The sequence below is a fragment of the uncultured Pseudacidovorax sp. genome (assembly GCF_913773995.1).
GTDB lineage: Bacteria > Pseudomonadota > Gammaproteobacteria > Burkholderiales > Burkholderiaceae_C > Xenophilus.
In genome coordinates this window covers 1-56,775 of record NZ_CAJYES010000113.1, presented here as the reverse complement: position 1 = coordinate 56,775, position 56,775 = coordinate 1, and the positions used below count along the sequence as shown (strand labels likewise).

52 protein-coding genes (1 of these 52 only partly in view) are annotated in these 56,775 nt (G+C 68.1%); 7 read left to right on the top strand and 45 right to left on the bottom strand.

Features of this window, described 5'->3' with window-relative positions:
* Window positions 1–778, top strand: the end of a protein-coding gene (locus tag QZ772_RS10160; protein ID WP_295525477.1) for a polysaccharide biosynthesis tyrosine autokinase. Its footprint begins 1,454 nt before the window's first position; only the last 778 of its 2,232 coding nucleotides appear in the window; the start codon falls outside the window, past its left edge; the stop codon is at window positions 776–778.
* Window positions 779–902: 124 nt separating this feature from the next.
* Here the strand turns inward: QZ772_RS10160 and QZ772_RS10155 are convergent, their stop codons facing one another.
* The 34 genes from QZ772_RS10155 to QZ772_RS09990 all read right to left on the bottom strand — a co-directional run bounded on the left by QZ772_RS10155 (window position 903) and on the right by QZ772_RS09990 (window position 35,327).
* A complete protein-coding gene (locus tag QZ772_RS10155) occupies window positions 903–2,063 on the bottom strand; it encodes a polysaccharide biosynthesis/export family protein (protein ID WP_295525475.1) in 1,161 nt (386 codons plus the stop codon).
* A 132-nt stretch (window positions 2,064–2,195) separates the two neighbouring features.
* Window positions 2,196–2,975 (bottom strand): imidazole glycerol phosphate synthase subunit HisF, encoded by a 780-nt coding sequence (gene hisF, locus QZ772_RS10150; protein WP_295525473.1) that lies wholly within the window; start codon window positions 2,973–2,975, stop codon window positions 2,196–2,198.
* A 7-nt stretch (window positions 2,976–2,982) separates the two neighbouring features.
* Window positions 2,983–3,840, bottom strand: coding sequence for a D-hexose-6-phosphate mutarotase (locus QZ772_RS10145; protein WP_295525471.1), 858 nt, complete (start codon window positions 3,838–3,840; stop codon window positions 2,983–2,985).
* Window positions 3,841–3,888: 48 nt separating this feature from the next.
* The gene (hisA, locus tag QZ772_RS10140; RefSeq protein ID WP_295525468.1) at window positions 3,889–4,635 is read right to left on the bottom strand and encodes a 1-(5-phosphoribosyl)-5-[(5-phosphoribosylamino)methylideneamino]imidazole-4-carboxamide isomerase; all 747 of its coding nucleotides are present in this window, start codon (window positions 4,633–4,635) and stop codon (window positions 3,889–3,891) included.
* 129 nt (window positions 4,636–4,764) lie between these two features.
* Window positions 4,765–5,412, bottom strand: coding sequence for an imidazole glycerol phosphate synthase subunit HisH (hisH, locus tag QZ772_RS10135; protein ID WP_295525465.1), 648 nt, complete (start codon window positions 5,410–5,412; stop codon window positions 4,765–4,767).
* Between the two features lie 56 nt (window positions 5,413–5,468).
* Window positions 5,469–6,116 carry an imidazoleglycerol-phosphate dehydratase HisB gene (gene hisB / locus QZ772_RS10130; RefSeq protein ID WP_294370533.1) on the bottom strand — a complete coding sequence of 216 codons (648 nt, stop codon included), beginning with the start codon at window positions 6,114–6,116 and terminating at the stop codon, window positions 5,469–5,471.
* The gene (gene hisC / locus QZ772_RS10125; protein WP_295525462.1) at window positions 6,113–7,225 is read right to left on the bottom strand and encodes a histidinol-phosphate transaminase; all 1,113 of its coding nucleotides are present in this window, start codon (window positions 7,223–7,225) and stop codon (window positions 6,113–6,115) included. Before hisC ends, hisB begins: the two co-directional genes overlap by 4 nt.
* Window positions 7,226–7,260: 35 nt before the next feature.
* Entirely contained in the window at window positions 7,261–7,617 is a 357-nt protein-coding gene (locus QZ772_RS10120) for a hypothetical protein (RefSeq protein ID WP_295525460.1), read from the bottom strand.
* The gene (hisD, locus tag QZ772_RS10115) at window positions 7,614–8,939 is read right to left on the bottom strand and encodes a histidinol dehydrogenase (protein ID WP_295525457.1); all 1,326 of its coding nucleotides are present in this window, start codon (window positions 8,937–8,939) and stop codon (window positions 7,614–7,616) included. Before hisD ends, QZ772_RS10120 begins: the two co-directional genes overlap by 4 nt.
* Before the next feature lie 28 nt (window positions 8,940–8,967).
* Entirely contained in the window at window positions 8,968–9,609 is a 642-nt protein-coding gene (gene hisG / locus QZ772_RS10110) for an ATP phosphoribosyltransferase (protein ID WP_017759882.1), read from the bottom strand.
* Window positions 9,606–10,886 carry a UDP-N-acetylglucosamine 1-carboxyvinyltransferase gene (gene murA / locus QZ772_RS10105; RefSeq protein WP_295525455.1) on the bottom strand — a complete coding sequence of 427 codons (1,281 nt, stop codon included), beginning with the start codon at window positions 10,884–10,886 and terminating at the stop codon, window positions 9,606–9,608. The genes hisG and murA overlap by 4 nt, the downstream gene beginning before the upstream one ends.
* A gap of 43 nt (window positions 10,887–10,929) precedes the next feature.
* Window positions 10,930–11,172 carry a BolA family protein gene (locus QZ772_RS10100; RefSeq protein WP_234194533.1) on the bottom strand — a complete coding sequence of 81 codons (243 nt, stop codon included), beginning with the start codon at window positions 11,170–11,172 and terminating at the stop codon, window positions 10,930–10,932.
* A gap of 74 nt (window positions 11,173–11,246) precedes the next feature.
* Window positions 11,247–12,017 (bottom strand): ABC transporter permease, encoded by a 771-nt coding sequence (locus tag QZ772_RS10095; protein WP_294370765.1) that lies wholly within the window; start codon window positions 12,015–12,017, stop codon window positions 11,247–11,249.
* 5 nt (window positions 12,018–12,022) lie between these two features.
* A complete protein-coding gene (locus QZ772_RS10090; RefSeq protein ID WP_295525452.1) occupies window positions 12,023–12,970 on the bottom strand; it encodes an ABC transporter ATP-binding protein in 948 nt (315 codons plus the stop codon).
* Window positions 12,971–13,069: 99 nt separating this feature from the next.
* Window positions 13,070–13,360: an STAS domain-containing protein gene (locus QZ772_RS10085; protein ID WP_295525448.1), complete on the bottom strand. Its 291-nt coding sequence runs from the start codon at window positions 13,358–13,360 to the stop codon at window positions 13,070–13,072.
* Between the two features lie 10 nt (window positions 13,361–13,370).
* A complete protein-coding gene (locus QZ772_RS10080) occupies window positions 13,371–14,021 on the bottom strand; it encodes a phospholipid-binding protein MlaC (RefSeq protein ID WP_295525446.1) in 651 nt (216 codons plus the stop codon).
* Between the two features lie 118 nt (window positions 14,022–14,139).
* Complete coding sequence (locus QZ772_RS10075) at window positions 14,140–14,943, bottom strand: VacJ family lipoprotein (RefSeq protein WP_295525442.1); 804 nt, start codon at window positions 14,941–14,943, stop codon at window positions 14,140–14,142.
* Window positions 14,940–15,446 (bottom strand): outer membrane lipid asymmetry maintenance protein MlaD, encoded by a 507-nt coding sequence (gene mlaD / locus QZ772_RS10070; RefSeq protein WP_295525439.1) that lies wholly within the window; start codon window positions 15,444–15,446, stop codon window positions 14,940–14,942. The genes QZ772_RS10075 and mlaD overlap by 4 nt, the downstream gene beginning before the upstream one ends.
* A 9-nt stretch (window positions 15,447–15,455) precedes the next feature.
* The gene (gene mlaE, locus QZ772_RS10065) at window positions 15,456–16,238 is read right to left on the bottom strand and encodes a lipid asymmetry maintenance ABC transporter permease subunit MlaE (RefSeq protein WP_295525437.1); all 783 of its coding nucleotides are present in this window, start codon (window positions 16,236–16,238) and stop codon (window positions 15,456–15,458) included.
* Window positions 16,235–17,062, bottom strand: coding sequence for an ABC transporter ATP-binding protein (locus tag QZ772_RS10060; protein ID WP_295525702.1), 828 nt, complete (start codon window positions 17,060–17,062; stop codon window positions 16,235–16,237). Before QZ772_RS10060 ends, mlaE begins: the two co-directional genes overlap by 4 nt.
* Before the next feature lie 348 nt (window positions 17,063–17,410).
* The gene (locus tag QZ772_RS10055) at window positions 17,411–18,889 is read right to left on the bottom strand and encodes a glutamate synthase subunit beta (protein ID WP_295525434.1); all 1,479 of its coding nucleotides are present in this window, start codon (window positions 18,887–18,889) and stop codon (window positions 17,411–17,413) included.
* Between the two features lie 35 nt (window positions 18,890–18,924).
* Complete coding sequence (locus QZ772_RS10050; RefSeq protein WP_295525431.1) at window positions 18,925–23,661, bottom strand: glutamate synthase-related protein; 4,737 nt, start codon at window positions 23,659–23,661, stop codon at window positions 18,925–18,927.
* A gap of 181 nt (window positions 23,662–23,842) precedes the next feature.
* Entirely contained in the window at window positions 23,843–24,547 is a 705-nt protein-coding gene (locus tag QZ772_RS10045; RefSeq protein WP_295525427.1) for a transposase, read from the bottom strand.
* 2 nt (window positions 24,548–24,549) lie between these two features.
* The gene (locus QZ772_RS10040; protein WP_295525424.1) at window positions 24,550–25,470 is read right to left on the bottom strand and encodes an SAM-dependent methyltransferase; all 921 of its coding nucleotides are present in this window, start codon (window positions 25,468–25,470) and stop codon (window positions 24,550–24,552) included.
* Window positions 25,467–26,033, bottom strand: coding sequence for a DUF1415 domain-containing protein (locus tag QZ772_RS10035; RefSeq protein ID WP_295525421.1), 567 nt, complete (start codon window positions 26,031–26,033; stop codon window positions 25,467–25,469). The genes QZ772_RS10040 and QZ772_RS10035 overlap by 4 nt, the downstream gene beginning before the upstream one ends.
* Before the next feature lie 66 nt (window positions 26,034–26,099).
* Window positions 26,100–27,263, bottom strand: coding sequence for an MFS transporter (locus QZ772_RS10030; protein WP_366510570.1), 1,164 nt, complete (start codon window positions 27,261–27,263; stop codon window positions 26,100–26,102).
* A 53-nt stretch (window positions 27,264–27,316) separates the two neighbouring features.
* Window positions 27,317–28,450 (bottom strand): deoxyguanosinetriphosphate triphosphohydrolase, encoded by a 1,134-nt coding sequence (locus QZ772_RS10025; RefSeq protein WP_295525415.1) that lies wholly within the window; start codon window positions 28,448–28,450, stop codon window positions 27,317–27,319.
* Between the two features lie 4 nt (window positions 28,451–28,454).
* Window positions 28,455–29,567, bottom strand: coding sequence for a 3-dehydroquinate synthase (gene aroB, locus QZ772_RS10020; protein WP_295525413.1), 1,113 nt, complete (start codon window positions 29,565–29,567; stop codon window positions 28,455–28,457).
* Window positions 29,568–29,576: 9 nt separating this feature from the next.
* The gene (locus tag QZ772_RS10015; protein WP_295525411.1) at window positions 29,577–30,125 is read right to left on the bottom strand and encodes a shikimate kinase; all 549 of its coding nucleotides are present in this window, start codon (window positions 30,123–30,125) and stop codon (window positions 29,577–29,579) included.
* A gap of 106 nt (window positions 30,126–30,231) precedes the next feature.
* Window positions 30,232–32,358 (bottom strand): type IV pilus secretin family protein, encoded by a 2,127-nt coding sequence (gene pilQ, locus QZ772_RS10010; protein WP_295525700.1) that lies wholly within the window; start codon window positions 32,356–32,358, stop codon window positions 30,232–30,234.
* A 47-nt stretch (window positions 32,359–32,405) separates the two neighbouring features.
* Window positions 32,406–32,951: a pilus assembly protein PilP gene (locus QZ772_RS10005; protein ID WP_295525409.1), complete on the bottom strand. Its 546-nt coding sequence runs from the start codon at window positions 32,949–32,951 to the stop codon at window positions 32,406–32,408.
* Complete coding sequence (locus QZ772_RS10000) at window positions 32,951–33,628, bottom strand: type 4a pilus biogenesis protein PilO (protein ID WP_295525407.1); 678 nt, start codon at window positions 33,626–33,628, stop codon at window positions 32,951–32,953. Before QZ772_RS10000 ends, QZ772_RS10005 begins: the two co-directional genes overlap by 1 nt.
* A 14-nt stretch (window positions 33,629–33,642) precedes the next feature.
* Window positions 33,643–34,254, bottom strand: a complete 612-nt coding sequence (locus tag QZ772_RS09995; RefSeq protein WP_295525404.1) for a PilN domain-containing protein — start codon at window positions 34,252–34,254, stop codon at window positions 33,643–33,645.
* Window positions 34,251–35,327 carry a pilus assembly protein PilM gene (locus QZ772_RS09990; RefSeq protein ID WP_295525401.1) on the bottom strand — a complete coding sequence of 359 codons (1,077 nt, stop codon included), beginning with the start codon at window positions 35,325–35,327 and terminating at the stop codon, window positions 34,251–34,253. Before QZ772_RS09990 ends, QZ772_RS09995 begins: the two co-directional genes overlap by 4 nt.
* A gap of 245 nt (window positions 35,328–35,572) precedes the next feature.
* Here QZ772_RS09990 and QZ772_RS09985 point away from each other — a divergent pair, with 245 nt between their 5' ends.
* Window positions 35,573–37,984 carry a penicillin-binding protein 1A gene (locus QZ772_RS09985; protein WP_295525398.1) on the top strand — a complete coding sequence of 804 codons (2,412 nt, stop codon included), beginning with the start codon at window positions 35,573–35,575 and terminating at the stop codon, window positions 37,982–37,984.
* Window positions 37,985–38,075: 91 nt separating this feature from the next.
* On the opposite strand, the gene cyaY is transcribed toward QZ772_RS09985, so the two are convergent.
* Window positions 38,076–38,408: an iron donor protein CyaY gene (gene cyaY, locus QZ772_RS09980; protein ID WP_295525396.1), complete on the bottom strand. Its 333-nt coding sequence runs from the start codon at window positions 38,406–38,408 to the stop codon at window positions 38,076–38,078.
* 19 nt (window positions 38,409–38,427) lie between these two features.
* On the opposite strand from cyaY, the gene QZ772_RS09975 reads away from it, so the two are divergent.
* The gene (locus QZ772_RS09975) at window positions 38,428–38,688 is read left to right on the top strand and encodes a lipoprotein (RefSeq protein WP_295525393.1); all 261 of its coding nucleotides are present in this window, start codon (window positions 38,428–38,430) and stop codon (window positions 38,686–38,688) included.
* Entirely contained in the window at window positions 38,685–39,980 is a 1,296-nt protein-coding gene (gene lysA / locus QZ772_RS09970; protein ID WP_295525391.1) for a diaminopimelate decarboxylase, read from the top strand. Before QZ772_RS09975 ends, lysA begins: the two co-directional genes overlap by 4 nt.
* Before the next feature lie 38 nt (window positions 39,981–40,018).
* Here lysA and QZ772_RS09965 read toward each other — a convergent pair whose 3' ends face one another.
* The 5 genes from QZ772_RS09965 to QZ772_RS09945 all read right to left on the bottom strand — a co-directional run bounded on the left by QZ772_RS09965 (window position 40,019) and on the right by QZ772_RS09945 (window position 46,143).
* Window positions 40,019–40,621 (bottom strand): sulfite oxidase heme-binding subunit YedZ, encoded by a 603-nt coding sequence (locus tag QZ772_RS09965; protein WP_295525698.1) that lies wholly within the window; start codon window positions 40,619–40,621, stop codon window positions 40,019–40,021.
* Between the two features lie 74 nt (window positions 40,622–40,695).
* Entirely contained in the window at window positions 40,696–41,697 is a 1,002-nt protein-coding gene (msrP, locus tag QZ772_RS09960; RefSeq protein WP_295525389.1) for a protein-methionine-sulfoxide reductase catalytic subunit MsrP, read from the bottom strand.
* Between the two features lie 163 nt (window positions 41,698–41,860).
* Window positions 41,861–43,192 (bottom strand): c-type cytochrome biogenesis protein CcsB, encoded by a 1,332-nt coding sequence (gene ccsB, locus QZ772_RS09955; RefSeq protein WP_295525386.1) that lies wholly within the window; start codon window positions 43,190–43,192, stop codon window positions 41,861–41,863.
* Window positions 43,189–45,372 carry a cytochrome c biogenesis protein ResB gene (locus tag QZ772_RS09950; protein WP_295525384.1) on the bottom strand — a complete coding sequence of 728 codons (2,184 nt, stop codon included), beginning with the start codon at window positions 45,370–45,372 and terminating at the stop codon, window positions 43,189–43,191. The genes ccsB and QZ772_RS09950 overlap by 4 nt, the downstream gene beginning before the upstream one ends.
* 111 nt (window positions 45,373–45,483) lie before the next feature.
* Complete coding sequence (locus tag QZ772_RS09945; protein ID WP_295525381.1) at window positions 45,484–46,143, bottom strand: c-type cytochrome; 660 nt, start codon at window positions 46,141–46,143, stop codon at window positions 45,484–45,486.
* Between the two features lie 268 nt (window positions 46,144–46,411).
* Here QZ772_RS09945 and yihA point away from each other — a divergent pair, with 268 nt between their 5' ends.
* On the top strand, window positions 46,412–47,014 hold the full coding sequence (gene yihA / locus QZ772_RS09940) for a ribosome biogenesis GTP-binding protein YihA/YsxC (RefSeq protein ID WP_017757738.1): 603 nt from the start codon (window positions 46,412–46,414) through the stop codon (window positions 47,012–47,014).
* Window positions 47,015–47,070: 56 nt separating this feature from the next.
* Window positions 47,071–47,985, top strand: coding sequence for an alpha/beta hydrolase (locus tag QZ772_RS09935; RefSeq protein ID WP_295525379.1), 915 nt, complete (start codon window positions 47,071–47,073; stop codon window positions 47,983–47,985).
* Window positions 47,986–48,068: 83 nt separating this feature from the next.
* Here QZ772_RS09935 and QZ772_RS09930 read toward each other — a convergent pair whose 3' ends face one another.
* Both QZ772_RS09930 and QZ772_RS09925 read right to left on the bottom strand, forming a co-directional pair.
* A complete protein-coding gene (locus QZ772_RS09930) occupies window positions 48,069–48,944 on the bottom strand; it encodes a lipid A biosynthesis acyltransferase (protein ID WP_295525377.1) in 876 nt (291 codons plus the stop codon).
* Between the two features lie 61 nt (window positions 48,945–49,005).
* A complete protein-coding gene (locus QZ772_RS09925; RefSeq protein WP_295525374.1) occupies window positions 49,006–49,878 on the bottom strand; it encodes a lysophospholipid acyltransferase family protein in 873 nt (290 codons plus the stop codon).
* 207 nt (window positions 49,879–50,085) lie between these two features.
* Between QZ772_RS09925 and metK the strand changes: the two genes are divergently transcribed.
* A complete protein-coding gene (metK, locus tag QZ772_RS09920; protein WP_058644196.1) occupies window positions 50,086–51,267 on the top strand; it encodes a methionine adenosyltransferase in 1,182 nt (393 codons plus the stop codon).
* A 1,112-nt stretch (window positions 51,268–52,379) separates the two neighbouring features.
* Here the strand turns inward: metK and QZ772_RS09915 are convergent.
* Genes QZ772_RS09915 through QZ772_RS09905 form a run of 3 tightly spaced genes read right to left on the bottom strand, consistent with a single transcriptional unit; the run spans window position 52,380 to window position 56,730 of the window.
* On the bottom strand, window positions 52,380–53,384 hold the full coding sequence (locus tag QZ772_RS09915; protein WP_295525371.1) for a tripartite tricarboxylate transporter substrate binding protein: 1,005 nt from the start codon (window positions 53,382–53,384) through the stop codon (window positions 52,380–52,382).
* Window positions 53,381–55,093, bottom strand: coding sequence for a hydantoinase B/oxoprolinase family protein (locus tag QZ772_RS09910; RefSeq protein WP_295525368.1), 1,713 nt, complete (start codon window positions 55,091–55,093; stop codon window positions 53,381–53,383). The genes QZ772_RS09915 and QZ772_RS09910 overlap by 4 nt, the downstream gene beginning before the upstream one ends.
* Window positions 55,090–56,730, bottom strand: coding sequence for a hydantoinase/oxoprolinase family protein (locus tag QZ772_RS09905; protein ID WP_295525366.1), 1,641 nt, complete (start codon window positions 56,728–56,730; stop codon window positions 55,090–55,092). Before QZ772_RS09905 ends, QZ772_RS09910 begins: the two co-directional genes overlap by 4 nt.
* Between the last annotated feature and the right edge of the window lie 45 nt (window positions 56,731–56,775).

Below are 56,775 nucleotides of genomic sequence, written 5' to 3'. Positions count from 1 at the left end.
GGGCATGAGCGTGATGTCGGTCATTCCGTACACGCTCGAGCAGGGCGTGCTGGAGGCACGCATCGCCGCAGGCCAGAAGGGCGTGCACATCCTCACCGCCGACAACCCGGAAAGCACGGCGGTGGAAAGCGTGCGCAGCCTGCGCATCGCGCTCCAGTTCGCCTTGTTGGAAGCCGAGAACAACCGTGTTCTGATCACCGGCCCAACGCCAGGGATCGGCAAGAGCTTCGTGTCGTCCAACTTCGCGGCCGTTATGGCCGCCGCAGGCAAGCGGGTGCTGCTGCTCGATGCGGACATGCGCAAGGGCTATATCAACAAGCAGTTTGGCCTCAAGCGGGAGGGCGGCCTTTCCGAACTGCTGCTTGGCGATCTCACGCTGGAACAGGCGATTCATGCGCAGGTGCTGCCCAACCTGGACGTAATAACGACCGGCCGCTACCCGCCGAATCCCTCGGACATGCTGATGTCCGACACCTTTGGACGCCTGCTCGACACGCTTTCGGCCCGATACGATCTGGTTGTGATGGACGCCCCGCCAGTGCTGGTGGCCGCCGACGCCGCTGCGGCAGGTGCCCACGCTGCCGTGGTGCTGATGGTGGCCCGTGCCGACCAGACGCAGATGGGCGAGCTGGTGGAAAGCAACAAGCGGTTGCGCCAGGCCAACATCGTGCCCGCGGGTGTGGTGTTCAACGCGATGGACATGACGCGCCGCCATTACGGCAGCCAGGGCTATCGCTACGGCGGCTACCGCTATACCGAATACAAGTACAAGTCCTGAAGCGAGGTGGGCCGCCTTGCGCGGCCAGCCCCCAAACGCGCGTGGGTGAGAAATGACAAGGGCCGCCCTCGGGCGGCCCTTGTCATTGGCGTTGAAAGACCGGCTGCCAGCCGCCTGCGGCGACTTACCAGCCCCGCGCGCGATCGATGGTCTCGCTGCCCGTATTGACCGCCGCTGCAGACGGCAGGATGAGGCTGATCACGCGGTTCCAGCGCACCAGTGGGATCGGATCAATGTAGATCACATCCTGGGGACGCATCGGGAACTGGCTCGCCAGGGCGAAGGCGGCCGGGTTCTTGGCATCCAGCTGAAAGATCGCCGGCGAGCCGGTCGCTCCCTTGCGGATCACGTAGATCTGGCTGGGATTGGAGGTGTCGAGCGTCGGCCCCCCCGCTTCGCCCAGCGCCTCGTTCAACGTCAGGCGTCCGGAGCCGCGCAGCGCAAGCGCCATGGGGCGCAGCACTTCGCCCATCACGTAGACCTTGGTGTCCTCGCGCGTCCCCACCGTGATGGTGTCACTGTTGCGCAAGGGGATGTCGTTGAGGTCGTAGCCGGCCTCGCGCAAGGCGGGCAGATCGATGCGCACCGTGCGGCCACTGCGCGTAAGCGTGATTGACGACCGGTCCCCAGCGTCGGTGATGCCGCCCGCCCGATTGATGGCTTCCGCCATGGTCATCGGCAGGTCGGTGAAGATCTGCGAGCCGGGCGCGCGGACCTGGCCCTCCACATAGGCACGACGGCTGCGGAAGGACTGGATGCGCACGGTAACCTGAGGGCTCTGGATGTTGCGTGCCAGGCGGCGCGCAATCAGATCGCCCGCCTCGGACTCGGTCATGCCCTCGATCTTCACGCGGCCGACATAGGGAAAAGAGATCTCGCCATTGCCGCCGACGATGAAGCCGGGTGCCACACTCACACCGGTGGGGTCGACCGATTGCGTGATGACGGCACCCGCATTGGGCAGCAGTTCCGGATGGTCGTAAACGATCACGCCGACGACGTCACCTGGCCCGATCGTGTAGGGCTCCGGCTTGCCGAACAAGGCGCGAACGTCTGCGGGCAAGCCCGTCGGCGCCAGTTGCTGCAGGGTGCGCACCAGCGCTGTCGTGATGGGCGTGATGCGGCCTTCGGGTGCCTCATCGGGCACGTACTGGAATTTCGGCGGCAGCTCACTCTGGTCCGAATAGGGGCCAACGGGCCCCGGCCCCGGAATCACCGTGCAACCCTGGAGAGCCGCGGCTACCGCCAAAACCGTCCAGGCCGGCACATTCGCTGGGAATTTCAAGTCAACTACCCTGTTTGGATCATGGAGAGTGGCCTGGAACAGGCCGCGGAGGCCGCACGCGCACCGGCTGCAGCAGAGAGCAAAACTGCGGCCGATGATATTCGGCTTTGAAACCGCATCCGCGCCAAAACGTCAACAACGCACCACAATGCCGCGCTCGGCCATGTGCACCTTTGCTTCGCCCACGGTGTGCTGGCCATAGTGGAAGATGCTGGCGGCCAGCACGGCGTCCGCGCCGCCCTGTTGCACGCCGTCGGCCAGGTCGGCCAGGGAGCCGACGCCGCCCGAGGCAATCACGGGCACGCTCACTGCATCGCTCACTGCACGGGTCAGCGCAATGTCGAAACCGCTTTTGGTTCCATCGCGGTCCATGCTGGTCAGCAGGATTTCGCCAGCGCCGCGGCGCGCCATTTCGGTGGCCCACTGCACGGCATCCAGGCCGGTGTTCTTGCGACCGCCATGGCTGTAGACGTCCCAGCCTTCGCCGCGCTTCACGGCTTCCTCGGGCGTGCGCCGCTTGGCGTCGATGGCCACCACGATGCACTGGGCCCCGTACTTGGACGAGGCATCGTCGATCACCTGCGGATTGGCGATGGCGGCGGAATTGAAGCTGGTCTTGTCGGCGCCGGCATTCAGGAGCCGGCGTACATCTTCCACCGTGCGCACGCCGCCACCCACCGTCAGCGGAATGAAGACCTGCGAGGCCACGGCCTCGATGATCGGAAGGATCAGGTCGCGGTCGTCGCTGGTGGCCGTGATGTCCAGGAAGGTCAGTTCGTCCGCGCCTTGCGCGTTGTAGCGGGCAGCGATTTCCACCGGATCGCCCGCGTCGCGCAGTTCCAGGAAGTTGACGCCCTTGACCACCCGGCCCCCGGTGACGTCGAGGCAGGGAATGATGCGTTTGGCGAGCATGGCAGGATCAGGAAGTCGAAGAGGAGGAAGGCCGGGCGTCGAGTTGCTGCCACAGCCGAACATCGGTGCCGGGCGCCAGTTCGACAGGCGTGTCGATGGCCGCAGCCTCGACGCAGAGCATGTGGCGCCAACCGTCGGCCGGCATGTCGGCGAGCCGCGCGCACAGCGCGGGACCGGGGTTCCACACGACCGTCTCCGGGCAGGTGGACGAGGCGGCAATGCGCAGTTCGCCAGCCGGTGCACGCAGCACCAGGGGATGGGCGGGCGAAGCATAGACGCTGTCGAATTCCTCGCCGAAGCGCAGTGCGTCGCGGCTCTCGGTCGAACGCTCGTCCCGCACCGCGTCCCAGCGGGCCGTACCCTTCAGCCCATGAAGCTGCGCATCTTCCAGATCGTTGACCCGCAGGTAGCTGTGCAGCGCCGCCGTGAACGACCAGGGCGTGGTGCCGGAATTGCGCACCTGCAGTTCGATGCGCAGCACATGGGCCTCGGGCACGTGCACGCTCAGGCGCAGCTCGAACTGCTCGGGCCAGGTGGCGCGGGTTTTCTCGCTGTCTTTCAGGCTCAGGACGACCGTGTCGGCGGCCGCGCCAGGCACCACCTGCCAGGGCAGGTTGCGCGCGAAGCCATGCTTGACGAGCGGACCCCGCTGGTTGAACTGCGGAAAGCAGACCGGAACGCCGCCACGAATTGCCGCACGTCGATCGAACACGGCCAAAGGACTCAGGTAGAGCCGCTCCGTGCCATCCGCGCTCCGCCAGGACAGCACATGCCCGCCATGCAACGCCACCGTGACCTGGTCGCCCGTGGTGGCCGACAGTTCGACGGCCGGCTGGCCGTGGACGGTGATCTCGCGCAAGCTCATCCGAAAGTCCTCATGCGACCACTGAAGGCGGGAAGGCGACGGGCGGCGTCAGGCCGCATCGGCCAGTTCGTCGGCCCGGGCCTGTGCCTTGCCGAAGTCCAGATCGCCCGAGTAGATCGCGCGCCCGCAGATCACGCCCTCCACCCCCTCGCTTTCCACCGCGCACAGCTGCTCGATGTCGGCGATGTTGGACAGGCCGCCCGACGCGATCACCGGAATGGTCAGCGCCTGCGCCAGTCGCACCGTGGCGTCGATGTTGATGCCCGACAGCATGCCGTCGCGGCCGATGTCGGTGTAGATGATGGACTCGACGCCGTAGTCTTCGAACTTCTTGCCCAGGTCCACCACCTCGTGGCCGGTGAGCTTGCTCCAGCCGTCGGTGGCGACCTTGCCGTCCTTGGCGTCCAGCCCCACGATGATGTGGCCGCCGAAGGCCACGCATGCATCCTTGAGGAAACCGGGGTTCTTCACCGCCGCCGTGCCGATGATCACGTAGCGCAGGCCGTCGTCGATGTAGCGCTCGATGGTGTCCAGGTCACGGATGCCGCCGCCCAGTTGCACCGGAATGTCGTCACCCACCTCGCGCAGGATCGCCTTGATGGCTGCATGGTTCTGCGGCTTGCCGGCGAAGGCACCGTTCAGGTCCACCAGGTGCAGGCGGCGGGCGCCGGCCTCCACCCACTTGCGCGCCATGGCCGCGGGGTCTTCGCTGAAGACGGTCGATTGGTCCATGTCGCCCTGCTTGAGCCGAACGCAATGGCCGTCCTTGAGATCGATGGCGGGAATGAGGAGCATGATGAGGCGCTGAAGAGTGCCAGGAACGAAGGAGGAGAAAAGCGAAACGAATCGATCCGAACCGGCCGTCTCAGGCGGCTGCGGGGCGCGCGGGCGCCCACCGCAACCGCGGTGATCGGCCTGGCCGATTCAGGGAGTCCAGTGGAGGAAGTTCCGGTAAAGCTGCAGACCGTGGTCGGCGCTCTTCTCCGGGTGAAATTGGGTCGCAAAAATGTTATCGCGGGCCACCGCCGCGGTAAAGCGGCCACCATAGTCGGCCTCGCCCACGCTGTGCGCCGCGTCCTGCGGACGGGCATAGAAGCTGTGGACGAAATAGAACCACGCACCCTCGGGAATCCCCTTCCACATCGCATGCGGCCGCGCCTGCGAGACCTGGTTCCAGCCCATCTGCGGCACCTTGAAGTGGCTGCCGTCGGGTTGCAGGCGACCCGCCAGCTGGAAGCGCAACACCTCACCGGGGATCAGGTCCAGGCCCTCGCTGGGGCCTTCCTCGCTGCGGCCCAGCAGCATCTGCATGCCGACGCACACACCGAACAGCGGCTTGCTCGCAGCGGCTTCGAGCACCGAGGCCAGCAGGCCGGACTCGCGCAGCTCACGCATGCAGTCGGGCATGGCGCCCTGGCCGGGCAGCACCACTCGGGTGGCCGCGCGCACGACCTCGGGGTCGGCGGTCACGTGCACCTCCACGCCCGCGGCATCGGCCGCGTGGCACACGGCCTGGGACACGGACCAGAGATTGCCCATGCCGTAGTCCACCACGGCGACGCTGTTCTTCATCGGAGTCATTCGGGTCGGAAAGGACCGGTCGGGCGACAGTGCGCCGGTAGGGAGGTTTACAGGGATCCCTTGGTGGAGGGAATCACGCCCGCCGAGCGGGGGTCGAGTTCGAGCGCGGCGCGCACGGCGCGGGCGAAGGCCTTGAAGATCGTCTCGCACTGGTGGTGCGCGTTGACGCCCTTGAGGTTGTCGATGTGCAGCGTCACGCCCGCGTGATTGACGAAGCCCTGGAAGAACTCGAAGGTCAGCTGGGTGTCGAAGCCGCCGATCATGCCGCTGGTGAAGCGCACATCCATGTGCAGGCCCGGGCGGCCGGAGAAGTCGACCACCACGCGCGACAGCGCCTCGTCGAGCGGCACATAGGCATGGCCGTAGCGGCGGATGCCCTTCTTGTCGCCCACCGCGCGGGCGACCGCCTGGCCCAGGGTGATGCCGACGTCTTCGACCGTGTGATGGCCGTCGATGTGCAGGTCGCCTTCGCAATGCACGTCCAGGTCGATCAGGCCGTGGCGGGCGATCTGGTCGAGCATGTGGTCGAAGAAGCCGATGCCGGTGGCCAGTTGGGCCTTGCCGCTGCCGTCGAGGTCGACGCGCACGCGGATCTTCGTCTCGGCCGTGTTGCGGGCGACCTCGGCGATGCGCGCCGGGGGCGTGGCGCCGCCGGCGGCGGCAACGATGGCGTCGGGAGCCGTGGGGGTGTTCATAGGGAGGCTTGGAGGGCCGCCAGCATGCGCGCGTTGTCGTCGGGGGTGCCGACCGTCAGGCGCAGGCAGTTCGCCAGCAGCGGGTGCATTCTAGAAACGTTCTTGATCAGGACCCCGCGCGCCTTCATGCCGGCGAAGGCCGCATCGGCATCGGGCACGCGCAGCAGGACCATGTTCGCCTCGCTGGGCCACACCTTCACGCCCGGGAGCGCCTTCAGCGCCTCCACCAGCCGGCTGCGCTCGTCGCGGATCGCGCGGGCCTGCGCCTCGAACACCTCGGCATGCGCCAGCGCGAAAAGCGCGCATTCGGCATTGAGCACGCTGATGTTGTAGGGCGGGCGCACCTTGTCGATCTCGGCCGCCAGCGCCTCGGGCGCCAGCAGGTAGCCTAGGCGCACGCCGGCCAGGCCGAACTTGCTGAGGGTGCGCATCAGCACGACATGGCCGTGGCCGGCAGGATCGCGACGGATCTCGTCCAGCCAGCTGTGGGCGGCGAAAGGCTGGTAGGCCTCGTCGATCACGACCAGGCCGCCCTGCTCGCCCTGGGCGGCGATCAGCCGGCGCATGACGGCGGCGTCGAACAGGTTGGCGGTCGGGTTGTTGGGGTAGGCCAGGTAAAGCAGCGCAGGCTTGTGCTCGGCGATGGCGGCCAGCATGGCGGCCTCGTCGAGCTGGAAATCGGCATCCAGCGGCACGCCGACGAAGCGCAGCCCCTGGAGCTGCGCGCTCAGCGCATACATCACGAAGCCGGGCAGCGGCGCCAGGATGGTGGCGCCCGGCTGGTCGCAGGCGATGGCCAGCAGCGAAATCAGCTCGTCCGAGCCGTTGCCCAGCACCAGCGACTGGCCGACCGGCAGGTCCACATGGGCCGCGATCGCCGTCTTGAGCCGCTGGGCCTCGTCACCGGGATAGCGGTTGACGGCCAGCGCGCCCAGGCGGGCGCCCAGTTCGGCCTGCAACTCGGGCGGCAGGCCGTAGGGGTTCTCCATCGCGTCGAGCTTGAGCAGGCCCTCGGCGGACTGCACGACGTAGGCATGCATGTCGCGGACGTCGGGGCGGATGCGTTCGAGGGCGCGGCGGGTCAGGTCGGGAGTCGAGGAGTTGGTCATGACGGTAGGACGTTCGGACGCGGACGATCGGCCGCTCACGGGCTGCAGCGGTAGGCGCTCTGCAGGGCCGCCGACAGCACCAGCTGCACCGGCATGTCGGCCTCGTAGAGTTGGGCATTGCGCGCCAGCTCGCCCTGGAACAGGGATCGCGCCATCGAGGGCTCCAGCCGGCGGCCTGCCACGCAAAAGGGCGGCTTCTGGCCACTGCGCTGCGTCGCCTCGGCCGATTCGCGCAGGCCCTCGACCACGCCGACCAGGTAATAGCTGGCGTAGTTGGGGCCTTCCTTGCCTGCGGCCTCCAGCGTGCGGAACTCGCGCAGGCTCATGGCCGAAGCCGCTGCGGCGACACCCAGCAGCGCCAGCGCCAGCAGGGCCTGGCGCGCGGCGTTCACGGCCGTCCTTCCAGCCGCAGTTCGGCCGCGCGGGCATGCGCCTGCAGGCCCTCGCCATAGGCCAGCTCTGCGGCAATGGGGCCGAGCGCACGCGCACCGGCCTCGCTCACCTCGATCAGGCTGCTGCGCTTCTGGAAGTCGTACACGCCCAGCGGCGAGGAGAAGCGCGCAGTGCCCGAGGTGGGCAACACGTGGTTGGGACCGGCGCAGTAGTCGCCCAGGCTTTCGCTGGTGAAGGCGCCCAGGAAGATTGCGCCGGCGTGCTTCAGCAGCGGCTCCCAGCGCTGCGGTTCGCGGCTGGAGACCTCCAGGTGCTCGGGCGCGATCCGGTTGCTGATGGCGCAGGCCTCTTCCATGTCGCGCGTGTGGATCAGCGCGCCGCGGCCGTTGAGGCTGGCCGCAATGATCTCGCGCCGCGGCATGGTGGGCAGCAGGCGGTCGATCTCGCGCTGCACGGCGTCGATGTAGGCGGCGTCCGGACACAGCAGGATGCTCTGGGCCAGCTCGTCATGCTCGGCTTGGCTGAACAGGTCCATGGCCACCCAGTCGGGCGGCGTGCTGCCGTCGGCCAGCACCAGGATCTCGCTGGGGCCCGCGATCATGTCGATGCCCACGGCGCCGAAAACGCGGCGCTTGGCGGCCGCCACGTAGGCATTGCCCGGGCCGGTGATCTTGTCCACGGCCGGCACCGTCGCCGTGCCGTAGGCCAGCGCGGCCACGGCCTGTGCACCGCCGATGGTGAAGGCGCGTGTGACGCCCGCCACGTGGGCGGCTGCGAGCACCAGCGGGTTCTTCTCGCCGCGCGGGGTGGGTACCACCATCACGATCTCGCCGACGCCGGCCACGTGCGCCGGGATGGCGTTCATCAGCACGCTCGACGGATAGGCCGCCTTGCCGCCCGGCACATAGATGCCCACGCGGTCCAGCGGCGTGACCTTCTGGCCCAGCAGCGTTCCGTCCTCGTCGCGGTAGGTCCAGCTCTCGCCGCTCGCCTTCTTCTGGGCCTCGTGGTAGCTGCGCACGCGGCGGGCGGCGGCTTCGAGGGCGTTGCGCTGCGCATCCGGCAGCGCGTCGAAGGCGGCCTTCAGCTCGACCGGATCCAGCGCCAGCGCCGACAGCGAATCCGCTTCGAGGCCATCGAAGCGGCGGGTGTAATCCAGCACCGCGGCGTCGCCGCGCTGCTGCACGTCGGCCAGGATGTCCGCCACGCGCTGCTCGATGGCCGCATCGGTGTCCGCCGCCCAATGCAGACGCGCCTTGAACGCGGCCTCGAAATCGGGCGCGGAGGTGGCGAGACGCAATGGAGTGGCTTGCAGGGTCATGGCAGCGGCAGGGTGGGAGAAGAATCGGTCAGTTCTGCGGAAGGGCCGACGCGAAGGCGTCGATGATGCGGCGGATGGGCTCGCGCTTGAGCTTGAGCGCAGCCTGATTGACGACCAGGCGGGCGCTGATGTCCATGATGCGCTCGACCTCCACCAGGTGGTTGGCGCGCAACGTATTGCCGGTGGAGACCAGGTCGACGATGGCATCGGCCAGGCCGGTGAGCGGCGCCAGTTCCATGCTGCCGTAGAGCTTGATCAGGTCCACGTGCACGCCCTTGCGGGCGAAGAACTCGCGGGCCAGGCCCACATACTTGGTGGCCACGGCCAGGCGCGCGCCCTGGCGCACCGCATGGGCATAGTCGTAGTCGGCGCGCACGGCCACGCTCAGGCGGCACCGGGCGATGCGCAGGTCCAGCGGCTGGTACAGGCCTTCGCTGCCATGCTCCAGCAGCACGTCCAGGCCGGTCACGCCCAGGTCGGCGCCGCCGTACTGCACGTAGGTGGGCACGTCCGATGCGCGCACCAGCACCACGCGAACATCGGGGCGGGTCGTCGGCAGGATCAGCTTGCGCGACTTCTCGGGGTCTTCGGTCACCTCGATGCCGGCAGCGGCCAGCAGCGGCAGCGTCTCTTCGAAGATGCGTCCCTTGGACAAGGCGAGCGTGATCACGCGGCGGCTCCGGTGGAAATGCGTTCGATGTCGGCGCCCAGGCTGCCGAGCTTGCGTTCGATGCGGTCGTAGCCGCGGTCCAGGTGGTAGATGCGGTCCACCAGGGTCTCGCCGTCGGCCACCAGGCCGGCGATGACCAGGCAGGCAGAGGCACGCAGGTCGGTGGCCATTACCGAGGCCCCCGACAGGCGAGGCACGCCTTCAATGACGGCCGTGCGGCCATCGGTCTGGATGCGCGCACCGAGCCGCAGCAGTTCGTTGACATGCATCATCCGGTTCTCGAAGATCGTTTCGGTGACCGTCGATGCGCCTTCCGAGATGACGTTCAGCGCCATGAACTGCGCCTGCATGTCGGTCGGAAAGCCAGGGTACTCGGTCGTGCGGAAGCTCTGGCCCTTGAGGCGACCCTGCGAGCGGATGCGCAGTCCGCCCGCCTCCTCGGTGATCTGCGCACCGGCATCGCGCAGCTTCTCGACCACGGCATCCAGGTGATCGGCGCGGGCGCCGCGCAGCAGCACGTCGCCGCCCGTGGCCGCCACGGCGCACAGGAAGGTGCCGGCCTCGATGCGGTCCGCCACCGTCGCATGTTCGCAGCCGTGCAGGCGCTCCACCCCCTGGATGCGGATGCGGCTGGTGCCGTGGCCTTCGATCTTCGCGCCCATCTTGATGAGCATCTCGGCCAGGTCGGGGATCTCCGGCTCCTGGGCCGCGTTCTCCAGCACCGTTTCGCCTTCGGCCAGCGTGGCGGCCATCAGCAGGTTCTCGGTGCCGGTCACGGTGACCATGTCGGTGGTGATGCGCGCGCCGCGCAGGCGCGTGAGGCCAGGCTGCAGCCGGGCCATCATGTAGCCATGCTCGACGTCGATCTCGGCGCCCATGGCGCGCAGGCCCTTGATGTGCTGGTCGACCGGCCGCGAGCCGATGCCGCAGCCGCCGGGCAGCGACACCTTGGCATGGCCGAAGCGCGCCACCAGCGGACCCAGCGCGAGCACCGACGCGCGCATGGTCTTGACCAGCTCGTAGGGTGCCTCGGGCTGCGTCAGGTCGGCGGCGTCGAGGCTCACGGTGCCGTTGTCGTCGCGCTGCGCGGTCACGCCCATGTGGCGCACCAGCTTGAGCATGGTGGAGACGTCCTGCAGGCGCGGCACGTTGTGCACGACCACCGGGTCGGTGGTCAGCAACGCGGCGCACAACTGGGGCAGCGCCGCATTCTTGGCGCCGGAAATGGTGACTTCGCCGCCGAGCCTGCGCCCGCCGCGAATGAGGAGTTTGTCCATCAGGATTCCTTGGAACGGCGGCTGGGCCGTTCGGTCAACGGGCTCAGGCGCTCTGCTTGGCCCACTCGGCAGGCGTGTAGGTCTTCATCGACAGCGCATGCACTTCGTCGGTATGCATTTTCTCACCGAGGGTGGCATAGACCCGCTGATGGCGCTGGATGAGACGCTTGCCCTCGAATTCGGCCGAGACGATGGTGGCGAACCAGTGTCGGCCGTCGCCTTCCAGCGTGATGTGCTGGCAGGGCAGGCCGGCCTCGATCAGGGCCTGGAGTTCTTGGGCGGTCATGGTGGGGCGCGGGGCGGTCGTTGGATGCAGCAGCGGCCGAAAGGCAGTCGCGGCCTCGAAATGGCAGGCCTTCTTCAGCCTCGGATCTTGTAGCCGGTACGCAGCAGGTGCACCGCCACGGTACTCACCACGGCCAGCGCACCGGCCACGACGCCCAGGCTCAGCCAGGGCGACACGTCCGACATGCCGAAGAAGCCGTAGCGGAAGCCGTCGATCATGTAGAAGAAGGGGTTAAGGTGGCTCACCGCCTGCCAGAAGGGTGGCAGCGAGCCGATGGAATAGAACACGCCCGACAGGAAGGTCATGGGCATGATCAGGAAGTTCTGGAACACCGCCATCTGGTCGAACTTCTCGGCCCAGAGGCCGGCGATCAGGCCCAGCGTGCCGAGCAGGCCCGCGCCCAGCAGGGCGAAGAGCACGATCCACAGCGGCTGCGCGAAGGGCGGCACGGCGAAGAACATGGTGACCAGCAGCACGCCCGCGCCGACCACCAGGCCGCGCACCACCGACGAGCCCACATAGGCGAAGAACCAGCCCCAGTGGGACAACGGCGTCAGCAGCACGAACACCAGGTTGCCCATGATCTTGCTCTGGATGATGGACGACGAGCTGTTGGCGAAGGCGTTCTGCAGCACGCTCATCATCACCAGCCCCGGGATCAGGAAGGCGGTGTAGCTGAAGCGGCCGTAGACCTGGACGTGGTCCTCCAGCACATGGCCGAAGACCATCAGGTAGAGCACCGAGGTCAGCACCGGCGCGCCGACGGTCTGGCCGGCGACCTTCCAGAAGCGCAGCACCTCCTTGGCCAGCAGGGCGCGCCAGCCCATGGCGCGCGACAGCAGCATCTCTCTCATCGCGCCACCTCCAGCGGCGTCTGCTCGCCGGCCATCAGGTCGATGAAGACATCCTCCAGGTCGGCCTTGCGCATCTCCACGTCCTCGACCGGCACGCCGGCCTGGCGCAGGTTGGACAGCAACTGCTCCACCTCCAGCGCGTTCTGCGCCGGCAGCTGGACGATGCGGCCGGTGATGCGGGCGTTGCGGGCCAGCTCCCAGGGCAGCTCGGCATCGGTCTTGAAGCGCAGGACGTTGCTGGCCGCCGCCTTGAGCAGCTCGCTCGTGCGGTCCAGCGCCACCACCCTGCCCTTCTTGAGCATGGCGATGCGGTTGCACAGGGCTTCGGCCTCTTCGAGGTAGTGCGTGGTCAGCAGCACGGTGCTGCCCTCACGGTTGAGGCGGGCGACGAACTGCCAGAGCGTCTGGCGCAGTTCCACGTCCACGCCGGCAGTGGGCTCGTCGAGCACGATCACCGGCGGCTTGTGCACCAGCGCCTGCGCCACCAGCACCCGGCGCTTCATGCCGCCGGAGAGCTGGCGCATGTTGGCGTCGGCTTTGTCGGCCAGACCCAGGCTGGTGAGCAGCTCGTCGATCCAGTCGTCATTGCGTGCGATGCCGAAGTAGCCGGACTGCAGCCGCAGCGTCTCGCGGACATTGAAGAAGGGATCGAAGACCAGCTCCTGCGGCACGATGCCGAGCTGGCGGCGGGCATCGGCGAAGTGCGTCTGCACGTCGAAGCCGTGCACGCTCACCTGACCTGCGGTCGGCCGGGAGAGGCCGGCCAGGATGCTGATCAGGGTGGTCTTGCCCGCGCCGTTCGGGCCCAGAAGGCCGAAAAACTCGCCCTCCTCGATGTCGAAGCTGACGTCTTCCAACGCCCGCAGACCTGGATTGCCATGAGCCCGCTGCGCGCGGGACGGAGGATAGGTCTTGGAGACGGACTGGAAGGAGACGGCGGCCATAGGGGGTGGGGATTCTAGGTTCTTCCCCTTGCCCCCGGCCGAGCAAGGCTTCGACGCGCTGTGGCGCGCTGGCCGAAAGCGGGCCCTGCCGAGCTTCGCTCAGGGAGCAGATGGCAGCAAGCCGGCAACGCCATATAGCATCGCCAACTCCCGCAGACGGGCCGGCAGCCCCTTGACCGCAAAGCCGCGGCCCAATGCAGCCGCCTCGCGGCGGCACTCCAGCAGCACGGCAAGCGCCGAAGAATCGAATTGGCTCAGAGCGCTCGCATCCACAACAGCCGACGAGCCGGCCTGCGCCGTGAGACCCTGCTGCAACATCCGCATGCAGGCCGGCGCCTCGTCATGTGTCAGGCGCGGTGGCAGCATCAGCGTGAGAGCATCCAGCGCCATTGGCACGCCCTCAGCTGCGGGCGTTCGACTTGTTGCGCGCCGCGAGCGTCGCGATCAGGCCGTCGATGCCCTTGGCGTTGATCTCCTGTGCGAACTGCGTGCGATAGGTGTCGACCAGCCACACGCCCATTACATTGAGGTTGTAGACCTTCCAGCCATAGCCCTCACCGGGCGTCTTCTCGAGCCGATAGTCGATCTGCACGGGTTCGCCGGATCCCCGGACTTCGGTACGCACCAGCACTTCCTTGTCGTCAGCCGAGCCGCGGAACGGCTTGATGGTGACTGTCTGGTCGCTGACTTGGTCAAGCGCGCCGGCGTAGGTGCGAACCAGCAGCGTCTTGAATTCCTGCTGCAGGCGGTTGCGCTGGTCGGGCGTGGCTTGACGCCAGGCCGGACCGACGGCGGAAGACGTCATGCGCTGAAAGTTGACGTTCGGCATGATCTTCGCGTCGACCAGCGCCATGATCTTGGGGATGTCGCCGGCCTTGATGGAGCTATCAGCCTTGATGGTGTCCAGCACCTCGGTGGACAGGCGCTTGACAAGTGCATCCGGTGCCTCGTCGGCCGCCACGGCCGGGGCACTGGCGGCGCCGAGTGCGAAGACGAACGCGCCGAGGGTGGCCCAGCGGCCGAGCGTGCGTCGTTGGATGGCAAAAGTCATGAGATTCCCTTCAATCGTTGTGCGGCGTCCGCGGATCGCCGTTGGAGGAGCCGATACGGCACCGGTTCCGATGCGTGCGCAGCACTTGCAACCAACTGCAAGCGCCGCTGGCAGGCGATCATTCGTCGTCGTCCTGACGCCCGCGAACGCCACCGATCTCCGCCTTGCGACGCTGCAGATAAGCATCACGAACGAAGCTGTACGGGTCGAGCGCCGCATCCTCGAGCAGGCTGGTGGTGCGCAGATAGCGTGCACGTTTGTCCACGATGCGCAAGCCAGACAGGAACACCTCCCCGCCAGCGTCGTTGACGTACGCGACGGGGTCGCCCTTGCGATCGAGCGGCAGGGCGGCCGTGTCGCGCACGGTCGACGGCCCCAGCAACGGCAGCATCAGGTAGGGACCAGCGGGCACGCCCCAATAGCCCAGCGTCTGGCCGAAGTCGGCGCTGTGGCGCTCGATGCCCAGGTCAGAGGCAACGTCCAGCAGACCGCCCAATCCGAAGAAGGTATTGACGTTAAGCCGCATGAAGGTCTCGGCGCTGTTCTGGGCCTTGAGCTGCAGCACGTTGTTGGCGAAATTCCAGACATCACCCAGGTTACCGAAGAAGTTGGTGACACCGCTGCGCATGATCGATGGCACGACGTCGCGATAGGTGGTGGCCACCGGCTTCAGCACCTTGTCGTCCAGCCCCTTGTTGAAGCGGAAAACGCCGCGGTTGAACGGCTCGAACGGATCAGCGGGGTTGCGGGTCGGGGAGGCATCGTCGGTGCCCGCGCTGTCGGACGCGCCGCTCGCCGCCGCGGCAGGTGCGGGATTGGCCGGCGCCTGAGCCCATGCAAACGCCGGACCGATGGCCAAGACAGCCGCCAAGGTCCAGCGCGGCAGAGCGCGCGGTGGTGTCGCGCCGTGGAATGTCTTCATTTTTTGCTCCCTTCTGGTGTCTTGTTCGCTTCGCCGCCCGGCGAGCTGCCATCCGCAGCCTTGCTGTAGAGGAACTGGCTGATGAGGTTCTCCAGCACCACCGCCGACTGCGTCGACGAAATGGTGTCGCCCGCCTCCAGGTTCTTGTCGTCGGCACCCGCCTCGATGCCGATGTACTGCTCGCCCAGCAAACCGCTGGTGAGGATCTTCAGCGAGCTGTCCTTGGGAAAGTGGTAGCGCTCCTGCAGCGCCAGCGTCACGCGGGCCTGGAAGCTCTTGTCGTCGAAGCCGATCGATTCCACGCGCCCGACCACTACACCGGCACTCTTGACGGCCGTCTGCGGCTTCAGGCCGCCGATGTTGTCGAAGCGGGCCGTGATCCGGTAGGTCTTCTGGAAATTCAGGCTGAGCAGATTGGCCGACTGCAGGGCCAGGAAGAGTAGCGCCGCCGCGCCGATGAGCACGAACAGGCCAACCCAGAGATCGCTGCGGGAACGTTGCATTGGTTTACCTCAGAGGCTGAACATCATGGCGGTGAGGAGGAAGTCCAGCCCCAGCACCGCCAGCGAAGCCACCACCACGGTGCGCGTGGTGGCGCGGGAAACGCCCTCGGGCGTCGGCAGGGCCTCGAAGCCCTGGAGCAGCGCGACGAAGCTGACGGTAAAGCCGAATACGACGCTCTTGATGACGCCGTTGCCGACATCGCGCAGCACATCCACCCCGCTTTGCATCTGCCCCCAGAACGCGCCGGAATCCACCCCCAGCATCAGCACACCCACGACCCAGCCACCCAGCACACCCACGGCGCTAAACACGGCCGACAGCAGGGGCAGCGTGATCACACCGGCCCAGAAACGCGGCGCCAGGACCCGCCGCACGGGGTCGACGGCCATCATTTCCATGGCGCTGAGCTGCTCGCCCGCCTTCATCAGGCCGACCTCCGCCGTGAGCGACGTGCCTGCGCGTCCGGCGAACAACAGCGCCGCGACGACCGGCCCCAGTTCGCGCACCAGCGACAAGGTCACCAGCAGCCCCAGTGCGTCCGAAGCGCCGTAGCGCTGCAGCGTGTAGTAGCCCTGCAGCCCGAGCACGAACCCCACGAACAGACCGGACACCGCGATGATCGCCAGCGAATAGTTGCCAAGGAAGTGGATCTGGTCGCGAACGAGGCCAAAGCGCCGCAGGCAGGGCCCCAGGTCGGCCAGAAGGCGCATGAAAAGCCGGGCGCCATAGCCCAGGTCTGCCAGCTTGCGACGTGCGGCGAAGCCGACGTCTGCCGGATGCCACCACCTCATGGCCGGCCTCCGTGCATGTGGCCGAAATCCTCGTCCACCGTGGGACCGGGATAGTGGAAGCGCACCGGGCCCTCCGACTCGGCATTGACGAACTGATGTACGAGCGGATCGGTGCTGGCGCGCACCTCTTCCGGCGTGCCCTGCGCCGCGACCTTGCCATTGGCCAGAATGACCACGTGGTCGGCAATGCGGAAGGTTTCGTCCAGATCGTGCGACACGATCAGGCTCGTCAGTCCGAGCGCATCGTTCAACCGTCGGATCAGGCGTGCGGATGTGCCCAGCGAGATCGGGTCGAGCCCGGCGAAGGGCTCGTCGTACATCACGAGCTCGGGGTCCAGCGCGATGGCCCGGGCCAGGGCCACGCGACGCGCCATGCCACCGGAAACCTCGCTGGGCATGAGCCCACGGGCACCGCGCAGGCCCACGGCGTCCAGTTTCATGAGCACGATGTCGCGTATCAACGGCTCGGGCAGGGAGGTGTGCTCGCGCAGGGGAAAGGCCACGTTGTCGAACACCGTCATGTCGGTGAACAGCGCGCCGAACTGGAAGAGCATCCCCATCCGTCGCCGCGCGGTGTACAGCGCGGCGGAATCCATGCGTCCGACATCCTTGCCGTCGAAGCGCACCTCGCCCGCATTGGCCCGTACCTGGCCGCCGATCAGGCGCAACACCGTGGTCTTGCCACCGCCGGAGGCACCCATCAACGCCGTCACCCGTCCACGCGGCACGGCGAAGGAGACGCCGTCCAGGATGGCGCGCTCGCCGTAGCCAAAGCGCACATCACGGAACTCGACGAAGGGGGCGGTGTCGGCAGCGGACAAGATGGGGGAAAGGAAGGCGTGGGAAAGCGGATTCTCAAAAAAAGAGCAAGCCGGGCACCTGACTGGCATCCCGGCTTGGGCGACCGATGATAAGGGAAAGCACGTACGAGGCGCTGTCGGTGCGCCGGCACGCCGCTGTAAGGCGGCCGCCTCCTGGCGTGTCAGTGGTCGATTGCGCTGACGCGCCGCCCGCAGCGCATCGAACCGGCGCCACCCTCCTTATCGAAGGGCTGCGGAGCAGACCAAGCCATTGCACCTGCAGAACGGGCCTGGCCCGACCGCAGGGTGCGCCCCTTGAGGGGGATTGGACTTCCCCACGCAGTGAGGAAGTCCAAACGGTGTGGTTTCATCTCAGCGGGGCAGGTCGCTGAATCCCATCAGGAATTCGTCGACGGCGCGCGCTGCCTGGCGGCCTTCGCGGATGGCCCACACCACCAGCGACTGGCCGCGGCGCATGTCGCCGGCCGCGAACACCTTGGGCACGTTGGTGGCGTAGCCGCCGGTGAAGTCGACCGTCGCCTTGGCGTTGCCGCGCGCATCCTTCTCGACGCCGAAGGCTTCGAGCACCGGCGAGACCGGGCTCACGAAGCCCATGGCCAACAGGACCAGATCGGCCTTGTAGGTCTTCTCGGTGCCCGGCACCTCGACGAACTTGCCGTCCTTGAATTCCACGTGCACGGTCTTGAGGCCGGTGACCTTGCCCTTCTCGCCGATGAATTCCTTGGTCGAGATGGCGAACTCGCGCTCGCAGCCCTCCTCATGGCTGGAGGACGTGCGCAGCTTGTACGGCCAGTAGGGCCAGACCAGCGGCTTGTTCTCCGACTCGGGCGGCATGGGCATCAGCTCGAACTGGGTCACGCTGGCGGCACCATGGCGGTTGCTGGTGCCCACGCAGTCGGAGCCGGTGTCGCCGCCGCCGATCACGATGACGTGCTTGCCGTCGGCCCGCAGCTGGCCCTTGACCTTGTCGCCGGCGTTCACGCGGTTCTGCTGCGGCAGGAATTCCATTGCGAAATGGATGCCGTCCAGGTCGCGGCCGGGCGCGGGCAGGTCGCGCGATTGCTCGGCGCCGCCGGTCAGCAGCACGGCGTCGAACTCGGCCTGAAGCTGCTCGGGCGTGACGGTTTCCTTGGCCAGGTTGGTGACCTTGGAGCCCTTGCCCAGCGCGTCCTTGGCGGCACCGACGACCACGCCGGTGCGGAAGACCACGCCTTCGGCCTTCATCTGCTCGACGCGGCGGTCGATGTGCGACTTCTCCATCTTGAAGTCGGGGATGCCGTAGCGCAGCAGGCCGCCGACACGGTCGTTCTTCTCGAACAGCGTCACGTCGTGGCCGGCGCGGGCCAGCTGCTGGGCCGCGGCCAGGCCGGCGGGGCCGGCGCCGACGACGGCGACCTTCTTGCCGGTCTTGTGCTTGGCCGGGCGGGGCTTGACCCAGCCCTCGGCCCAGGCGCGGTCGATGATCGCGTGCTCCAGGGACTTGATGCCGACCGCGTCGTCGTTCACGTTCAGCACGCAGGCCGCTTCGCAGGGCGCGGGGCAGATGCGGCCGGTGAACTCGGGGAAGTTGTTGGTCGAGTCCAGCACCGCGAAGGCGTTCTTCCAGTCCTGGCGATACACCAGGTCATTGAAGTCCGGAATGATGTTGTTGACCGGGCAGCCGTTGTTGCAGAAGGGCGTGCCGCAGTCCATGCAGCGCGCACCCTGGATCTTGGCCTGCTGGTCGTCCAGCGCGACGACGAATTCCTTGTAGTGCTTCAGTCGCTCATCGACCGGGCGGTAGCCCTCTTCGAGCCGCTCGAATTCCATGAAGCCGGTGACTTTTCCCATCGTGTGTTCCTCGTTCTGGTTCGTGGCGCGTCGGCTCAGCCGGCTGCGGCGGCGGAGACGGCATGCGGCTCCAGGCCGGCCTTGGCGTCGTTGCCGGTGCTGGCCAGCATCATCTTGCGGTCGTGCAGCTCGCCCAGGGCGCGCTTGTATTCGTTCGGGAAGACCTTCACGAACTTCGTGCGCGACAGAGCCCAGTCGTCCAGCAGGTCGCGGGCGCGCTTGCTGCCGGTCCAGCGGTGGTGCTCTTCGAGCAGCTTGCGCAGCTGGGCCTCGTCGGTCTGGGCGTTGTGCCAGAACTTGCGGTCGATGCCGGCGGTCTGCTCGCCGGTGGTCAGCACCTTTTCGAGCGTGACCATGGCCATGTTGCAGCGCGAGGCGAACTGGCCGTCCTCGTCGTAGACGAAGGCCACGCCGCCGCTCATGCCGGCCGCGAAGTTGCGACCGGTCTTGCCCAGCACCACCACCGTGCCGCCCGTCATGTATTCGCAGCCGTGGTCACCCGTGCCCTCGACCACCGCGGTGGCCCCGGACAGGCGCACCGCGAAGCGCTCGCCCGCCACGCCAGCCAGGAAGGCCTCGCCGGTGGTGGCGCCGTAGAGCGCCGTGTTGCCCACGATGATGTTGCGCGCCGCCTCGCCGCGGAAATCCAGGCTGGGGCGCACCACCACGCGGCCGCCCGACAGGCCCTTGCCGGTGTAGTCGTTGGCCTCGCCGATCAGGTACAGCGTGATGCCGCGGGCCAGGAAGGCGCCGAAGGACTGGCCGCCCGTGCCTTCCAGCTGGATGCGAATGGAGTCGTCGGGCAGGCCTTCCGGATGCACCTTGGTCAGCGCGCCAGAGAGCATGGCGCCCACCGAGCGGTTGACGTTGCGCACCGTCTCGATGAACTGCACCTTCTCGCCGCGGTCGATGGCCGGGCGCGACTTCTCGATCAGCTTGTTGTCCAGGCTCTTCTGGAGGCCGTGGTCCTGGCTGTCCACATGCAGGCGCGGCACATCGGCCGGCACCTGCGGTTGGGCGAACAGGCGGCTGAAGTCCAGGCCGCGCGCCTTCCAGTGAGCGATGCCCTTGCGCATGTCGAGCAGGTCGGCGCGGCCGATTAGCTCGTCGAACTTGCGCACGCCCAGCTGGGCCATGATCTGGCGCACTTCCTCGGCGACGAAAAAGAAGTAGTTGACGACATGCTCGGGCTTGCCGGCGAACTTCTGGCGCAGCACCGGGTCCTGCGTGGCCACCCCCACCGGGCAGGTGTTCAGGTGGCACTTGCGCATCATGATGCAGCCCTCGACCACCAGCGGCGCGGTGGCGAAGCCGAATTCGTCCGCACCCAGCAGCGCGCCGATCACGACGTCACGGCCGGTCTTCATCTGGCCGTCGGCCTGCACGCGGATGCGGCCGCGCAGACGGTTGAGCACCAGCGTCTGCTGGGTCTCGGCCAGGCCGATCTCCCAGGGGCTGCCGGCATGCTTGATGGACGACCAGGGCGAGGCACCCGTGCCGCCGTCATGGCCGGCGATCACGACGTGGTCGCTCTTGCACTTGGCCACGCCGGCCGCGATGGTGCCCACGCCCACTTCCGACACCAGCTTGACGCTGATGGAGGCATGCGGCGCCACGTTCTTCAGGTCGTGGATCAGCTGCGCCAGGTCCTCGATCGAGTAGATGTCGTGGTGCGGCGGCGGGCTGATCAGGCCCACGCCGGGCACCGAATAACGCTGCTTGCCGATGTACTCGGTGACCTTGCCGCCAGGCAGTTGGCCGCCTTCGCCGGGCTTGGCGCCCTGGGCCATCTTGATCTGGATTTGGTCGGACGACGACAAGTACTCCGCCGTCACGCCGAAGCGGCCCGACGCCACCTGCTTGATGCGCGAGCGCAGCGAATCGCCTTCCTTGAGCGGCAGGTCGACCTCGACGTTCTGCGCGCCGATCTCGCTCTTGAGCGTGGCGCCCTGCTTGATCGCAATGCCCTTGAGCTCGTTGCGGTAGCGCGCCGGATCCTCGCCGCCCTCGCCCGTGTTGCTCTTGCCGCCGATGCGGTTCATGGCGATGGCCAGCGTCGAGTGGGCCTCGGTGCTGATCGAGCCGAGCGACATGGCGCCGGTGGCGAAGCGCTTGACGATCTCGGCCGCGGACTCGACCTCGTCGACCGGGATGGCCTTGGCGGTGTCGAACTTGAACTCGAACAGCCCGCGCAGCGTCAGGTGGCGACGGCTCTGGTCGTTGATGATCTGCGCGTATTCCTTGTAGGTGTTGAAGTTGTTCGCGCGGGTGGAGTGCTGCAGCTTGGCGATGGCATCGGGCGTCCACATGTGATCCTCGCCGCGGGTGCGCCAGGCGTATTCGCCGCCGGCGTCCAGCATCGACTCCAGCACCGGGTCGTCGCCGAAGGCGGCCTTGTGCATGCGGATGGCTTCCTGCGCGATCTCGAACACGCCGATGCCTTCCACGCGGCTGGCGGTGCCGGTGAAGTATTTCTCGACCGTCTCGGTGTTCAGGCCGATGGCCTCGAACAGCTGGGCGCCGCAGTAGCTCATGTACGTGCTCACGCCCATCTTGGACATGATCTTCGACAGGCCCTTGCCGATCGCCTTGACGTAGTTGTAGATGGCCTTCTCGGCCGACATGTCGACCGGCAGGTCCTGGTGCATCGCGGCCAGGGTCTCCATGGCCAGGTAGGGATGCACGGCCTCGGCGCCGTAGCCGGCCAGCACGGCGAAGTGATGCACCTCGCGGGCCGAGCCGGTTTCCACCACCAGGCCGGCGCTGGTGCGCACACCTTCGCGGATCAGGTGCTGGTGGATGGCCGACAGCGCCAGCGCGGCCGGGATCGGCAGCTGCGTCGCGGCGATGGCACGGTCGCTCACGATCAGGATGTTGTGGCCGCCTTTGATGGCATCCACCGCCTCGGCGCACAGCGAAGCCAGCTTGGCTTCCACGCCCTCTTCACCCCAGGCGAGCGGGTAGGTGATGTCCAGCGTGTAGCTCTTGAACTTGCCCTGCGTGAAGGTGCCGATGTCGCGCAGCTTGGCCATGTCGTTGAAGTCGAGCACGGGCTGGCTCACTTCGAGGCGCATGGGCGGGTTGACCTGGTTGATGTCCAGCAGGTTGGGCTTGGGGCCCACGAAGCTGACCAGCGACATGACGATGGCCTCGCGGATCGGGTCGATCGGCGGGTTGGTCACCTGGGCAAACAGCTGCTTGAAGTAGTTGTACAGCGGCTTGTTCTTGCTCGAGAGCACGGCCAGCGGGCTGTCGTTGCCCATGGAGCCGATGCCTTCCTCGCCAGCCACGGCCATGGGACTCATCAGGAACTTGATGTCTTCCTGCGTGTAGCCGAAGGCCTGCTGGCGGTCCAGCAGCGAGACGGCGCTGGCCGGGGCCTCGCCCGCGCCCTCGACGTCGTCGAGCTTGATGCGCAGGTTCTCGATCCACTGCTTGTAGGGCTTGCTGTGGGCGAGAGTGGCCTTGACCTCCTCGTCGTCGATCATGCGGCCCTGGTCGAGGTCGATCAGGAACATCTTGCCGGGCTGCAGGCGCCACTTGCGCACGATCTTGGCCTCGGGGATCGGCAGCACGCCGGCCTCGGAGCCCATGATGACCATGTCGTCGTCGGTCACGCAGTAGCGCGCGGGGCGCAGGCCGTTGCGGTCCAGCGTAGCGCCGATCTGCTTGCCGTCGGTGAACACCACGGCGGCCGGACCGTCCCACGGCTCCAGCATGGCGGCGTGGTATTCATAGAAGGCGCGGCGGCGCGGATCCATGGTGGCATGCTGCTCCCAGGGTTCCGGGATCATCATCATCACGGCCTGGCTGATGGGGTAGCCGGCCATCGTCAGCAGTTCGAGGCAGTTGTCGAAGGTGGCGGTGTCGGACTGGCCGGCGAAGCTGATCGGGTACAGCTTGGCCAGGTCGGCGCCCAGCACCGGGGAGCTCATCACGCCTTCGCGAGCGCGCATCCAGTTGTAGTTGCCCTTGACCGTGTTGATCTCGCCGTTGTGGGCGACGTAGCGGTAGGGGTGGGCCAGCGGCCACTCGGGGAAGGTGTTGGTCGAGAAGCGCTGGTGCACCAGGCCGATGGCCGAGATGCAACGCGCGTCCTGCAGGTCGAGGTAGTAGGTGCCCACCTGATCGGCCAGCAGCAGGCCCTTGTAGACCACGGTGCGGCTGCTCATGCTCGGAACGTAGTATTCCTTGCTGTGCTTGAGCTTGAGCGCCTGGATGTTGGCGCTGGCCGTCTTGCGGATGACGTAGAGCTTGCGCTCCAGCGCGTCCTGCACGATCACATCGGCGCCGCGGCCGATGAAGACCTGACGCATCACCGGCTCCTTGTCGCGCACGGTGGGCGACATGGGCATCTCGCGGTTGACCGGCACGTCGCGCCAGCCCAGCAGCACCTGGCCTTCGGCCTTGATCGCGCGCTCCATCTCCTGTTCGCAGGCCAGGCGGGAAGCGTGCTCCTTGGGCAGGAAGATCATGCCGACGCCATACTCGCCCGCTGGCGGCAGGGTGACGCCCTGCTTGGCCATTTCTTCGCGGTAGAGCGCGTCGGGGATCTGGATCAGGATGCCCGCGCCGTCGCCCATCAGCTTGTCGGCACCGACGGCGCCGCGGTGGTCGATGTTCTCGAGGATCTTCAGCGCCTGGGTGACGATGTCGTGGCGCTTCTCACCCTTGATGTGGGCCACGAAGCCCACGCCACAGGCGTCGTGCTCGTTGGCGGTGACGTACAGGCCTTTTTGTTGGAGGTGTTCGATTTCTGCTGCCAGGGTCATGGCACGCTCCTCGGAGATATCGTGGGAATGCGGGGAGCATAGGGACTTGCACGAAGAATGCCAAACGTTTTAATTGGGGTCAGACTCCCTTTACATGTCGGCCATTTCTTACGATTCAGAAATAGGGGACAGATCCAATATCAACCGGGAGTGATTGATCTGACGTGTTCGTTGCGAGGCATCAGCCCCCGGTAAGGCTGGAATCTTTCGGCTTACGGCCCGCCCGCCCGACCGCCAGTCGGCGCGGCGTATCGGCCTGCAGTTGCTCGACGAAGGCGGCCTCGCCCGCCACCCATCCTTTGCGGGTGGCCTCCGTCAGCATCAGTTGTTCAGCGCGCGTCGGCCCCGCATGCACCATTTCGGCGTACGCGGCCTCGCGTGCGAAGGGCGTGTTGCCCAGCGCCCAGTACAGCGCATGCGGCGTCAGGAAGCGATCGGTGCGCAGCCCCACGTAGTGGCCGTGACTGGACCAGGCGTAGTCCCGCGCGTGCTCCACCAGCCCCGCCCGCACTGGATGCAGGTCGATGTAGGCCATGCAGGGCAGGAAGAAGCGCTCCGCCTGCAGCACGGTGCCGCGGTAGCGCCCCTCCCACAGCGTGCCGCGCCGTCCATGGCGGTCGTTGAAGTGGCGCACGTAGCGCCGCCCCACCGCCTGCATCCACAGCGAGAGCGCCTCTGCCGTGGGCGGCGTGGCCAGGACATGGAAATGATCCTCCAGGATCACATAGGCATGCAGGGCCACGCCCGCGCGCTGGGCCTGCTCACCCAGCGTATCGAGGAGCATCTGGCGGTCGGCGGTGTCGACCACCACCGCCTGGTCGTTGTTGCCGCGCTGGATCAGGTGATGCGGATGGCCCGCCAGCGCCAAACGGGGCAGCCGGGCCATGCTCAGGCCTCGTGCACCGCCTCGGCCGCCGGCGAAGCAGGCGGCAGCAAGGGAAAGCGGCGCTCGGCCAGCACCTCCAGGCCGAACTCCGCCAACAAAGCCCGCAGCCGCTGCGCGGCGCTCGCCTTGCGATGGCCGGTGCGGCGCGCAAGGATCAGCTCGTTCTTCATGCTGTGCTCCCAGCCCACCAGCTCGGTCACGGTCACCTGGTAGCCGCAGGCCTCCAGGTAGAGGCAGCGCAGCACGTTGGTGAGCTGGCTGCCGATCTCGCGCGTGTGCAGTGGATGCCGCCACAGCTCGGCCAGCGGGGTGCGCGACAGCGACAGCGCCTTGTTCTGCCGCAGATTCGCCGCGACTTCGGCCTGGCAACACGGCACCAGCACCATGAAGCGGGCCTGCTTGGCCAGACCGAAGGCGATGGCGTCGTCCGTCGCCGTGTCGCAGGCATGCAGCGCGGTCACCATGTCGATCTGCGCCGGCAACTCGGTGGCCGTCGCCGATTCAGCCACCGACAGCGCCAGGAAATGCATGCGCGCAAAGCCCAGTCGATCGGCCAGCGCCCGCGAGCGCTCGACCAGCTCGGCCCGCGTCTCGATGCCGTAGATATGGCCGCCGCCGCGTGCCTTGAAGAACAGGTCGTGCAGGATGAAGCCCAGGTAGGACTTGCCGGCGCCGTGGTCCGCCACGGTCGCGGCAGCGCCTTCCTCCGGCAGCTCCAGCAGCAGTTTCTCGATGAACTGGTAGAGGTGATAGACCTGCTTGAGCTTGCGCCGCGAGTCCTGGTTGAGCCGGCCCTCGCGCGTCAGGATGTGCAGCTCCTTGAGCAGCTCGACCGACTGGCCGGGTCGCAGCTCCTCCGCCAGCGCGGCGTCTGCCGCGGCGGTCGGGCCCGCCCGCTGCCCCTTGTCCGTCTGGCGCTTCATGGCCGCCCCCCTGCCCCGGCGCCCACATCCAGCGCCCTCCAACCCGCCGATCCCAGGGCTTCGAGCGTGTCGATGTTGCGCTCGAAGATGTCCGCCGCGTCCGGAAAGGCCTCGACCGCGCGGTCGATGCTGGCTTCGCGCAGCAGGTGCAGCGTGGGATGGGGCGAGCGATTGCTGAAGTTGCCCAGCGCGCCCTCGCCCTCCCCGGCGAACTGGAAGCGCGGATGGAAGCTGGCTAGCTGAAGCTCGCCCTCGTGCCCGGCGCGGCGCATCAGGCGCTCGCAACGGCCGGTGAAATCGTGGAAGTCGTAGAAGTCGTGCAAGGCGTCGGGGACGATCAGCAGGGTGGTGTCACGGAGGTCGGCGGGTGTCTCGCGCAGCGCCTGGGCCTCGGCCAGCAGGCGATCGGCGAGGAGGTCCAGGTCGTCGCCGGCATGGACGGCGTAATGCACCTGGCCCTTAGCCTGCACGGCCTTGGCGAAAGGGCACAGCTGCAGGCCGATCACTGCCCGATCGACCCAGCGGCGCGTGTCGGCAATGGCCTGCGCGGCATCGATGGTCATGAAGAATTTCCTTTGGTGTGCACGGACCGCGGCGGGCCCTGCATCCGCCGATTGTCCGCGCCCTTCTCAAGCGCCGGCCTGCGCGCGCCGCCCCAACCAGCGGGCCATCTGCATGCCCGCCACCGAGCAGCCGAGCGCGAACACCCAGGTCCAGTGCCAGCCTCCCACGCGCTGGGCCAGCCAGCCCACGACGGGGGGCGCCAGGAACTGGCCGAGCGACGACGCCTGCTGCATCAGCCCCACCGTGGTGGAGGCCGCCTGCGGCACCACGCGTCCTGCCAGCAGGAAGAGCGTGGCCGGGACCATGCCGCCCGCCAGCGAGAACACGCAGACGGCGAGGTAGCGCACCGGCACGGGCAGTGTCCAGGCCTGATCGCCGCTGCCGAGCTGCGCAAAGGCCAGGGCGGCCATCGACGCCATCACCAGAAAGCCGCACATCAGCAGGCGTTGCGGCGCGTGTCCGCGTTGCAGCAGCCGGCCGCCGGTGACGTTGCCCACGATGTTGACGGCGGCAGCGACGGCGGTGAGCAGGGCTGTCCAGCCAGCCGGGATGCCGGCCGACGCATAGATGGTCGGCAGGAAGCCGATCACCGCCATCCACTGCGCTGCGTAGACGCAGAATGCGCCGGCCACCAGCCAGGCGCCCGGCTCGCGCAGCGTCATGCCCAGGCGCGCAGACCAACCCGCCCCGACCGATGCCGCCCGGCCGCCGTCCGCCGGCACCGCGTAGACCAGCCCCAGCATCGCCATGGCCGACACCAGCGCCGCCCCTTGCCACCAGCCCGTCCAGCCGCCCACATGCAGGAACACCGGCCCCGCCAGGAGGGCGAGCGACACACCCAGCGGCATGTATGCGCCCCACCATCCCAGCGCCGCCTTCTCGGTGCCGGGCGCGGCCAGCCGACGCACCAGCGCCGGCCCGGGCATCACCGCCAGCAGGAAGCCAGCCCCCTCCACGACCCGCAGCGCGAGCATGGGGCCGAAGCCGATGCCCCGCTCGCCCCATGCGCCTGCCAGCGCCGAGGCGCCGGTGAGCAGTCCCAGCCCGATCAGCATGCATCGCCGCGCGCCCAGGCCATCGGCCAGCACGCCAGCCAGCAGGCCGAAGCCCATGCCCGCGAACTGCAGCACCGAGAGCAGGAAACCCGCCTGCACCAGCGACAGCCCCAATTCGCCCTGCAGCTCCGGCAGGGCGGGCGGCAGCTTGCCCAGATGGATGGCGGCGCTCACGCCGCCGGCGACCACGAAGAAAGCCGCGTGCGGTAAGACAGGCGCAGCCGGCCTCATTCCTCGGTCCACCGGCGCCCGGTCAGGCGCTCGTGCTCACGCACGGCAAAGCGGTCGGTCATGCCTGCGATGTAGTCGGCCACCGCGCGGTGACGGTCCGGACGACCCGCGTGCCGCTCCGGCAGGCTCAGGTCGCCCTGGACATAGGCCGCGAACAGTTCACGCACCACCTCCTGGGCGCGCCTCGTGGTCCGCATGACCTGCGGATGGCGATAGAGGTTGGCGAAGAGAAAGCGCTTGAGCACCACCGACTGGCCGCGCATGTCTTCGCTGAAGCGCACCAGGGCCGGCAACCGGCGCAGGGCGTCCGGCTGCCGCGGGTCCGCCTCGGCGAGCGCGGTGCGCGTGGTGTCGATCAGGTCGTAGACCTGCTCGCTCAGCATGCGGCGGATGGCCTCGTAGAGCAGGCGGCGGTCGTCCAGCGCCGGATGCTCGGCCAGCGTCTGCCGACGGTGACGCTCGAACAGCGGCACCTCCTGCAGCGCCTCCAGCCGCAACAGGCCGGAGCGCACGCCATCGTCGATGTCATGGGCGTTGTAGGCGATCTCGTCGGCCAGATTGGTGAGCTGCGCCTCCAGGCTGGGCTGCGTGCCGTCGAGGAAGCGCCGGCCGATGCCGCCGGGCTCCTGGGCCTCCAGGCGCTCGGCATTGGCGCGCGAGCAGTGCTTGAGGATGCCCTCGCGCGTCTCGAAGCAGAGGTTGAGGCCGTCGAAGCCGGGATAGCGGTGCTCCAGCGCGTCGACCACACGCAGGCTCTGCAGGTTGTGCTCGAAGCCGCCATGCGCGGCCATGCAGCGGTTGAGCTCGTCCTGACCCGCGTGGCCGAAGGGCGTGTGGCCGAGGTCGTGCGCCAGGGCGATGGCCTCGACCAGATCCTCGTTGAGCCCGAGGGACCGCGCCACCGAGCGACCCAGCTGCGCCACCTCCAGCGAATGCGTCAGCCGGGTGCGGAACAGGTCACCCTCGTGGTTGAGGAAGACCTGCGTCTTGTAGACCAGCCGGCGAAAGGCCGTGGAATGGACGATACGGTCGCGGTCGCGCTGGAAGTCGTCGCGCGTGGGCGCGGGCGGCTCGGCAAAGCGGCGCCCGCGGCTGCGGGCGGGGTCGCTGGCCCAGACAGGAACGCTCACGGGCTCAGGCGGCCACGCATTCGGCCAGCACCTCGCGCACCAGGGCATCCGGCGCGGGACGCATCAGGGCGCTGCCGGGCCGGTCGATGACCACGAAGCGGATCTCGCCAGCCTCGGCTTTCTTGTCCACGCGCATGAGGTCGAGGTAGCGCTGCGCGCCGAGTGCCGGGCCGACCACCGGCAGCCCGGCACGGCGGACCAGTGCCGTCAGCCGCTCGACGAAGGCCTCGTCCACGCCGCCCAGCTTCTGCGACAGATGGGCGGCCATCACCATGCCGCAGCCCACGGCCTCACCGTGCAGCCACTCGCCATAGCCGAGCCCCGACTCGATGGCATGGCCGAAGGTGTGGCCGAAGTTGAGGATGGCCCGCAGGCCCGACTCGCGCTCGTCCTGGCCCACCACGGCCGCCTTGATCTCGCAGCTGCGGCGCACCGCGTGGGCCAGGGCGGCAGGATCGCGCGCCACCAGCGCGTCGATGTGCGCCTCGATCCAGTCGAAGAAGTCCATGTCGGCAATGGGCCCGTACTTGATGATCTCGGCCAGCCCCGCGGACACCTCGCGCGGCGGCAGCGTGTGCAGGGTGGACAGGTCGCACACCACCAGCTGCGGCTGGTAGAAGGCGCCGATCATGTTCTTGCCCAGAGGATGGTTGATGGCCGTCTTGCCGCCCACGGAGGAATCGACCTGTGCCAGCAGCGTGGTCGGCACCTGCACGAAAGGCACGCCGCGCATATAGCAGGCGGCGGCGAAGCCGGTCATGTCGCCCACCACCCCCCCGCCGAGCGCGAACAGCACCGTGCGGCGGTCGCAATGGGTATCCAGCAGCGCGTCGAAGATGCTCTGCAGCGTCTCCCAGTTCTTGTGCGACTCGCCGTCGGGCAGTTCGACCATGCGCACCGTCGCGAAGCGGCCCGCCAGGGTGTCGCGCAGCTGCTTCGCATAGAGCGGCGCGACGGTGCTGTTGGTCACGATGACCGCGGCCGAGGCCGCCGGCAGCGCTGCATAGGTGGCGGCCTCAGCCAGCAGGCCGGCACCGATCAGGATGGGATAACTGCGCTCGCCGAGGTCGATGCGGACTTGCTCGACGGCCGGCGCAAGAGAAGGGTTAGCGGCCATGCCCCGAGTTTAGAGGCCGGCTCCAGCCCCTCTGCCGGTGGAGGCTGCCTGCAACTGCCGCTGGACGTCCGCCACCACCGCGCCGACCGAGGCACGCCCGGTCTCGACGACGGCATCGGCCACTTCGCGGTAGAGCCCATCGCGCGCCGCATAGAGCTCGCGCAGGCGCGCCAGTGGATCGGCCACCTGCAGCAACGGGCGCTTGGTGTCGTGACGAAGGCGGCGGTAGAGGTCCTCGGGCGCGGCATGCAGGTAGACCACACGAAAGGACTGCTGCAGGCAGTGGCGGTTGGCCGGCCGGATCACGATGCCGCCGCCGGTGGCCACCACGCCCGAACCCTGCGCGCCCAGTTCAGCCAACACCTGCTCTTCGAGCTGCCGGAAGGCGGCCTCGCCCTCGCGTTCGAAGTACTCGCGGATGGAGCAGCCGATGCGCTGCTCTACGACCACGTCGCTGTCGGCGAAGGCACGCTGCAGGCGGCGGCCGAGCTCCTTGCCCACCGCCGACTTGCCGGCGCCGGGCATGCCGACCAGGGCGATGGATTGGGAGGAGGACACGGGACCGAAGATGCGCAGGAGCCTGACGGCTCCTGCTGGATGCGAAAACGCGCGGCAGTGTATCAGCGGGTTCCGGCGCCTCCGCCTGCCCGAGCCGCCGCGAACATCAACGCGCCGCGTTGCGGTCGGTGATCATCTTCGGCGTGATGAACACCAGCATCTCGGTCTTGTTCGACACGCGATCGCGCTTGCGGAACAGGGCGCCCACCACGGGCACTTCGCCCAGCACCGGGATGCGCGACTCGTCATTGGATTCGGTCAGCTCGAAGATGCCGCCGATCACCACCGTGCCGCCGTTCTCGACCAGCACCTCGGTCTGTACGTGCTTGGTGTTGATGGCCGGTCCGGCGGAGGTGTTGACGCCGCGCGAGTCCTTGTTGACGTCCAGCGTCAGGATGATGTTGCCTTCGGGCGTGATCTGCGGCGTGACTTCCAGCTTGAGCACCGCCTTGCGGAACGAGATGGACGTGGCACCGCTGGACGTGGCCTGCTGGTAGGGAATCTCTTCGCCCTGCTCGATCAGCGCCTTGGTCTGGTCGGCCGTGATGACACGCGGGCTGGAGATCACGCGGCCTTTGCCGTCGGCTTCCAGCGCCGAGATCTCCAGGTTCAGCATGCGCGAGAAGCTGGAGTTGAACAGCGCCAGCGTGAAGGCGCCCGCCGCATTGCCCGTGCCACCAGCGTCGCCAGCGGGCAGGTTGATGAAGTTGTTGAGCGTGGCGGTGCCGAAGCTCACCGTCGGGCTCGTCGTGGTCGAGGTGACCGTGGTGGCGCCGCCTGTGGTCGTGCTGGTGGAGGTAGTGCCACCCCCGGTCACGGTCGGATAGGTGCCGAAGGCGCTGCGGTTGTTGATGAAGCTGCCGCCCAGGCGCGCGCCCAGCGACTTGCCGAAGGTATCGGTGGCCTCGACGATGCGTGCCTCGATCATCACCTGCCGGACGGGCACGTCCAGCTTCTGGATGAGCTCGGCCACCTGGGCCAGCTTGGACGGCACGTCCGACACGAACAGCTGGTTGGTGCGCGCCTCCGCGATCACGCTGCCGCGTGCACTCAGAATGCGCGTGGCGGTTCCGCTGCCGCCACCGCCACCCCCGGCCGCCGTGCCGGTGCCGGTCAGGCCCTGGGCAATGACGAGCGCCTTGGTGTAGTTGAGCTGGAAGGACTGGGTGCGCAGCGGCTCGAGGTTCTCGATGGCGGCGCGCGCCTCGAACTCCATCTTTTCCTTGGCGTTGATCTCGTCCTTCGGGGCGATCCACAGCACCGAGCCGTTCTTGCGCAGGCCCAGGTTCTTGGCCTGCATGATGATGTCCAGGGCCTGATCCCAAGGCACATCCTTCAGGCGAAGCGTCAGCGAGCCGGTCACCGAATCGGAGGTGACGATGTTGAAGTTGGTGAAGTCCGCGATCACCTGCAGCAGCGAGCGGATCTCGATGTTCTGGAAGTTGAGCGAGAGCTTCTCGCCGGTGTAGCCCACGCCCTGGGTCAACTTGGTCGGATCGACCTTGCGCGCACGCACCTCGACCACGAACTGGTTGTCACTCTGGTAGGCGCTGTGCTCGTAATCGCCGCGTGCGTCGATGGTCAGGCGCACGCGGTCGCCGACCTGCGTGGCATTGACGAACTGCACGGGCGTGTTGAAGTCGGTCACGTCCAGCCTGCGGCGCAGGCCCTCGGGCAGCGTGGACTTGGTGAACTCCGCCACCAGGGTGCGGCCCTGCTGACGCACATCCACGCCGACCTGGTTGTTGGCCAGCTCAACGATCACGCGGCCGGTGTTGTCGGGCCCCAGGCGGAAGTCGATGTCGCGCAGCGGCAGGCTGTCGCGGTTGAAGTTCTCGGCGAAGACCTGCTGGGCCGGCGCGGCCAACGCCTGTCCGGGCGCAGGGCTCAGCACGACCAGCAGCGAGTTGCCCTGGATGTCCGTGCGGTAGGCGGCGGCCTGTTTCAGGTTGAGCACGAGCCGCGTGCGGTCGGCGGCCTGCACCACGGTGACCGAACGCAGGTTGCCCTGGTTCACCTCCACCGCGGAGCGACCCGAGGCGTTGGTGGTGCCCGGAAAGTCCAGCGCGATGCGGGCTGGGTTCTGTACCGCGAAGCCCGTCGGGGGCGCGGCGAGCGGCCGAGAAAAGTCGATGCGCACGACTTCCGAGCCCGACTGCACGGAACTCGTCACAGCCTGGATGGCGTTCTGCGCGTGCGCCAGCGCCATACCTCCCAGGCAAAGCATCGCCATGCCCGCGCGCCGCAGCCAACCCAGTGCGGGAGTGCTGACCAATGACTTCATTTCGACCTCTCTTGCAGCTGCAGCGTCGCCGTGCGCTCGATCCATTCACCCGCGGCGTCCTGCACGATCTCGCGCAAGGCCAGCTCCGTTTCGTCAATGCGCATCACGCGCCCGTAGTTCTGTCCCAGGTGGTTGCCCACCCGCACCTGGTAGAGCAGTTTGTCCACCATCACCAGCGCGATCTGCTGGCCGCCCCGCTTGAGGCTGCCCACCATGGCCATCGAGTCCAGGGGATAGGCTTCCAGCGGCTCCTTCAGCCGATTCAGCTCCGGCGCGATCAGGTCGGAGCGCACCGCGGGGCTGGCGTTGTCGCGTCTCAGGGCCTGCAGCAGGCGCTGGTTGTCGAAGGGCTCGACCGCGCCGGCCTCGGTGTAGGCCTGGGGCACGAACTTCTTCGGTTCGGAAATCTGCTCGACGCGCGGCTTGGCGTTGGCGCGCTCCTGGCGCATCCACTCCACCAGGTCGTCCTGACCGGATCCGAGGCAGCCGGTGAGCAGGACGGCTGCCGAACAGGCCAGCAGCAGGAGGCCGGTCTTCTTCATCATTTCTTCGCCTGGGCGGCGGCCGCCTTGCGCTGTGCGGCCTGCTCGTCGGCGTCCAGGTAACGGTAGGTGCGGGCGGTGACGTCCATGGTCAAACCGCCGCTGTCCTTCTGCGGCACGATGGCCAGGTTGTTGAGCGTGACGATGCGCGACAGGTTGGCGATGTCGGCGGCAAAGGCGCCCATGTCGTGATAGCGGCCCGTGACCCGCACGGCGATCGGCAGCTCGGCGTAGTAGTCGCGCACCTCGACCTGGCCCGGCCGGAAGAGTTCGAACTGCAGGCTGCGGCCCAGGCCGGCCTGGTTGATGTCGGAGAGCAGGGCATCCATCTCGGCCTTGCTGGGCAACTGCTTTTCGAGCACGAGCACGTACTGCTGCACTTCCTCGCGCTGCTTCTTCAGCTGCTCGAGGTTGACGGCACGCGCCACCTTGGTCCGGTAGTCCTCGCGCAGCGACTGCTCGCGGCCCAGTTCGGACTGGTATTCGTCGTCGACGCCGCCCAGCCACACGAACCAGAGCACGACGACCACGGCCGCCGCGATCAGGACGCACAGGGTGTAGCGCGGCAGGGCCGGCCAGCGGGAGGGGTCGTTGGGGTCCAGCCCACGGAACTGCTGGGCAGCATTGCGAAGGCTCGCGCCCACATCTGCGCGTGGCAAGGAAATGCGCGACGCCATGTCCGCTCGCCCTTTCAACCCTTGGTCGATGCGGCGGGCACCGGCGACGTCGGCTTCTGGGCCTCGGTCGGACGGCGCACGCCCACGCGCATCGTGAAATTCGAAACCCGGCGCTGGTCGCGGGGACTGAGCGTGACCACACCTGCCGTGATCTCCACCAGCTCGGGCTTGACCAGCCAGGCACCGCTGTTGCCCAGGTTGCGCAGCAGCTCGGACACCCGTTCGTTGGACTGCGCGGCCCCTTGCAGCGTCACCGTCTGGTTTTCCTGGCGCATGCTGGTCAGGTAGACGCCGTCAGGAAGCTGGCGCACCAGTTCGTTGAGCAGGTGCACCGGAAGGTTGCGATCGCTCTGCAGGTCTTCCACCGACTTCTGGCGCGCGCGCAGCCCGGCGATCTCGGCCTGCAGGGTGGCGATCTCCTTGATCTCGGCGTCGAGCTTCTGATTCGCGGAGGTCAGCATGGCGTTGCGCGTCTGCTGCTCCAGGATCAGTGCCTGCAGGTACAGGAAGGCGATGCCTGCGATCAGACCACCAGCCAGGGCGGCTGCACCCAGTGAGGCGTAGAAGTTCTCCTTGCGGCGCTTGCGGGCCGCCTCTCGGTGCGGCAGCAGGTTGATCAGGATCACTGCAGGAACCTCCGCATCGCCAGCCCGCAGGCCGTGAGGTAGGACGCGGACTCGCGCTGCAGGCGCTTGGCGCGAACACCCGCGTCGAACTCCATGCCCTCGAAGGGATTGAGCAGCGAGCAGGCGAAGGAGGTCTGGCGCGTCACCGCATGGGTCAGCCCCGGCAGCCCTGCGGAGCCGCCCGCCAGCAGCACGTAGTCCACGCGGTTGTGCGGCGTGCTGGTGAAGAAGAACTGAAGGGCGCGCGCGATCTCCTGCGCAATGCTGGCCACGAAGGGCTTGAGCACCGCCGATTCGTAGTCCTCGGGCAGATCGCCATTGCGCTTCTTCGCCTCGGCCTCTTCGGCAGAGAAGCCGTACTGGCGCACGATCAGCTGGGTCAGCTGTGCCCCTCCGAAGGCCTGATCGCGGTCGTAGAGCACCTCGTCATTGCGCAGCACCTGCATGCTGGTGGTGCTGGCGCCCACCTCGAACAGCGCAACGACGGCATCGCGCCCCTCACCGGGCAACTGCTCGATCAGGCGCGCCGCCGCAAGGCGGGAGGCGAAGGACTCCACATCGAGGATCACGGCCTTCAGGCCGGCGGCCTCGGCCAGGCCCTGGCGATCCTGCACCTTTTCCTTGCGGGAGGCGGCGATCAGCACTTCCACGTCCTCGGGACTGCCGGGACTCGGGCCCATCACGCAGAAATCGAGGCTGACTTCGTCCAGCGAGAAGGGGATGTACTGGTTGGCTTCGGACTCGACCTGCACCTCTAGGTCGTTCTCGCTCAGCCCGGCTGGCAGGATCACCTTCTTCGTGATGACGGCCGAGGGGGGCAGCGCCAGGGCGGCATTCTTCGTCTTGGCGCCACTCTTGCGGACGGCCCGGCGCACGGCCTCGGCCACCTCGTCGAACTTCTCGACATTGCCATCGGTGATCCAGCCACGCTCCAGCGGCTCGATCGCACAGCGCAGAAGCACCAGCTTGCCTGCCGGATTGCGCTCGAGCTCCACCAGCTTCACGCTCGATGAAGAGACGTCCAGACCCAGGAGGGGCGGCGGCTGTCGACGAAAAATTGATCCAAGGGCCATCGGAGGACGCTCAGCCGTTCACGTGCTTGTAACACTTGGCAAAAAATGCGTGTGAATAGATGCTATCAGTGCAACACCCCCGGCACCAACAAGCGCCGTTGGCTTTTTTTAACGAAATTGCATTAGTTGTTAAAAGAATACGAAGGGAAGGCTCCACGCCGTCCACCCAAAGTAACGATCAGTGTAACCAGGGGTGTAAAGGAACGCGGTTTTTATAATCGCCCGCCCCAAGAGTTCCTCGTCCCATGCCCCCTTCCTCACGCGCGCCGGCGCCCTCCTCCCGCGAAGACAAGGCCCATAAGCGCCCCCAGGGGCCGGCCTGGCTGCGTTGGCCGCTGCGAATCCTTCTGTGGTTGCTGGGCATTGCCGGCGCCGCGCTGGCCAGCGTGCTCCTGATCGGAGCCGTGGCCCTGGCCGTCGCCTACCCCAACCTGCCGGACGTCTCGGAACTCGCCGACTACCGCCCCAAACTTCCGCTGCGGGTGTTCTCTGCCGAGGGCATCCAGATCGGCGAGTTCGGCGAGGAACGTCGCAACCTCACACCCATCGCCACCGTGCCCAAGGTGATGAAGGAGGCGGTCCTGGCCGCGGAAGACGCCCGCTTCTACGACCACGGCGGGGTGGACTACAAGGGCGTCATTCGCGCCGGCCTGGCCAACCTCAACCGGGTGAAGAGCCAGGGCGCCTCGACCATCTCGATGCAGGTGGCGCGCAACGTCTACCTCAGTTCCGAGAAGACGCTCACCCGCAAGATCTACGAGATCCTGCTGGCCTTCAAGCTGGAGCACCAGCTCAGCAAGGACCAGATCCTCGAGATCTACCTGAACCAGATCTACCTGGGCAACCGCTCCTACGGCTTCGCCGCGGCGTCCGAGTCGTACTTCGGCAAGCCGCTGCAGGACATCACCATTGCCGAGGCCGCGATGCTGGCCGGGCTGCCCAAGGCACCGGGCGCCAACAACCCGGTCAACAACCCCTCTCGTGCCCGGGCGCGCCAGCTCTATGTCGTCGACCGCATGGTCGAGGCGGGCTTCATCACCGAGGCGCAGGCCAAGGAGGCCCGTGCCGAGCGCCTGCACCTGCGCAACGCCAACGATCCCGACCGTCTGCATGCCGAATACGTGGCCGAGACGGTCCGCCAGCTGATGTATGCGCAGTACGGCGACAGCACCTACACGCGGGGTCTGAAGGTCTACACCTCGCTGGTCGCTTCGCAGCAATCGGCGGCCTATTCGGCCCTGCGCCGCGGCATCATGGATTACGAGCGGCGCCAGATCTACCGCGGGCCCGAGAAGTTCATCGACCTGCCGAGCGACCCCAAGGAACTGGACGAAGCCGTGGACGACGTCCTGGCCGAGCATCCCGACAACGGCGACGTGATGTCGGCCGTGGTGCTCAAGGCCAGCGCGAAGGAGGTCACCGCCGTGCGCGCCAGTGGCGAGGAGCTGCAGATCACCGGCGAGGGCCTGCGTCCAGCCCAGTCCGGCCTGTCGGACAAGGCGGCGCCGAACGTGCGCATCCGCCGCGGCGCCGTCATCCGCGTGGCGAAGACTGCCAAGGGCACTTGGGAGATCACGCAGTTGCCCGAGGTGGAAGGCGCCTTCGTGGCCATGGACCCGCGCGACGGCGCCATCAAGGCCATGGTGGGCGGCTTCGACTTCGGCAAGAACAAGTTCAACCACGTCACGCAGGCGTGGCGCCAGCCCGGCTCCAGCTTCAAGCCCTTCATCTACTCGGCCGCCCTCGAAAAAGGCTTCATGCCGAGCACCGTGGTCAACGACGGCCCGCTGTTCTTCGACGCCGGCACCACGGGTGGCCAGCCCTGGGAGCCGAAGAACTACGACGGCAACTTCGAAGGCCCGATGCCGCTGCGCCGGGCGCTGATGAAGTCCAAGAACATGGTGTCCATCCGCGTGCTGCAGTCCATCGGCACCCGCTATGCGCAGGACTGGATCACCAACTTCGGTTTCGAGCGCGAGAAGCACCCGGCCTACCTGCCGATGGCGTTGGGCGCAGGCTCCGTCACGCCGATGCAGATGGCAGCGGCGTATTCGGTGTTCGCCAATGGCGGCTACCGCGTCAATCCCTACCTGATCACCCGCATCACCGACCACAAGGACCGGGTGCTCGTGGACGTGCAGCCGCCCCTGCGCGGCGAGACCTCACGGGCCATTCCCCAGCGCAATGCCTACCTCATGGACAGTCTGCTGCAGTCCGTGGCCAGCGGCGGCACGGCGGCCAAGGCCCAGGCCACACTCAAGCGCGTCGACCTGTATGGCAAGACCGGCACCACCAACGACTCGCTTGACGCGTGGTTCGCGGGCTTCCAGCCCACACTCACCGCGGTGGTGTGGATGGGCTACGACACGCCACGCAAGTTGGGCGACCGCGAAACCGGCGGCGGCCTGAGCCTTCCCATCTGGATCAGCTTCATGCAGACGGCCCTCAAGGGCGTGCCGGTGAGCGAAATCCAGGCGCCGCCCGGCGTGGTCAACATCGGTGGCGAGGTCTACTACGACGACTACACGCCGGGCCGGGCTGTGAGCACCCTCGGTGTCGAGCCGGTGACGGTGCCCGGCATCGAAGGCAGTGCCCCCGGCGCTGCACCTTCGGGCGGCGAGGAGCGCAATCGCATCCTCGACCTGTTCCGCAACTGAGCCCGTCGGCGCGCCCGCCTGGCGGATCGGGGGCGCACAGGCTTCAGGCGCGGGCGCAGACCCTTGGGGTCGCTCGCTGCCGGCGGCGCGCTCAGCCGGCCGTGAAGCTCAGCGGCTGGCCGGCCTGCAGGCTGCACTCCTGCGACAGCCGCCCGAAGAGTTCGTCGCCGCCCTTGGTGTCGACCCAGTGGTGCCCATCGTGGCGGAAGTGGTAGCCGCCGGTGCGGGCCGCGAGCCAGATCTCGTGCAGCGGCGGCTGCAGATTCACCACCACCTGGCTGCGGTTGGCGAAGGTCAGCGTGATCATGCCGCCCACGCGCTGGTTGTCGATGTCCGCGTCGGTGTTCTCGTTGATCTCGTCGCAGCATCGTTCGATGGCTGCCAGAGCGGATTCCGCGAGATCGAGGTACTGGGCATCGGTCATGACTGGATAAAATTTCGCGATGTTGAATGCTCGGCAAATTCTAGTGAGCGCCTCCCTGCGCCAACTCGCAAAGGTCTTTGCGCTCGCAGCCCTGGTCACCCTGTCTGCCTGCGGCCAGAAGGGCGCGCTCTACCTGCCGACCGAGCCCGCTGCCGCCCAGCGTGCCACGCTTCCCCAGGTACTCACCGGCTCCGGCAGCAAGACCGCACCAGCACCCGCCGAGACTTCCAGCGCACCCGCAGCGTCTACGGCTCCCTCGGTTCCTGCCTCCCGTCCATGACCGCTTCCCTCGCCTCTCCCGGCACCGCACTGCCGGGCCAACCCCACATTGCCCGCGACGGCGCCGTCCTGCGTGTCGAGCAGGCCGACCTGCAGGCGCTGGCGCGTGAACACGGCACACCGCTGTTCGTCTACTCCAAGCAGTGGATGCTCGACGCACTGGCCGCGTATCGCCGTGGCTTCGAAGGTCGGGACGCACTGGTTTGCTACGCCATGAAAGCCAACTCCTCGCTGGGCGTATTGCGCGTCTTCGCCGAGGCCGGCTGCGGCTTCGACATCGTCTCCGGCGGCGAACTGGCCCGAGTGATGGCCGCCGGTGCGGACGTGGGCAAGGTCATCTTCTCCGGCGTCGGCAAGACCCGCGCGGAGATGCGGCAGGCTCTGGAGGCCGGCATCGCCTGCTTCAACGTCGAGAGCGAAGCCGAGCTCGACGTGCTGAGCGCAGTGGCCGTGTCCGCCGGCAAGCGCGCGCCGGTCAGCCTGCGCATCAACCCGAACGTCGACGCCAAGACCCATCCGTACATCTCCACCGGCCTCAAGGGCAACAAGTTCGGCATTGCGCACGATCGCGCGGTCGAGGTGTATCGGCATGCCGCATCGCTGCCGGGCTTGACCGTGGTGGGCATCGACTGCCACATCGGCTCGCAGATCACCGAGGCCTCGCCCTACCTGGATGCGCTGGAGCGCGTGCTCGATCTGGTTGAGGCCATCGAGGCGCAGGGCATCCGCCTGCAGCACCTGGACTTCGGCGGAGGCCTGGGCATCGACTACAACGGCGACACGCCGCCGGCTGCCGATGCGCTCTGGGGGCAGCTGCTGGCCCGGCTGGACGCCCGCGGCTTCGGCGACCGCAAGCTGGTCATCGAGCCTGGCCGCTCGCTGGTCGGCAACGCCGGCGTCTGCGTGACCGAGGTGCTCTACACCAAGCCCGGCGAAGAGAAGAACTTCTGCATCGTCGATGCAGCCATGAACGACCTGCCACGGCCGGCCATGTACGAGGCCTTCCACCGCATCGAACCCGTGGTGCTGAAGACGGACGCCGAGCCGGTGCGCTACGACGTGGTCGGCCCGGTGTGCGAAAGCGGCGACTGGCTGGGCCGCGACCGCGACCTGGCCGTGCAATCGGGCGACCTGCTGGCGGTGCTTTCGGCTGGCGCTTACTGCATGAGCATGGCCAGCAACTACAACACGCGCGGCCGTGCGGCCGAGGTGCTGGTCAGCGGGTCGGAGGCACGGCTGATCCGGCGGCGCGAGACGGTCGAAGACCAGTTGCGCGCGGAGCAACTGCTCTGAAATGACGAAGGCGGCCAGGGCCGCCTTCTTTCATTGCGCTACTGCGTGGCGCTTGCTCTGCGCGTGGCGACTGCATGCCACACGCGCCAGCCCAGCAGCAACGCGATGACGACGGCATAGATGCCGACCTCGCCGAAGTTGTTCTTGCCGGCCCGCATCCAGAAGAAGTGCAGCAGGCCCAGCCCCACGCACAGGTAGACCAGCCGATGCAGCCGCTGCCAGCGCTTGCCGCCCAGCGCCTTGATCGCTCGGTTGAAGGACGTGGCGGCCAGCAGCGTCAGCAGCACGAAGGCCGCAAAGCCCACAAGGATGAAGGGGCGCTTGGGAATGTCCGCCACGATGGCAGGCAGGTCGAAGCCCATGTCGAACCACGAGTAGCACAACAGGTGCACCACGACGTAGAAGTAGGCGAAGAGCCCCAGCATGCGGCGCCACCGGGCCAGCACCGTGAGCTTGGCCATCACACGCAACGGCGTCACGGCCAGCACGATGCAGAGAAAGCGTAGGGCCCAGTCGCCGGTGGCGCGCAGCAGATACTCCGCCGGGTTGGCGCCGAGTTGATCGGCCACGGCGCCGTACAGCAACCACGCGAAGGGGAACAGGCACAGCACGAACACAGCCGGCTTGACCGCCGGATGCATCAGCAGGCGGTTGAGCACGTTGCCCCCCGCCGGCCGCGCCGCAGTGCCGCGACCCGTCTGTGCAGCCGTCGCCATCAGTAGAACTTCTTCAGGTCCATGCCGGCATAGAGCTGGCCGACCTGCGCCTCGTAGCCGTTGAACAGCAGCGTCTTGCGCCGCTTGGCGAACAGGCCGCCAGGCTCGCCGATGCGGCGCTCCGTGGCCTGGCTCCAGCGGGGATGGTCCACATCGGGGTTCACGTTGGAATAGAAGCCGTATTCGTTGGCCGCCGCCTTGTTCCAGGCCGTGCCCGGCTCCTTTTCGACGAAGCGGATCTTGACGATGGACTTGGCCGACTTGAAGCCGTACTTCCACGGCACCACGATGCGCACCGGCGCACCGTTCTGGTTGGGCAGCACTTCGCCGTACATGCCGAAGGTCAGCAGCGTGAGCGGATGCATCGCCTCGTCCATGCGCAGGCCCTCGGCATACGGCCAGTCGAGCACGCGCGAACCGACGAAGGGCATCGTCTTCGGGTCGGCCAGCGTCACGAACTCGACGTATTTGGCATTGCCCTGCGGCTCCACGCGCTTGATCAGTTCGGCCAGCGAATAGCCCACCCACGGGACCACCATCGACCAGCCCTCGACGCAGCGCAGGCGGTACACCCGATCCTCCTGGGCGGAGAGCTTGAGCAGGTCCTCGATGCTGTACTTGCCCGGCTTCTTGACCAGCCCCTCGACCTCGACCGTCCACGGGCGGGTCTTGAGGGTGTGCGCGTTCTTGGCCGGATCGGCCTTGTCGGTGCCGAATTCGTAGAAGTTGTTGTAGGTGGTGGCGTCTTTGTAGTCGGTGACCTTCTCCATCACCTGCGCGCCCGGCACGCTGGACTTGGCGCCCGGCAGCGGGGCGAGCTTGCCGCCGGAATTCTGAGCCTGCGCCATTGCCTCGCGACCCGCCCAGCTGGCCAGGGCCGCACCCGCGGCACCGGTTGCCATCAGGCGCAGGAGCTGGCGGCGCTGCTCGTACACCGCACGCGGTGTGATTTCGCTGGAGACGGGATGAACGAAGCCGTCATCGTGGGAACGGATCAACATGGGGGCCCTTTCGCAGGCGGGGAGACACAGATGGACAGAGGGAAGTTCGGTGCCCACGTCCATTTGGTTACGCAGGCCGGCCCCAGCTGGATTTCAGTCTGCCCCAAAAGCCCTGCCCCCGCCGCGGGTGGGGCTGCGCCGGCGCGGGGGCCGGCGGCCGTGGCTACAGCGTGCCGTAGCTGTGCAGCCCCGACAGGAACATGTTGACGCCCAGGAAGGCGAAGGTGGTCACCGCCAGCCCCACCAGCGCCCACCACGAAGCGACCGTCCCCCGCAGGCCCTTGACCAGGCGCATGTGCAGCCAGGCCGCGTAATTGAGCCAGACGATCAGCGCCCAGGTCTCCTTGGGATCCCAGCTCCAGTAGCCGCCCCAGGCGTCGGCGGCCCACAGCGCGCCCAGAACCGTGGCGATGGTGAAGAAGGCGAAGCCGACCGCGATGGCCTTGTACATCACATCGTCCAATACCTCGAAGGCGGGCAGGCGGGCCGCGATGCGCCGGCGCCCCAGCAGAATGCCCGCGGCGATCAACGACGAAATCAGGGCATAGCCCACCCAGTAACTACCACCGGCCTCGGCCACGCCGCGCTGACGGAAGGCGATGGGCACGAAGCACAGCGCCGCGCCCAGCAGCCAGATGGGCGTCAGGCGCCACCAGCGCGTCTCGGCCGCCTGTTGCTTGATGAGGTAGGCGAAAGCCACCATGGCCGCCAGCGAGAAGGTGCCGTAGCCGATGAAGTTGGCTGGCACGTGCAGCTTCATCCACCAGCTCTGCAGGGCCGGCACCAGCGGCTGGATCTCGTGCGCGCCGCGCACCAGCGTGTACCAGAGCAGAAAGCCCACCGCGGCGCTGACCACCAGCATCACGAAGGCGCCGAGCGCGCGGGTGCGGTAGCGCTCCTCGTAGTAGAGGTAGAAGGCCGCCGTCATCCAGCAGAACAGCACGAAGACTTCGTAGAGGTTGCTGACCGGGATGTGGCCGATGTCGGGGCCGATCTGGTGGCTCTCGTACCAGCGCACCATGGTGCCGATCAGTGCCAGCGTCACCGCCGCCCAGGCCAGGCGCGAGCCGATGCGCTCCATGGCGTCGGACTGGTTTTTTGCGAAGAAGCCCAGCCAGTAGAAGACCGTGCTCATGAAGAACAACACGCTCATCCACAGGATGGCCGACTGGCTGGAGAGGAAGTACTTGAGCCAGAACACGCTGTCGGCCCGCGTCAGATCGCCCTGGTAGCTCACGATGGCCAGCACCGAAGCTGCTGCCACCACCACACCCAGCCGCTGCAACGGCCGCCAGAACCAGCCCAGCCACACCAGCGCCGGCAGCGTGCCGAGCAGGATAGCCTTCTCGTACACATCCATGGCGCCGTGATAGCGCGCCAGCGCGAACAGCCCGCCCGCCAGCACGAAGGCGGCGAACAGCCAATCGGTCAGGCTGCGGCGGGTGAACCAGCCTTCGTTGAGGCTCAGCGTGGTGGTGCTGGTGACGGTGTTCATCGGGATGGGGTCTCCGCGGAAGAGGGTGCGTCGGCCGAGGGCAGGCCCAGCAGTCGTTCGCGCAGGCGGTGGAATTCCTTGTCGGTGTCCAGGCCGCGGCGGTTGACCGACAGGGCCATCGCGGCCTCTGCGCCTGCGCCGTCGGCACGCGGCGCCAGCCACACCCACAGCCGCCGCTCGCGGACGTAGAGCATGGCAAAAATGCCCACGATCAGCAACAGGCAGCCCAGATACACCACGCTCTTGCCCGGCGCGCGGGCCACCTGGAAGACGCTGGCCTGCACCTGCGTGAAGTCGGTCAGCATGAGCGCCACGGGCGCTGGGTAGAAGGCGGCGTCGCTCAGCGACAGCACGGCCTGCGTGAGCCATGCCTGGGATTTCTCGTCGCGCTGCAGTGGCGGCTGACCCGCCTGCGTGCGGCTCAGGTTGAGCAGCTCGAAGAGCACGTCGTTGACCACGCGAACCAGGATCTGACCCGCGCGCTCGCGCTCGGCTTCGGGCACCTGCTGGTCGATGAATTCGGCGATGGCCTGCCAGCCGGAGGCGTTGCGCCCGTCCGCACGCGCAGTGCCGGCCTGCAGTTGCTCGGCGCCGGCGAACAGGCCGATGGCGCGCAGGGCCGAGGCGCGCAGCTGCTGCGCCTGCTCCGGACGATCTGCGCCGATGGCCTGGGCCACATAGCGGTCGACCGCACGGGCGCGCACTGCCGGGTCGGCCAGCGCCTCGCGCAGGCGGGTGAAGCCCGCCATCCCCATCTCGTCGTCGGCGGGCACCCGCAGGTATCGGAAAGGCTGGTCGGGCTGCTCGCGCACGCCGAGCAGGAAGACCGGCGGCGCGCCTTCCTCCATCACCGTCGGCACCATGTAGTTCTGGTATTCACGCGCCTGGCCGGCCGCATCGCGCAGCTTGTAGCCGATGCTCGGGCCGATGTTGCGCAGCTCCTTGGGCTTGTCCACCTTGTGGGCAGCGCCCAGGCGCGATTCGAGGCTGCCCACCAGGTCCACCTTGCGCACGTCGGCCCCGCTGCCGCCATTGGCACCGGCGAAGTTCTCGACGTTGATCACGCGCAGCGCCGTGTATTCGAGCGTGAGCTTGTCCTTGCCGTTGGTCAGCTCGGTGCTGGTGCCGATGGTGCCCTCGACCTCGAAGGGCTTGGCTGCCGCGCCCATGGGCACGGCGCGCAGCTTCACGCGCGAGCCGCCGTCGTCGAAGCTGGACTGGTAGATCTCGATGCCCTTCCAGCTCGCGGGATGGTTGACCTCGATGCGCGCGGTCTTCGTCTCGCCGCTGGCGCGGTCGTGCAGCACCACCTCGCTCGCGAAGAGCTTGGGCATGCCGGTCGCGTAGTAGTCGACGATGAACTTCTTGAGCTCGATGGCGAAGGGCAGCTCCTGCAGCAGCACGCCGTCGGCCTGGTTGAGGATGGCCACCGACGATTGCGCGCCTTCCGGCACCAGGATGTTGCCGCGGAAGGTGGGGTTGGTCGGCGCCAGGCGGTGCTGCGCGGGCACGTCGGCGATCATGCCGCCACCGGTGTAGACCGACTTGCCGCCCAGCCAGGTCTGGGCGCGCACGATCAGGTCGCCGTCGAGCAGGCCGCCCAGGCAGATCAGCACGATGGCGCCGTGCGCCGCCATGTAGCCCAGCTTGTTGGCGCCACCGGCACGGGCCGCGACCATCCACCCTGCCGGCGCGCCGGCCGTCTCGCGCTTCTGCAGCTTGACCTTCCAGCCGCCGCCCACCAGCTGCTGGCCGATGCGGTTGGCGGCGGCGTCGGGCGACTCGGCCAGCACCGTCTCGGCGCGCAGGCCGAAGGCCTTCAGGCCCTGCACGCGCAGGTCTTCCTTGTAGCTGCGCAGGTCGGCCATGATGCGCGGTGTGTTGCGGGCGATGCACAGCGAGGTGCTGACCACCAGGAAGGCCAGGATCAGCAGGAACCACCAGGCGCTGTAGATGGTGTCCAACCGCGCGCTGCGGAACACCTGCGCCCAGAAGGGCCCGAACTGGTTGATGTAGTTGTTGATCGGCTCCTGCTGCTTGAGCACGGTGCCGATGACCGAGGCGATGCAGATGACCGTCAGCAGCGCGATGGCGAAACGCATCGACGACAGCAGTTCCACGGCGGCGCGCAGGGCCTGCGAGCCGGTTCGAAGGCGAAGGCCGTGGGTGGAGACGCTCATGACGAAAGCAGCAATAGGCAGGAAAAAGGGCGGGCGATCCCAGGGATCGGCCCGCCCTTGTTGAGTGGAATTGTCGGCGGTTGGTTCTGCGGTTTTTTGACTTGCGTTAAGTCAACGCAGGCCGGCGATGTAGTCGGCGACGGCCTTGATCTCGCGGTCGTTCATCTTGGCGGCCACGCCGGTCATTTGCGGGCTGTTGGCGCGGATGCCGTCGCGGAAGGACTTGAGCTGACCTTCGGTGTAGTCGGAGTGCTGACCCCCGAGGCGCGGGTACTGGGCAGGGATGCCGGCACCCGTCGGGCTGTGGCAGCCGGCGCAAGCGGGCACCTGACGGTCGGCGATGCCGCCGCGGTAGATGCGCTCGCCCAGCACGACGAGGTCCTTCTCCTTGGCGAAGCCGGGCTTGATGGTCTTGCTGCCCAGGAACCAGGCGATGTCGCGCATGTCCTGCTCGCTCAGGTTGGCCACCATGGGCTGCATGATCGCGCTCTTGCGCTTGCCGGACTTGAACTCGTGCAGCTGCTTGAGGATGTACTCGGGATGCTGCTGGGCCAGCTTGGGATTGGTGACGATGGCCGAATTGCCGTCGGCGTTGTGGCACGAGGCGCAGGCGACGCCGTTGGCGGGGCCCTGCGTGTAGATGGTGTCGCCCCTGGCGGGATCGGGCTTGGCCGGCTTGGCAGCAGCGGCCGGAGCATCTGCCGCCATGGCCGTTCCCCCCAGAACGGTCCCCAGCACGGCAGCAAGCAGATAAGGCGCGAACAACTTCATATCGTGGGCTTCTTCACTTGTGCGCTGACTGGCGCAAAACCCGGCAATTCTACAATCGCCCTCCCTTCCCACGGCCTCCTTGAGAACCCTGTACCGAATGGATCAAACTTTTCCGCCCTCTCCTGCGGATGACGCGGCCGATGCCGCAGCGGCACCCGCCAGCGGATCGGCGGAGAACGCCGGTCCTCCCGACTCCGCCGGCGCTCCCGCAGCACCGGCAAGGCCCGCTGCCAGCTTCGCCGAGCGCGCCCGCACGGCCCTGGGCTGGATGCACACTGCGCACTTCCTGCTCAGCTCGCCGCGGCTGGACACCCTGCCCCCGCTGGGCCTGCCCGAGATCGCCTTCGTCGGCCGCTCCAATGCCGGCAAGTCCACGGCGATCAACACCCTGACGCAGCAGAAGCGCCTCGCCTTCGCCTCCAAGACGCCCGGCCGCACGCAGCACATCAACCTGTTCGGCGTAGGCAAGGGCCAGGTGGACGACGCCGTGCTGGCCGACCTGCCCGGCTACGGCTATGCCGCCGTGCCGCGCGAGGCCAAGCTGCGCTGGCAGCGGGTGATGGGCAACTACCTGATGACCCGCGAGCAGCTGTCGGGCGTGGTGCTGATGTGCGATCCGCGCCTGGGCATGACCGAACTGGACGAGGTGCTGCTGGAAGTGATCCGCCCGCGCGTGGAACAGGGCCTGAACTTCCTGGTGCTGCTGACCAAGGCCGACAAGCTCACGCGGGCCGAGGCCAACAAGGCGCTGTCGATTGCGCGACTGCAGGCCGGCGGCGGCGAGGTCAGACTCTTCTCCGCCCTCAAGAAGCAGGGTGTGGACGAAGCGGCCGAGATCATCTGGCGCTGGACGCACCCCGACGCCGGCTGACGCGCATTCACGGCTTCACGCCTGTCTGCCGGCCCAACGACCAGGAGACCAGTGCGATGACCGACATCCAGACCTTCGAGCGCGCGCTGCCGCATGGCATCACGCTCAGCTGCCGCGCGGCCGGCGAGCCCGGCCGGCCGCTGATGCTCTTCCTCCACGGCTTTCCGGAGGCGGCCTTCATCTGGGATCCGCTGCTGGCGTATTTCGCCCGGCCGGAGAACGGCGGCTATCGCTGCGTGGCGCCCAATCTGCGCGGCTTCGAGCGCTCCAGCGCGCCAGCGGAGGTGGAGGCCTACCAGGCCCATCGCCTGATGCAGGATCTGCGCACCCTGGCCGAGAGCGAATCGGCCGGCGGGCATATCGACACGCTGATCGCCCACGACTGGGGCGGCGCCTTCGGCTGGGGCATGGCCAACGCCATGCCCGAGCGCGTGGGCCGGCTGGTGATCATCAACTCGCCACATGCCGGCACCTTCGCGCGGGAGCTGAAGCACAGCCCCGAACAGCAGGAGGCCAGCGCCTACATGAACTGGCTGGCGCGCCCCGGCAGCGAGGAAGTGCTGGCGCGCGACGACTTCGCGCGGCTCTTCGGCATGCTGTCGTCCATGCATGCCGGCGCCGGCAACGCGAACTGGCTCTCCGACGACGTGAAGGCGCAGTACCGCGACGTGTGGTCGCAGGGCCTCGTGGGGGCCTGCAACCTGTACCGCGTCACGCCGCTCAAGCCCGGCAACGACATCCCCGACATCCCGCGCGAGCGCGTGACGGTGGACATCCCGACGCTGGTGCTCTGGGGCATGGCGGACATCGCCCTGCGCCCCGGCCTGCTCGACGGCCTGGAAGACTATGTGCGCCAGCTCGAGATCGAGCGCCTGGAAGGCGCCACGCACTGGGTGGTGCACGAGCAGCCTGAACTGGTGATGGCACGCATCGGTGCCTTCATCCGGCGGCATCCGCGCCTGAGAGGCTGAGCGCCAGCGGGTGCGCGAATGCGGTTCAGTGACCCAACACCGTTCAGGCTGAGCCCGTCGAAGCCTGGAAGCGAACCACCCCTCTAGTACACCGAAGGCTCGCCCGGCGGCCGTGTCTTGAAGCGCCGGTGCACCCAGTAATACTGCGCGGGCATCGTGCGGATCCAATCGGCCAGCTGCGCATTCATGCGCGCCGTGTCCGCGATGGCATCGTCTGTCGGAAAGTCCTGCCAGGACGGCAGCACCTCGATCTCGTAGCCGTCCTTGGTCAGCCGCGACAGCACCGGTACCACCTTGGCCCGCGCCAGCCGCGAGAAGCGCGAGAGCGAGGGCGTGGTCGCGGCCAGCGTGTGGAAGAAGGGCACGAACTCGGTATGCGCCGGACCGAAGTCCATGTCGGGCAGCAGGTACAAGAGGCCCCCGCGGCGCAGATTGGCCACGATCTGCTTCACGCCGTCCATCCGGTGCAGCACCGTCACGTTGCCGAAGCGGGTGCGGCCCTGGCGTGTCCACTCGTCCATGACCGGGTCGCGCTGCGTGGTGTAGATGGTGGTGGACTGCTTGGGTGTGTGCATCGTCAGCCGCGTGGCAGCGGCGTCCAGCCCGTAGAAGTGCGGCGCGAAGAGGATCGTGGGCTGCTCGCCCACATCGATCTCGTCCAGCGCGCCTTTGAGCGTCACGCGCTGTCGGATCACCTCGGCCGGCGCGTGCCACAGCCAGGCGCGATCGAACCAGGCCTGGGCCACGTAGACGAAGGTCTGGCGCGCGATGCGGCGGCGCTCCTCGGGCGTCTTCTCCGGAAAGCACAGGGCCAAGTTGACGTCCACCACGTGGCGACGCGGCTTGGCGAGCGCATGCAGCACCGGTCCGAGCGCTGCACCCAGGCCGCGCACCACCGGCAGCGGCAGGTGGGCCAGCGCACGCATGAAGCCAATGCCGATGCGGGCTGACAAGCTCACAGCGAAACCCTCCGTGCTGCGCACTGCGGGTGCGAGCGCCTTCGGAGCGGCCGGGCGGCGCTCATCGCGCCGTCTCCATCTCGGCGCGCGGCGCCTTGTAGCGGGCGTAGTCCCAGACGTACTGCCCAGGCAGGCTCAGGATCAGTTGCTCGATGCCTTGGTTCATGGCGGTGGCGGCCTCTTCGGGGGAGGCCTTGGGATCGGCGAGGGCCGCAGCCTGCAGCGGCTGCAGGCGCACGGCATAGCCGCGGCCATGGGGCAGCCGCTCGCACACGCCCAGGAAGACCTGGGCGCCGGTCAGCTGCGCGAGGCGCGGCACGAGGGTCATGGTGTAGGCCGGCCGGCCGAAGAAGGGCGCCCATACGCCCTGCCCCGTCGGCGGCACCTGGTCGGGCAGGATCCCGGTGTAGCCGCCCTTCTTGAGCGCGCGCATCAGGCCGCGAACGCCCGACACATCGGTGGGCAGCATGTGCAGGCCGGGACGGTCGCGCGAGCCTTCCATCAGCGCCGCCATCCAGGGCTTGCGTGGCGGACGGAACAGTGCCGTGATCGGCCCGTGGCCGGCCAGGAAGCGTTCGCCCAACGCCTGACCCAGCAGCTCCCAGCAGCCCAGATGCGGCGAGATGACGATGGCGCCGCGGCCCGAGGCCAGCGCAGCGCCCAGGGCCTCGTCGCCGGTCCACTGGCGCACGCGCGGCAGCACGCTCTCGCCCGCTGGCCGGGCCCAGAGCCAGGGCAGTTCGGCGGCCATGCGGCCGGCGGCCGCGATGGCCGGGCGCCACTGGGTGGGCGTGAGGCCAGCCTGTGCCGCGTTCTCGCGGAAGCGTCGCCGGTAGTCGGGTGCCAGCGCCCAGACCAGCCAGCCCAGCAGCCCACCCAACGCATGCATCAACGGCAGCGGCGCACGGGCGAGCAGACGAAACAACGCGGTCATCAGGAGTTGTCGGACAAACGGGTGGGTGGAAAACCGACGCGCGGCCCAGCGGGCTGAGACCGGCATGAATAGAATCGAAATTGTCGCCGAGTTACAGGACTACTTGCAGGGCGACGTTAAACCCAACTGCTAAAGCGTTCGCCAGAGACTCCCGAGGGTGCCGGCAAACGCCGGGTCCGCATCCTTCTTGCAGGAGTTTTCTCGAACATGGCGAACGACTTTCTCTTCACTTCCGAATCGGTGTCCGAGGGCCATCCGGACAAGGTGGCCGACCAGATCTCGGACGCGATCCTCGATGCCATCTTCGAACAGGACCCGCGCTCGCGCGTGGCCGCCGAGACGCTAACCAACACGGGCCTCGTGGTGCTCGCGGGCGAGATCACCACCAACGCCCATGTCGACTACATCCAGGTCGCGCGCGACACCATCAAGCGCATCGGCTACGACAACACCGACTACGGCATCGATTACAAGGGCTGCGCGGTGATGGTCTGCTACGACAAGCAGTCCAACGACATCGCCCAGGGCGTGGACCATGCCAGCGACGACCACCTGAACACCGGCGCCGGCGACCAGGGCCTGATGTTCGGCTATGCCTGCGACGAGACGCCCGAGCTGATGCCCGCGCCGATCTACTACGCCCACCGCCTGGTCGAGCGCCAGGCGCAGCTGCGCAAGGACGGTCGCCTGCCCTTCCTGCGGCCCGACGCCAAGAGCCAGGTGACGATGCGCTACGTGGACGGCAAGCCGCACAGCATCGACACCGTGGTGCTCTCCACCCAGCACCACCCGGACCAGAGCGAGACGCCCACCAAGATGAAGGCCAGCTTCATCGAGGCGGTGATCGAGGAGATCATCAAGCCGGTGCTGCCCAAGGAATGGCTGCAGGAGACGCGCTACCTGATCAACCCGACCGGCCGCTTCGTCATCGGCGGCCCGCAGGGCGACTGCGGCCTGACGGGCCGCAAGATCATCGTCGACACCTACGGCGGCGCCTGCCCGCACGGCGGCGGCGCCTTCTCGGGCAAGGACCCATCGAAGGTGGACCGCTCGGCCGCCTATGCGGCCCGCTACGTGGCCAAGAACGTGGTGGCCGCCGGTCTGGCGCGCCAGTGCCAGGTGCAGGTGGCCTATGCCATCGGCGTGGCCAAGCCGATGAACATCACGGTCTACACCGAAGGCACGGGTGTGATCTCCGACGACAAGATCGCGGCGCTGGTCAACGAGCACTTCGACCTGCGTCCGAAGGGCATCATCCAGATGCTGGATCTGCTGCGTCCCATCTACGCCAAGACGGCAGCCTACGGCCACTTCGGCCGCGAGGAGCCGGAGTTCACGTGGGAGCGCACGGACAAGGCGGCGGCACTGAAGGCGGCTGCGGGGCTGTGATCCGGTTCTTCCGCTGAATGGGTGACGGGGCTCTTCGGGGCCCTGTTTTTTTGGGGCGCCATTTCTGGCATCGGTTGCCAAGCAGACCCTCGGGCCCTCGGGACGCGGTATCGCGCAGCGAGGAAGGATGCGCCGTGGTCGCATGAGGGGTCTGTGGACCGTTGTCTCCGCGAAGACGCCCGGCGGGAGCGGCCCCCAGGGCGCGGCCGATGTGCGTGCCCCTCGCTGAACGCTCGGGGTCCCCTGCGGTGCTCGCCTGGCGAGTGCGTGGCGCAACTCGCTGCGCGCTGACGCGCTCCGCTCAAACAAGCGCCACGAGTCAGAGACGGCCGGCGCGCGATGCTCGCGCACCTCACTCGCCAGGCTGCGCGCCTCGGCACGCCCAACGGCCGCGCCCTGGGGGCCGCTCCCGCCAGGCTTGGGGGTGATCGACGGGTGTTGTCCTTGGTCAGGTTCCAAGGGGCTCATCCGCGTGCTTACCCAATCAGCACGCTTGCCCCGTCGGTGAGTCCATCAATCCGTTCGCCCTAAGGCTGTCGAAGTGCGTTGATCCCCACATGCCCTGGCTTCGACAAGCTCAGCACGAAAGGTTTTTGGGTGAGCTGACCTGCGCTTTTTAGGCCGAACGGCTGTTGGGTGAATGGGTCTGCGTTGTCTTCAAGGACGCCAAAGGGCAGCGCCACGCCCGATCACCCAGGAGCCGGCCCCGCCCCGCCCGGCCGCCTCGCCCTCAGGATGCGCCGAGGCGCGCAGCCGGATGAGCGAGGCCCGCGGCCCCCGCGGGCCGGTCGTGACTGACTCGCGGCGTTTGTCTGAGCGCAGCGCGAAGCGCGGAGCGAGTTACGCCGCGCGCTCATCCGGTGAGCACCGCAGGTTCCGCGAGCGTTCAGCGCGCGGCGCAGCCTGTGGGCGAGGCGGCCGGGCGGGCCGGGGCTGGCGGACCGTCCAGCGCCCGGAAATTCCACTCAACAGCAGCATCCGCCAACGCCGGCGAGTGGACTTCACCCAGGGCAGAGGAATGGAACGCCTGAACAACGCACCCGTTGCCAAGGTAGGTCAAACCAACCGTCAACGCGCCAACCCAACGCCACAGCGGCACAGCGCACCAAACTTCAATCCGCCCGCGCCCCCGAGTACTTCACGATCGGCGTCCACTTCTTCACCTCGGCCTCGATCAGCGCCTTGAAGGCCGCCGGCGTCGTGCCCTCGACGATGAAGCCGCGCGACGCGAAATACTCCCGCACATCCGGCGAGCGCACCGCCTTGTTCACCTCGGCACTCAGCTTCTCCACCACCTCGGGCGGCGTGCCGGCCGGCGCGAACAGGCCCTGCCACGACAAGGCCTCGAAGCCCTTGAGGCCCGCCTCGTCCAGCGTTGGCACGTCCGGCAGCATCGGGTGCCGCGTCTTCGACGTGACGGCCAGGGCCCGCAGCTTGCCGGCCTGGATCTGCGGCATCAGCACCAGCACGTCGCCGAAGGTCGCCTGGATCTGCCCGCTCATCAGGTCGGTCAGCATGCCCGCGCTGCCGCGGTAGGGGATGTGGACCATGGACACGCCCGCCGCCTGCTTGTACATCTCGCCCGTCAGGTGCATCGACGTGCCGTTGCCCGCCGAGCCATAGCTCAGGCCGCCCGGCCTGGACTTGGCCAGCGCCAGGAACTCCTGCGCCGTGCGCACCTTCACGTCCGGATTCACGGCCAGCACCAGTGGCGCGCTCACCACCATCGAGACAGGCGCGAAGTCCTTGACCACGTCGTAGGGCAGCTTGGCGTACAGCGCCTGTGCGATGGCATTGCTGCCGGTCACGCCCATCAGCAGCGTGTAGCCGTCCGGCGCGGACTTGGACACGTAGTCCGCGCCCACGGTGCCGCCGGCTCCGGCGCGGTTGTCCACCACCACCGGCTGGCCCCAGGCGCTGGCGAGCTTGTCGCCGATGCGGCGCGCCAACACGTCGGTGCTGCCGCCGGGGGGAAAGGGCACCACGATGTGGATGGGCTTGCTCGGATACGCCCCCTGCGCCTGGCCGCTGGCCGGCGCCAGCAGCGCACCGCTCGCAAGGGCCGCCACCAAGGCCAGGCCGGCACGGCGGCGAAGGAAGAAGGACGGTCGGTTCATGGGCACTCCTGGCGTGGGTCGGGATGGAAGGAAGACGATGGAGAAGGCGTTGGAGACATCAAGGACGGCGACGCGGCGCCGGCAGCCGCTGCATCCGCGGCCACCGCACCCCAGCCGCCACCGCCGGCGGTTTCGATGAGCAGCCGGTCACCGGCCTGCCAGCGCACCCGGCTGCGGGCAGCCAGCGGCTGCACACGCCCGTCGGCATGCAGAAGGCGTGCCGAGGCACTCGCGCCCGTGCCGCCACCCTGGGCGCCGCGGGCCTGGCTCCGGTGACGCTCGCCGCGGTAGGCGATCCAGCCTTCGCCGTCGAGCAGCAGGTATTCGCGCCGCACACCGTCGCCGCCGGCCTGCGCGCCCGCGCCACCCGAGCCGCGTCGGATGGCGTACTGCAGCAGGCGCAGCGGCGCCTCGGCCTCGATCACCTCGATGGGCGTATTGCGCGCGTTACCCACGTCGGTGGAGACGCCGGCGCGGCCCGGCGCCGTGGCGCTGGCGCCCGCGCCACTGGCGATGATCTCGGTGAACATCCAGCGACGACCGTCGCCGCGGCTGCCGCTGAGCGCGAGCACGGTGGCCACGCCCGCATGCGGCGCCACGCCCTCGCCCTGCGCTCCCGTGGCCTGGGCCCAGGCGCCGAGGACGGCGTTGCAGGCCAGCTTGACCGTGGCGGTGCGGGCATTGACGGCCGCCGGCCAGTCCGGATTGACCACGCTGCCGGGCGGCAGCCGCAGCGTCAGCGGTGCCAGGCAGCCCGCGTTGTTGGGCGCCTGCGGCGCCAGCGTGCGCATGAAGAACAGCGCCGCCGACAGCATCGCCGCCGCGGACGCATTGAGCGGTGCGCGTACCTGCGGCGAGCTGCCCTCGAAGTCGAGCGTGATCGCCTCGCCCTGCTTGTGCAGCCGCACGGCGATGACGATGGGCGCGGCCTGCGCGTCATCGCCGCCGTCGAGCTGGTCCTGCCAGCGCCATTCGCCATCGGGCGCGGCGGCCAGCGCGGCACGGGTCATGTCGGCGGACTGGGCGAGCAATGCCTCGCACACGGCCGCGAAGCGCTCGCCGGTGTGGCGAGCGATCTGACGCAGCTCGCGCGCGCCCTGGGCCAGCGCGGTCCATTGCGCCTCCAGGTCGCCGCGCAGGTTGGCGGGGGTGCGCGTGTTGGCGCCCAGGATGGCGTCGATGTCGGGCAGCACGCCCGCCGCATCGCGCCAGCGAACCGGTGGTAGACGCAGGCCCTCCTGGTGGATCTCGGTCGCGTCGGGCGGAATGGAGCCCGCCGCCATGCCACCCACGTCCTGGTGGTGCAGGCTGGTGGCGGCCAGGGCGATCAGTTCGCGGCCGTCGAAGACGGGATGGACGAGCGCAATGTCGGGCAGGTGGGTGCCGCCCGACCACGGGTCGTTGAGCAGAAAGCCATCACCGTTGCGCATGGTGCCGGCCGGGAAGCGCGCCAGCACGCCCGCCACTGCCGGGATGAGCGAGCCCAACAGCAGCGGCAGCGAACGCGCCTGCGCGAGCAGGCGGCCGTCGGGCAGGAACAGCGCTGCCGCGCAGTCGCCGCCCTCCCGTGCGATGGAAGAGACGGCGGCGCGCATCATGGCCGACTGCATGCGGTCGGCCGCGCCCTGCAAGGCCAGGCGCAGCGGCTCCATCCGCATTGCGATGGCGGGCTCGAGCGATGCACGGTGATCGCGCGGGGACGAACTCATGCCACCGCCTCCAGCAACAGCGCGCCATCGTCCTCGATGCGCCAGCGCCAGCCGGCCGGCACCCAGACGGTGGTCATGGGCGCGAAGAGCGCTGTCGGACCGTGGCCCTGCGGCGCGATGCCGGCCCAGGCCTCGCGCGCGGTGCGCAGCGGCGCTGCGCTCGATTCCTCCGGCCCGCGGACCATGCCCAGCGCCGCCATCACACCCGCCTGCGGCAGCACGCGCACCGCGGGCATGCCAGCCAGCGCCGCGACCTCCGCGGCATGCTGCGCGCCGCCACCGCCCACGGCCACGAGCTGCGCGTCGGCCGGGTCCAGGCCGCGCTGGAAGGCATGGGTCTTGAGCGCCTCGGCCATGTGGGCGGCGGCGGCCTGCACGACGGCCTCGGCGGCACCCGCAAGGGGCAGGCCCAGCGGTTGCACCACATCGTGCGCAAGGGCGGCCTCAGCGGCGCGGCGGTCCAGCGCCAGAGCGCCCGCGAGCCGGACAGGCAGGCGACCGAGCACGCACAACGCATCGCTCAGCGTGGCGAGCCGGCCGCCCTGTCCGTAGGCCGCCGGTCCCGGCCAGGCGCCCTGCGAGCGCGGGCCGATGCGCAGCGCTCCGCCCGCCAGCACCTGCAGCACACTGCCGCCCCCGATGGCGATGGAGGCGATGTCCACGCAGCGCTGACGGATGCCCAGCCCACCGCATTCCAGCGATTCGGCGAAAGCGGGATGGCCACCATCAAGCAGGCCGATGTCGGCGCTGGTGCCGCCAACGTCCAGCGTGAGCACGGCGCCGCGCCGCCCGCCTTCGTCCAGACAGGCGGCAACGCCGCGCAGTGCGGCGCAGGGGCCGGACATCGCCAGCCCGATCGGGCGCGCGGCCAGATCCTGCCAGGGCCGGACGGTCCCTTCGGAATGCATGAGCGTCGGCGCCGGCAAGCGGCGCGTGCTGAGCGCGGCCGCCAGCGCCTGCAGATAGCCCGTCGCCAGCGGCTTGGCATAGGCGTCGAGCGCGGTGGTGAGCCCACGTTCGAACTCGCGCGGCGCCGGATCGACCTCGTGGGAGAGAGAGATGTGCAACTGCGGCAGCCGGGCCCGGAGCCGCTCGCCGACCTGCCGTTCATGCGCCGGGTTGCGGTGCGAGAACAGCAGGCAGACCGCCACCGCCTTGACACCCGCCGCCGCGATGGCTTCGACGGCGGCTTCGAGGGCGGACAGGTCCAGCGGCTCGACCTCGTACCCCTGCGCGTCGATGCGGCCGCCGATCTCGAAGCGCAACGACGGCGGGAACAACGCCGCCTCCGGCACGGCCGGCCCAATCACGGGCTCGTACAGCGCCCGCCGGTCCTGCCGGGCCAGCACCGGCACATCGCCGAAGCCGCGCGTCAGCAGCAAGGCGACGGGCGGCTCGTCCAGTTCCAGCAGCAGATTGGTGATGACCGTGGAGCCATGCACCACCCGGCCCACGTCTTGCGGCGTGATGCCGGCTTCGGCACAGAGCCGATCGATCGCCTCGACCACCGGCTCGGCCAGCCGCCGCCCTGCGCGCGGATGCTTGATCGCCACGCTGCGGCCGTCCTCATGCAGCGCCACGGCATCGACGAAGGTGCCGCCCATGTCCACGCCCAGCGACCAGGGCGCGGCCGTCACCGGAAGCGCTCCGGCGAGAAGGGCGCCAGATCCACCTGCGTGGGC

Bases quoted from the DNA above. Each gene is read 5' to 3' on its own strand.
- msrP (WP_295525389.1), bottom strand. From the start codon at position 41,697: ATGTTGATCCGTTCCCACGATGACGGCTTCGTTCATCCCGTCTCCAGC.
- QZ772_RS09985 (WP_295525398.1), top strand. From the start codon at position 35,573: ATGCCCCCTTCCTCACGCGCGCCGGCGCCCTCCTCCCGCGAAGACAAG.
- QZ772_RS09935 (WP_295525379.1), top strand. From the start codon at position 47,071: ATGACCGACATCCAGACCTTCGAGCGCGCGCTGCCGCATGGCATCACG.
- QZ772_RS10085 (WP_295525448.1), bottom strand. From the start codon at position 13,360: ATGGCGCTGGATGCTCTCACGCTGATGCTGCCACCGCGCCTGACACAT.
- hisA (WP_295525468.1), bottom strand. From the start codon at position 4,635: ATGCTCCTCATTCCCGCCATCGATCTCAAGGACGGCCATTGCGTTCGG.
- QZ772_RS10055 (WP_295525434.1), bottom strand. From the start codon at position 18,889: ATGGGAAAAGTCACCGGCTTCATGGAATTCGAGCGGCTCGAAGAGGGC.
- QZ772_RS10090 (WP_295525452.1), bottom strand. From the start codon at position 12,970: ATGGCCGCCGTCTCCTTCCAGTCCGTCTCCAAGACCTATCCTCCGTCC.
- hisF (WP_295525473.1), bottom strand. From the start codon at position 2,975: ATGCTCGCCAAACGCATCATTCCCTGCCTCGACGTCACCGGGGGCCGG.
- QZ772_RS10050 (WP_295525431.1), bottom strand. From the start codon at position 23,661: ATGACCCTGGCAGCAGAAATCGAACACCTCCAACAAAAAGGCCTGTAC.
- mlaE (WP_295525437.1), bottom strand. From the start codon at position 16,238: ATGAGGTGGTGGCATCCGGCAGACGTCGGCTTCGCCGCACGTCGCAAG.
- QZ772_RS09990 (WP_295525401.1), bottom strand. From the start codon at position 35,327: ATGGCCCTTGGATCAATTTTTCGTCGACAGCCGCCGCCCCTCCTGGGT.
- aroB (WP_295525413.1), bottom strand. From the start codon at position 29,567: ATGGCCGCTAACCCTTCTCTTGCGCCGGCCGTCGAGCAAGTCCGCATC.
- QZ772_RS10040 (WP_295525424.1), bottom strand. From the start codon at position 25,470: ATGAAGCGCCAGACGGACAAGGGGCAGCGGGCGGGCCCGACCGCCGCG.
- hisD (WP_295525457.1), bottom strand. From the start codon at position 8,939: ATGACCCTGCAAGCCACTCCATTGCGTCTCGCCACCTCCGCGCCCGAT.
- QZ772_RS10095 (WP_294370765.1), bottom strand. From the start codon at position 12,017: ATGCTGCTGTCGCGCGCCATGGGCTGGCGCGCCCTGCTGGCCAAGGAG.
- QZ772_RS09950 (WP_295525384.1), bottom strand. From the start codon at position 45,372: ATGAGCGTCTCCACCCACGGCCTTCGCCTTCGAACCGGCTCGCAGGCC.
- QZ772_RS09910 (WP_295525368.1), bottom strand. From the start codon at position 55,093: ATGAGTTCGTCCCCGCGCGATCACCGTGCATCGCTCGAGCCCGCCATC.
- lysA (WP_295525391.1), top strand. From the start codon at position 38,685: ATGACCGCTTCCCTCGCCTCTCCCGGCACCGCACTGCCGGGCCAACCC.
- QZ772_RS09975 (WP_295525393.1), top strand. From the start codon at position 38,428: ATGTTGAATGCTCGGCAAATTCTAGTGAGCGCCTCCCTGCGCCAACTC.
- yihA (WP_017757738.1), top strand. From the start codon at position 46,412: ATGCACACTGCGCACTTCCTGCTCAGCTCGCCGCGGCTGGACACCCTG.
- QZ772_RS10000 (WP_295525407.1), bottom strand. From the start codon at position 33,628: ATGGCGTCGCGCATTTCCTTGCCACGCGCAGATGTGGGCGCGAGCCTT.
- QZ772_RS09915 (WP_295525371.1), bottom strand. From the start codon at position 53,384: ATGAACCGACCGTCCTTCTTCCTTCGCCGCCGTGCCGGCCTGGCCTTG.
- murA (WP_295525455.1), bottom strand. From the start codon at position 10,886: ATGGACAAACTCCTCATTCGCGGCGGGCGCAGGCTCGGCGGCGAAGTC.
- ccsB (WP_295525386.1), bottom strand. From the start codon at position 43,192: ATGAACACCGTCACCAGCACCACCACGCTGAGCCTCAACGAAGGCTGG.
- QZ772_RS10035 (WP_295525421.1), bottom strand. From the start codon at position 26,033: ATGACCATCGATGCCGCGCAGGCCATTGCCGACACGCGCCGCTGGGTC.
- QZ772_RS10145 (WP_295525471.1), bottom strand. From the start codon at position 3,840: ATGAGCTTGCGCGAGATCACCGTCCACGGCCAGCCGGCCGTCGAACTG.
- pilQ (WP_295525700.1), bottom strand. From the start codon at position 32,358: ATGGCGATGCTTTGCCTGGGAGGTATGGCGCTGGCGCACGCGCAGAAC.
- QZ772_RS10045 (WP_295525427.1), bottom strand. From the start codon at position 24,547: ATGGCCCGGCTGCCCCGTTTGGCGCTGGCGGGCCATCCGCATCACCTG.
- metK (WP_058644196.1), top strand. From the start codon at position 50,086: ATGGCGAACGACTTTCTCTTCACTTCCGAATCGGTGTCCGAGGGCCAT.
- hisH (WP_295525465.1), bottom strand. From the start codon at position 5,412: ATGAAGAACAGCGTCGCCGTGGTGGACTACGGCATGGGCAATCTCTGG.
- QZ772_RS09965 (WP_295525698.1), bottom strand. From the start codon at position 40,621: ATGCATCCGGCGGTCAAGCCGGCTGTGTTCGTGCTGTGCCTGTTCCCC.
- QZ772_RS10100 (WP_234194533.1), bottom strand. From the start codon at position 11,172: ATGACCGCCCAAGAACTCCAGGCCCTGATCGAGGCCGGCCTGCCCTGC.
- hisC (WP_295525462.1), bottom strand. From the start codon at position 7,225: ATGACCAACTCCTCGACTCCCGACCTGACCCGCCGCGCCCTCGAACGC.
- hisB (WP_294370533.1), bottom strand. From the start codon at position 6,116: ATGAACACCCCCACGGCTCCCGACGCCATCGTTGCCGCCGCCGGCGGC.
- QZ772_RS09925 (WP_295525374.1), bottom strand. From the start codon at position 49,878: ATGACCGCGTTGTTTCGTCTGCTCGCCCGTGCGCCGCTGCCGTTGATG.
- cyaY (WP_295525396.1), bottom strand. From the start codon at position 38,408: ATGACCGATGCCCAGTACCTCGATCTCGCGGAATCCGCTCTGGCAGCC.
- QZ772_RS09945 (WP_295525381.1), bottom strand. From the start codon at position 46,143: ATGAAGTTGTTCGCGCCTTATCTGCTTGCTGCCGTGCTGGGGACCGTT.
- mlaD (WP_295525439.1), bottom strand. From the start codon at position 15,446: ATGCAACGTTCCCGCAGCGATCTCTGGGTTGGCCTGTTCGTGCTCATC.
- QZ772_RS10005 (WP_295525409.1), bottom strand. From the start codon at position 32,951: ATGAAGAAGACCGGCCTCCTGCTGCTGGCCTGTTCGGCAGCCGTCCTG.
- QZ772_RS10080 (WP_295525446.1), bottom strand. From the start codon at position 14,021: ATGACTTTTGCCATCCAACGACGCACGCTCGGCCGCTGGGCCACCCTC.
- QZ772_RS10075 (WP_295525442.1), bottom strand. From the start codon at position 14,943: ATGAAGACATTCCACGGCGCGACACCACCGCGCGCTCTGCCGCGCTGG.